The 56,086-nt window shown below is 72.3% G+C and carries 48 protein-coding genes (2 of these 48 running past the window's edge); 26 read left to right on the top strand and 22 right to left on the bottom strand.

Annotation, left to right across the window (positions count from 1 at the left end; all coding sequences use genetic code 11):
• The 3 genes in view from ACZ4M5_RS22435 to ACZ4M5_RS22425 are tightly spaced (each overlapping or abutting the next) and all read left to right on the top strand, a layout consistent with a single transcriptional unit that may run on beyond the window.
• A protein-coding gene (locus tag ACZ4M5_RS22435) for a DUF5819 family protein (RefSeq protein WP_467739409.1) crosses the window boundary here: on the top strand, positions 1–33 show its end. 813 nt of this gene lie to the left of the window's left edge; 33 of the gene's 846 nt are visible here — the last part of the coding sequence; the start codon falls outside the window, past its left edge; its stop codon occupies positions 31–33.
• Positions 30–1,241 (top strand): HTTM domain-containing protein, encoded by a 1,212-nt coding sequence (locus tag ACZ4M5_RS22430; protein WP_467739407.1) that lies wholly within the window; start codon positions 30–32, stop codon positions 1,239–1,241. Before ACZ4M5_RS22435 ends, ACZ4M5_RS22430 begins: the two co-directional genes overlap by 4 nt.
• Positions 1,238–1,987: a TrmH family RNA methyltransferase gene (locus ACZ4M5_RS22425; RefSeq protein ID WP_467739405.1), complete on the top strand. Its 750-nt coding sequence runs from the start codon at positions 1,238–1,240 to the stop codon at positions 1,985–1,987. Before ACZ4M5_RS22430 ends, ACZ4M5_RS22425 begins: the two co-directional genes overlap by 4 nt.
• 69 nt (positions 1,988–2,056) lie before the next feature.
• On the opposite strand, the gene paaN is transcribed toward ACZ4M5_RS22425, so the two are convergent.
• Positions 2,057–3,748: a phenylacetic acid degradation protein PaaN gene (paaN, locus tag ACZ4M5_RS22420; RefSeq protein ID WP_467739403.1), complete on the bottom strand. Its 1,692-nt coding sequence runs from the start codon at positions 3,746–3,748 to the stop codon at positions 2,057–2,059.
• A 160-nt stretch (positions 3,749–3,908) separates the two neighbouring features.
• On the opposite strand from paaN, the gene ACZ4M5_RS22415 reads away from it, so the two are divergent.
• Entirely contained in the window at positions 3,909–5,426 is a 1,518-nt protein-coding gene (locus ACZ4M5_RS22415) for a 3-hydroxyacyl-CoA dehydrogenase (RefSeq protein ID WP_467739401.1), read from the top strand.
• Positions 5,423–6,013: a TetR/AcrR family transcriptional regulator gene (locus ACZ4M5_RS22410; RefSeq protein WP_467739399.1), complete on the top strand. Its 591-nt coding sequence runs from the start codon at positions 5,423–5,425 to the stop codon at positions 6,011–6,013. Before ACZ4M5_RS22415 ends, ACZ4M5_RS22410 begins: the two co-directional genes overlap by 4 nt.
• 21 nt (positions 6,014–6,034) lie before the next feature.
• Here the strand turns inward: ACZ4M5_RS22410 and ACZ4M5_RS22405 are convergent, their stop codons facing one another.
• On the bottom strand, positions 6,035–6,517 hold the full coding sequence (locus ACZ4M5_RS22405) for an Lrp/AsnC family transcriptional regulator (RefSeq protein WP_467739478.1): 483 nt from the start codon (positions 6,515–6,517) through the stop codon (positions 6,035–6,037).
• A 188-nt stretch (positions 6,518–6,705) separates the two neighbouring features.
• Here ACZ4M5_RS22405 and pdhA (ACZ4M5_RS22400) point away from each other — a divergent pair, with 188 nt between their 5' ends.
• The 6 genes from pdhA (ACZ4M5_RS22400) (at position 6,706) to ACZ4M5_RS22375 (ending at position 13,962) form a co-directional block, all read left to right on the top strand.
• On the top strand, positions 6,706–7,851 hold the full coding sequence (gene pdhA, locus ACZ4M5_RS22400) for a pyruvate dehydrogenase (acetyl-transferring) E1 component subunit alpha (RefSeq protein ID WP_467739397.1): 1,146 nt from the start codon (positions 6,706–6,708) through the stop codon (positions 7,849–7,851).
• On the top strand, positions 7,848–8,852 hold the full coding sequence (locus tag ACZ4M5_RS22395) for an alpha-ketoacid dehydrogenase subunit beta (RefSeq protein ID WP_467739395.1): 1,005 nt from the start codon (positions 7,848–7,850) through the stop codon (positions 8,850–8,852). The genes pdhA (ACZ4M5_RS22400) and ACZ4M5_RS22395 overlap by 4 nt, the downstream gene beginning before the upstream one ends.
• Positions 8,852–10,309: a dihydrolipoamide acetyltransferase family protein gene (locus ACZ4M5_RS22390; protein WP_467739393.1), complete on the top strand. Its 1,458-nt coding sequence runs from the start codon at positions 8,852–8,854 to the stop codon at positions 10,307–10,309. The genes ACZ4M5_RS22395 and ACZ4M5_RS22390 overlap by 1 nt, the downstream gene beginning before the upstream one ends.
• An 85-nt stretch (positions 10,310–10,394) precedes the next feature.
• Positions 10,395–11,429: an NTP transferase domain-containing protein gene (locus ACZ4M5_RS22385; RefSeq protein ID WP_467739391.1), complete on the top strand. Its 1,035-nt coding sequence runs from the start codon at positions 10,395–10,397 to the stop codon at positions 11,427–11,429.
• The gene (locus ACZ4M5_RS22380; protein WP_467739389.1) at positions 11,426–12,847 is read left to right on the top strand and encodes a molybdopterin molybdotransferase MoeA; all 1,422 of its coding nucleotides are present in this window, start codon (positions 11,426–11,428) and stop codon (positions 12,845–12,847) included. Before ACZ4M5_RS22385 ends, ACZ4M5_RS22380 begins: the two co-directional genes overlap by 4 nt.
• Positions 12,844–13,962, top strand: a complete 1,119-nt coding sequence (locus ACZ4M5_RS22375) for a potassium channel family protein (protein ID WP_467739387.1) — start codon at positions 12,844–12,846, stop codon at positions 13,960–13,962. Before ACZ4M5_RS22380 ends, ACZ4M5_RS22375 begins: the two co-directional genes overlap by 4 nt.
• A gap of 82 nt (positions 13,963–14,044) precedes the next feature.
• Here the strand turns inward: ACZ4M5_RS22375 and ACZ4M5_RS22370 are convergent, their stop codons facing one another.
• Together ACZ4M5_RS22370 and ACZ4M5_RS22365 are read right to left on the bottom strand one after the other, a co-directional pair.
• Positions 14,045–14,893, bottom strand: coding sequence for an ABC transporter permease (locus ACZ4M5_RS22370; RefSeq protein WP_467739385.1), 849 nt, complete (start codon positions 14,891–14,893; stop codon positions 14,045–14,047).
• Positions 14,890–15,906 (bottom strand): ATP-binding cassette domain-containing protein, encoded by a 1,017-nt coding sequence (locus ACZ4M5_RS22365; protein WP_467739383.1) that lies wholly within the window; start codon positions 15,904–15,906, stop codon positions 14,890–14,892. Before ACZ4M5_RS22365 ends, ACZ4M5_RS22370 begins: the two co-directional genes overlap by 4 nt.
• 211 nt (positions 15,907–16,117) lie before the next feature.
• Between ACZ4M5_RS22365 and ACZ4M5_RS22360 the strand changes: the two genes are divergently transcribed.
• Entirely contained in the window at positions 16,118–17,098 is a 981-nt protein-coding gene (locus ACZ4M5_RS22360) for an NAD(P)H-quinone oxidoreductase (protein WP_467739381.1), read from the top strand.
• A gap of 49 nt (positions 17,099–17,147) precedes the next feature.
• On the opposite strand, the gene ACZ4M5_RS22355 is transcribed toward ACZ4M5_RS22360, so the two are convergent.
• On the bottom strand, positions 17,148–17,609 hold the full coding sequence (locus tag ACZ4M5_RS22355) for a hypothetical protein (protein ID WP_467739379.1): 462 nt from the start codon (positions 17,607–17,609) through the stop codon (positions 17,148–17,150).
• Positions 17,610–18,157: 548 nt separating this feature from the next.
• On the opposite strand from ACZ4M5_RS22355, the gene ACZ4M5_RS22350 reads away from it, so the two are divergent.
• The gene (locus ACZ4M5_RS22350; protein WP_467739377.1) at positions 18,158–18,697 is read left to right on the top strand and encodes a bacterial proteasome activator family protein; all 540 of its coding nucleotides are present in this window, start codon (positions 18,158–18,160) and stop codon (positions 18,695–18,697) included.
• A 72-nt stretch (positions 18,698–18,769) separates the two neighbouring features.
• Here the strand turns inward: ACZ4M5_RS22350 and ACZ4M5_RS22345 are convergent, their stop codons facing one another.
• Positions 18,770–20,398 (bottom strand): protein kinase domain-containing protein, encoded by a 1,629-nt coding sequence (locus ACZ4M5_RS22345; RefSeq protein WP_467739375.1) that lies wholly within the window; start codon positions 20,396–20,398, stop codon positions 18,770–18,772.
• Between the two features lie 347 nt (positions 20,399–20,745).
• On the opposite strand from ACZ4M5_RS22345, the gene ACZ4M5_RS22340 reads away from it, so the two are divergent.
• From ACZ4M5_RS22340 to ACZ4M5_RS22325, 4 genes are all read left to right on the top strand, one after another.
• The gene (locus tag ACZ4M5_RS22340; protein ID WP_467739373.1) at positions 20,746–22,344 is read left to right on the top strand and encodes a protein kinase domain-containing protein; all 1,599 of its coding nucleotides are present in this window, start codon (positions 20,746–20,748) and stop codon (positions 22,342–22,344) included.
• Positions 22,345–22,790: 446 nt separating this feature from the next.
• A complete protein-coding gene (gene pdhA, locus ACZ4M5_RS22335; protein WP_467739371.1) occupies positions 22,791–23,993 on the top strand; it encodes a pyruvate dehydrogenase (acetyl-transferring) E1 component subunit alpha in 1,203 nt (400 codons plus the stop codon).
• A gap of 1 nt (position 23,994) precedes the next feature.
• Positions 23,995–24,972: an alpha-ketoacid dehydrogenase subunit beta gene (locus ACZ4M5_RS22330; RefSeq protein ID WP_398109116.1), complete on the top strand. Its 978-nt coding sequence runs from the start codon at positions 23,995–23,997 to the stop codon at positions 24,970–24,972.
• Between the two features lie 10 nt (positions 24,973–24,982).
• On the top strand, positions 24,983–26,437 hold the full coding sequence (locus tag ACZ4M5_RS22325) for a dihydrolipoamide acetyltransferase family protein (protein ID WP_467739369.1): 1,455 nt from the start codon (positions 24,983–24,985) through the stop codon (positions 26,435–26,437).
• 67 nt (positions 26,438–26,504) lie between these two features.
• Here the strand turns inward: ACZ4M5_RS22325 and ACZ4M5_RS22320 are convergent, their stop codons facing one another.
• Positions 26,505–27,407 (bottom strand): D-alanyl-D-alanine carboxypeptidase family protein, encoded by a 903-nt coding sequence (locus ACZ4M5_RS22320; RefSeq protein ID WP_467739367.1) that lies wholly within the window; start codon positions 27,405–27,407, stop codon positions 26,505–26,507.
• A gap of 208 nt (positions 27,408–27,615) precedes the next feature.
• Between ACZ4M5_RS22320 and ACZ4M5_RS22315 the strand changes: the two genes are divergently transcribed.
• Together ACZ4M5_RS22315 and ACZ4M5_RS22310 are read left to right on the top strand one after the other, a co-directional pair.
• Complete coding sequence (locus ACZ4M5_RS22315) at positions 27,616–28,266, top strand: GntR family transcriptional regulator (RefSeq protein ID WP_467739365.1); 651 nt, start codon at positions 27,616–27,618, stop codon at positions 28,264–28,266.
• Positions 28,263–29,558, top strand: coding sequence for an MFS transporter (locus ACZ4M5_RS22310; RefSeq protein WP_467739363.1), 1,296 nt, complete (start codon positions 28,263–28,265; stop codon positions 29,556–29,558). Before ACZ4M5_RS22315 ends, ACZ4M5_RS22310 begins: the two co-directional genes overlap by 4 nt.
• 93 nt (positions 29,559–29,651) lie before the next feature.
• Here ACZ4M5_RS22310 and ACZ4M5_RS22305 read toward each other — a convergent pair whose 3' ends face one another.
• A complete protein-coding gene (locus tag ACZ4M5_RS22305) occupies positions 29,652–30,395 on the bottom strand; it encodes an SAM-dependent methyltransferase (protein WP_467739361.1) in 744 nt (247 codons plus the stop codon).
• Positions 30,396–30,464: 69 nt separating this feature from the next.
• The gene (locus ACZ4M5_RS22300; RefSeq protein WP_467739359.1) at positions 30,465–31,289 is read right to left on the bottom strand and encodes a maleylpyruvate isomerase family mycothiol-dependent enzyme; all 825 of its coding nucleotides are present in this window, start codon (positions 31,287–31,289) and stop codon (positions 30,465–30,467) included.
• A 181-nt stretch (positions 31,290–31,470) separates the two neighbouring features.
• Between ACZ4M5_RS22300 and ACZ4M5_RS22295 the strand changes: the two genes are divergently transcribed.
• Positions 31,471–32,271 (top strand): carbon-nitrogen family hydrolase, encoded by an 801-nt coding sequence (locus tag ACZ4M5_RS22295; protein ID WP_467739357.1) that lies wholly within the window; start codon positions 31,471–31,473, stop codon positions 32,269–32,271.
• A gap of 21 nt (positions 32,272–32,292) precedes the next feature.
• Here ACZ4M5_RS22295 and ACZ4M5_RS22290 read toward each other — a convergent pair whose 3' ends face one another.
• The gene (locus ACZ4M5_RS22290; protein ID WP_467739355.1) at positions 32,293–32,784 is read right to left on the bottom strand and encodes an LURP-one-related/scramblase family protein; all 492 of its coding nucleotides are present in this window, start codon (positions 32,782–32,784) and stop codon (positions 32,293–32,295) included.
• 86 nt (positions 32,785–32,870) lie between these two features.
• On the opposite strand from ACZ4M5_RS22290, the gene ACZ4M5_RS22285 reads away from it, so the two are divergent.
• A complete protein-coding gene (locus tag ACZ4M5_RS22285; RefSeq protein WP_467739353.1) occupies positions 32,871–34,694 on the top strand; it encodes an NHL domain-containing thioredoxin family protein in 1,824 nt (607 codons plus the stop codon).
• Between the two features lie 10 nt (positions 34,695–34,704).
• Here ACZ4M5_RS22285 and ACZ4M5_RS22280 read toward each other — a convergent pair whose 3' ends face one another.
• The 3 genes from ACZ4M5_RS22280 to ACZ4M5_RS22270 form a co-directional block, all read right to left on the bottom strand.
• Positions 34,705–34,950, bottom strand: coding sequence for a DUF6458 family protein (locus ACZ4M5_RS22280; RefSeq protein ID WP_383505627.1), 246 nt, complete (start codon positions 34,948–34,950; stop codon positions 34,705–34,707).
• Between the two features lie 88 nt (positions 34,951–35,038).
• On the bottom strand, positions 35,039–36,376 hold the full coding sequence (locus ACZ4M5_RS22275; RefSeq protein WP_467739351.1) for a M18 family aminopeptidase: 1,338 nt from the start codon (positions 36,374–36,376) through the stop codon (positions 35,039–35,041).
• A 78-nt stretch (positions 36,377–36,454) separates the two neighbouring features.
• Positions 36,455–38,281: an acyl-CoA dehydrogenase gene (locus ACZ4M5_RS22270; protein ID WP_467739349.1), complete on the bottom strand. Its 1,827-nt coding sequence runs from the start codon at positions 38,279–38,281 to the stop codon at positions 36,455–36,457.
• A gap of 204 nt (positions 38,282–38,485) precedes the next feature.
• Between ACZ4M5_RS22270 and ACZ4M5_RS22265 the strand changes: the two genes are divergently transcribed.
• Positions 38,486–38,950, top strand: coding sequence for an SseB family protein (locus tag ACZ4M5_RS22265; RefSeq protein WP_030245078.1), 465 nt, complete (start codon positions 38,486–38,488; stop codon positions 38,948–38,950).
• A gap of 217 nt (positions 38,951–39,167) precedes the next feature.
• Complete coding sequence (locus ACZ4M5_RS22260; RefSeq protein WP_467739347.1) at positions 39,168–40,145, top strand: pirin family protein; 978 nt, start codon at positions 39,168–39,170, stop codon at positions 40,143–40,145.
• 6 nt (positions 40,146–40,151) lie between these two features.
• Here ACZ4M5_RS22260 and ACZ4M5_RS22255 read toward each other — a convergent pair whose 3' ends face one another.
• Positions 40,152–40,925 (bottom strand): hypothetical protein, encoded by a 774-nt coding sequence (locus tag ACZ4M5_RS22255; protein WP_467739345.1) that lies wholly within the window; start codon positions 40,923–40,925, stop codon positions 40,152–40,154.
• 134 nt (positions 40,926–41,059) lie between these two features.
• A complete protein-coding gene (locus ACZ4M5_RS22250; RefSeq protein ID WP_467739343.1) occupies positions 41,060–43,198 on the bottom strand; it encodes a SpoIIE family protein phosphatase in 2,139 nt (712 codons plus the stop codon).
• A 157-nt stretch (positions 43,199–43,355) separates the two neighbouring features.
• Between ACZ4M5_RS22250 and aspS the strand changes: the two genes are divergently transcribed.
• A complete protein-coding gene (aspS, locus tag ACZ4M5_RS22245) occupies positions 43,356–45,119 on the top strand; it encodes an aspartate--tRNA ligase (RefSeq protein WP_467739341.1) in 1,764 nt (587 codons plus the stop codon).
• 85 nt (positions 45,120–45,204) lie between these two features.
• On the opposite strand, the gene ACZ4M5_RS22240 is transcribed toward aspS, so the two are convergent.
• The 4 genes from ACZ4M5_RS22240 to ACZ4M5_RS22225 all read right to left on the bottom strand — a co-directional run bounded on the left by ACZ4M5_RS22240 (position 45,205) and on the right by ACZ4M5_RS22225 (position 50,054).
• The gene (locus ACZ4M5_RS22240) at positions 45,205–45,585 is read right to left on the bottom strand and encodes a hypothetical protein (RefSeq protein WP_467739339.1); all 381 of its coding nucleotides are present in this window, start codon (positions 45,583–45,585) and stop codon (positions 45,205–45,207) included.
• Between the two features lie 96 nt (positions 45,586–45,681).
• Complete coding sequence (locus ACZ4M5_RS22235) at positions 45,682–46,047, bottom strand: PH domain-containing protein (protein ID WP_467739337.1); 366 nt, start codon at positions 46,045–46,047, stop codon at positions 45,682–45,684.
• Positions 46,048–46,161: 114 nt separating this feature from the next.
• Complete coding sequence (metG, locus tag ACZ4M5_RS22230) at positions 46,162–47,877, bottom strand: methionine--tRNA ligase (RefSeq protein ID WP_467739335.1); 1,716 nt, start codon at positions 47,875–47,877, stop codon at positions 46,162–46,164.
• A 158-nt stretch (positions 47,878–48,035) separates the two neighbouring features.
• Entirely contained in the window at positions 48,036–50,054 is a 2,019-nt protein-coding gene (locus ACZ4M5_RS22225; protein ID WP_467739333.1) for a VWA domain-containing protein, read from the bottom strand.
• Positions 50,055–50,331: 277 nt separating this feature from the next.
• On the opposite strand from ACZ4M5_RS22225, the gene ACZ4M5_RS22220 reads away from it, so the two are divergent.
• Positions 50,332–52,419: a PhoX family protein gene (locus ACZ4M5_RS22220; RefSeq protein WP_467739331.1), complete on the top strand. Its 2,088-nt coding sequence runs from the start codon at positions 50,332–50,334 to the stop codon at positions 52,417–52,419.
• Positions 52,420–52,450: 31 nt separating this feature from the next.
• On the opposite strand, the gene ACZ4M5_RS22215 is transcribed toward ACZ4M5_RS22220, so the two are convergent.
• Entirely contained in the window at positions 52,451–53,410 is a 960-nt protein-coding gene (locus tag ACZ4M5_RS22215) for a LysR family transcriptional regulator (RefSeq protein ID WP_467739329.1), read from the bottom strand.
• A gap of 173 nt (positions 53,411–53,583) precedes the next feature.
• Here ACZ4M5_RS22215 and snpA point away from each other — a divergent pair, with 173 nt between their 5' ends.
• Entirely contained in the window at positions 53,584–54,255 is a 672-nt protein-coding gene (gene snpA, locus ACZ4M5_RS22210) for a snapalysin (RefSeq protein ID WP_467739327.1), read from the top strand.
• A gap of 62 nt (positions 54,256–54,317) precedes the next feature.
• Here snpA and ACZ4M5_RS22205 read toward each other — a convergent pair whose 3' ends face one another.
• Both ACZ4M5_RS22205 and ACZ4M5_RS22200 read right to left on the bottom strand, forming a co-directional pair.
• Entirely contained in the window at positions 54,318–55,319 is a 1,002-nt protein-coding gene (locus ACZ4M5_RS22205) for an endonuclease/exonuclease/phosphatase family protein (protein ID WP_467739325.1), read from the bottom strand.
• A gap of 45 nt (positions 55,320–55,364) precedes the next feature.
• Positions 55,365–56,086 carry the 3' portion of an alpha/beta fold hydrolase gene (locus ACZ4M5_RS22200; protein WP_467739323.1) on the bottom strand. Its footprint extends 121 nt past the window's final position, so the window shows 722 of its 843 coding nt (coding positions 122–843); its start codon lies beyond the right edge, outside the window; the stop codon is at positions 55,365–55,367.

The raw sequence follows: 56,086 nt of genomic DNA, 5'->3' as shown, positions 1-56,086 counted from the left end.
CCGCGGGACGAGGCCGTGGGAGGCGTGGGATGAACCGCTGGTCCCTGGCCGCCTCGCGCGCCGTCGCCCGGGTCACGGAGACCGCCCTCGGCCCGTACCAGACCGCGATCGTGCGCATCGGCACCGGCCTCACCTGGCTGCTGTTCCTGCTGCGCGAGATCCCCCACCGCGGGGAGCTGTACGGCCCCGACGGCCCCTGGAGCCGGGACCTCGCCGAGCAGCTGATCGGCTCCAACGGGTCCTTCACCGCCCTCATGTGGTTCGACGGCCGCGCCTGGTTCGAGGCCGTCTACGCGCTGGCGCTCCTGGCCGCGGCCCTGCTGGTGCTGGGCTGGCGCACGCGCACCATGTCGGTGCTGTTCATGGTGGGTGTGCTGTCGCTGCAGAACCGCAGCGTCTTCATGGGCGACGGCGGCGACAACGTGCTGCACCTGATGTCGATCTACCTGGTGTTCACACGCTGCGGCCGGGTGTGGTCGCTGGACGCCCGGCGCGCCGCACGGGACGCCGCGGCCCGTGCCCGGGGCGAGCGGGTCACCGACCGGACCGGCCCGGTCCTGTGGGCGGTGCTCGGGGCCGTGCTGGCCGCGGTGACCCTGTCCGGGCGGATGGAGGGCGACTGGCTGGTCCCGGCGCTGCTGTGGACGGTGTGGCTGGGGCAGGCCCTGTGGTGGCTGGTGGGACGGTCCGCCCGGACCGCTGAGCCGCGGATGCTGCTGGACGTCGTGGCCCACATCGTGCACAACGGCGCGCTGCTCGTGATCATGGCGGAGACGTGCCTCATCTACGCGACGGCCGGCTGGTACAAGATCCAGGGCTCGCGCTGGCAGGACGGCACCGCCGTCTACTACCCGCTCCACCTGGAGTACTTCTCGCCCTGGCCCGCGCTCGCGGACGTGCTGTCGGCCAGCGGCACGATGGTCCTGCTGGTGACGTACGGGACGGTCCTGGTGCAGGTCGCCTTCCCGTTCACGCTGCTCAACCGGCGGGTGAAGAACGTCCTGCTCGCCGTCATGATCACCGAGCACGCGGCGATCGCCGTCGTCCTGGGGCTGCCGTTTTTCTCGCTGGCGATGATCGCGGCGGACGCGGTGTTCCTGCCGACGGGTTTCCTGCGCCGCCTGGGCGGAGCGACGGCCCGGGCCCGCGACCGGCTGCTGCGGCGCGGCGGGCGGGCGCCGGTGCCCGGGCAGCGCGCCCCGGAGGGCACCGATGCCGCGCACGTAGGCTTCCGGACATGACCGACCCCGTCACCCTCTGGCACCGGATCGCCGGCGAGACCGTCCTGCTCGACGGCTTCCACGCCCTCAAGCACGCGCTGCGGTTCGGCGCCGAGGTGCCGGTGGCGGTCGCCGCCGACCGGGCGGCCGCGCTCGCCCTGGCCGCCGAGCTGGCGCCGGACGTGCGGCAGACGCTGGACGGCCTGCTGACCCAGGTGCCGCAGCAGACGTACGCCTCGCTCGTGCCGCGTCCCCACCCGACGGGGGTGGCCGCCCTGGCCGTCCGCCCGTCGCGTGCCTCGCACCTGGAGAAGCTGGCGCACCGGCCGCGCACGGCCCCGGTGGTGGTCCTGGACAACCCGCGCAACCTCGGCAACGCGGGGGCGGTGATCCGCCTGGCGGCGGGTTTCGGGGCGACCGGTGTGGTGACGACCGGGACCGTCGACCCCTGGCACCCGACCGTCGTGCGCGGCGGCGCGGGCCTGCACTTCGCGACCGCGGTGGAACGCCTGACCGTCGGCGAACTGCCGCACGGGCCGCTCTTCGCCCTTGACCCGGAGGGCGACGACCTCCGGGGCGTGAACCTCCCGGACGACGCCGTCCTCGCGTTCGGTTCGGAACGCACGGGCCTGTCACCCGAACTGCGCGCCCGGGCCGACCACTTGCTGTCCCTGCCCATGCGCCCCCAGGTCAGCAGCTACAACCTGGCGACGAGCGTGGCGATGACTCTGTACCACTGGAGCGCGGATTGCGGAGCGGCCCCGTAGGGGCGCGGGGCACTGCGCGAGCCACCACGAACAACCGGCACTCGCGCACTCACCGCACCCCCGGGGTTCCTAGGCCTCCCGCCGCACCTCGACCACCCGGAACCGGTTGGCCACGAACGCGCCGTCGCACAGGGCCGCGCTGGCCGCCGGGTTGCCGCCCGAGCCGTGGAAGTCGGAGAAGGCGGCCGTCTGGTTCACGTACACCCCGCCCGTCAGGTTGAGCGACAGCTGGGCCGCCTCCTCCAGGCACACCTCCTGCACGGCCTGCTCCACCTCGGGGTCGGAGGTGTACGCGCCGACCGTCATCGCGCCCTTCTCGCGGATGGTCCGGGCCAGCAGCTCCACCGCATCCGTGACCGAGTCGACCGCGACGGCGAAGGACACCGGCCCGAAGCACTCGTTCATGTACGCGGCCTCCGCGTCCGGCTTGGCCCCGTCCAGCTTCACGATCACGGGCGAGCGCACGACCGCCCCCGGGAAGTCCGGGTTGGTGATCTCACGGGACGCCAGGGCGACCTCGCCCAGGCCGGCGGCGGCCTCCAGCCGGGCCTTCACGTCCGGGTTGACGATGGCGCCGAGCAGGGCGTTCGCCCGGGCGTCGTCGCCGAGCAGTCCGTCCACCGCCCGGGCCAGGTCCGCGACGACCTCGTCGTAGGACTTGGGGCCCTGGTCGGTGGAGATGCCCTCGCGCGGGATCAGCAGGTTCTGCGGGGTCGTGCACATCTGGCCGCTGTACAGGGACAGCGAGAAGGCCAGGTTGGAGAGCATGCCCTTGTAGTCGGACGTGGAGTGGACGACGACCGTGTTGACGCCGGCCTTCTCCGTGTAGACCTGCGCCTGGCGGGCGTTGGACTCCAGCCAGTCGCCGAACTCCGTCGAGCCCGTGTAGTCGATGATCCGGATCTCGGGGCGCAGGGCGAGGGTCTTGGCGATGCCCTCGCCGGGCCGCTCGGCGGCCAGCGCGACCAGGTTCGCGTCGAAGCCGGCCTCGGTGAGCACCTCGCGCGCGACCTGGACGGTGAGCGCGAGCGGCAGCACCGCGCGCGGGTGCGGCTTGACCAGGACCGCGTTGCCGGTGGCGAGGGAGGCGAACAGGCCCGGGTAGCCGTTCCACGTCGGGAACGTGTTGCAGCCGATCATCAGGGCGATACCGCGCGGGACCGGCGTGAACTGCTTGGTGAGGGCCAGCGGGTCGCGCTTGCCCTGCGGCTTGGTCCACTCGGCGTTGTCGGGCGTGCGGACCTGCTCCACGTACGCGTAGGCCACCGCCTCCAGGCCGCGGTCCTGGGCGTGGGGGCCACCCGCCTGGAACGCCATCATGAACGCCTGGCCGGAGGTGTGCATGACGGCGTGCGCGAACTCGTGCGTGCGGTCGCTGATGCGCTTGAGGATCTCCAGGCAGACCACCGCGCGCTGCTCCGCGCCCGCGTCCCGCCAGGCCCGCTGCCCGGCCTTCATGGCGGGCAGCAGCACGTCGAGGTCGGCGTGCGGGTAGGTGACGCCCAGGTCGACGCCGTACGGGGACGTCTCGCCGCCCACCCAGTCGTCCGTCCCGGGCTGGCCGAGGTCGAGGCGGGAGCCGAGCAGGGCGTCGAAGGCGGCCTTGCCCGCCGCCGCGTCCAGGCTGCCGTTCTCCCCGTAGGCCTTGGGGTGCTCGGGGTGGGGGGACCAGTAGGCGCGCGTGCGGATCGCTTCCAGCGCCTGGTCGAGGGTGGACCGGTGCCGGGCGATCAGCTCGTGCGCCGAGAGTGCGGCGGTCATGGGTGACCAACTCCTCGTCTCAAGAACTCCTCGTCGAGTTCATGACCTGGGCAGAAACCTGGGCAGGAACACTCGGACAGAGCTAGAGTAACCGAACGATCGGTCGGTTCAAGGGGGTCCGCCGCATCTGTGGAAAACCCCGTGCGGGAGGATCGCGCACATGACAGCACTCGACCTCAGCAGCCCCGTGGCGGTCGTCGGCACCGGCACCATGGGCCAGGGGATCGCCCAGGTCGCGCTGATGGCGGGCCATCCGGTGCGGCTGTACGACGCCCTGCCGGGGCGGGCGCGGCAGGCGGCCGACGCCATCGGCGCGCGGCTGGACCGCCTCGTCGAGAAGGAACGCCTGTCGGCCGGCGACCGGGACGCCGCCCGGGCCCGGCTCCGGCCCGCCGAGACCCTCGCCGAGCTGGCCGGCTGCGCCCTGGTCGTCGAGGCGGTCGTGGAGCGGCTGGACGTCAAGCAGACGCTGTTCCGCGAGCTGGAGGACGTCGTCGGCGACGACTGCCTGCTCGCCACCAACACCTCGTCCCTGTCCGTCACCGCCATCGGCGGCGCCCTGCGCGTCCCGGGCCGGTTCGTGGGACTGCACTTCTTCAACCCCGCGCCGCTGCTGCCGCTGGTCGAGGTCGTCTCCGGCTTCGCCACCGACGTCACCTCGGCCACGCGCGCGTACGAGACCGCCCGGGCCTGGGGCAAGACGCCGGTCGCCTGCGCGGACACCCCGGGCTTCATCGTCAACCGCATCGCCCGGCCCTTCTACGCCGAGGCCTTCGCGGTGTACGAGGCACAGGGCGCCGACCCGGCCACCATCGACGCGGTGCTGCGCGAGTCCGGCGGTTTCCGCATGGGCGCCTTCGAGCTGACGGACCTGATCGGCCAGGACGTCAACGAGTCGGTGACGCGCTCGGTGTGGGAGTCCTTCTTCCAGGACGTGCGCTTCACGCCGTCACTCGCCCAGCGGCGGCTGGTCGAGTCCGGCCGGCTGGGACGCAAGAGCGGTCACGGCTGGTACGACCACCGGGACGGCGCCGAGCGTCCCGAGCCGGACACGGCGGACCAGCGGCAGCCGCCGGCGTACGTCGTCGCCGAGGGTGACCTGGGGCCGGCCGGCGAGCTGCTCGCGATGATCCGCGAAGCGGGCGTCGAGGTGCGCGAGGAGGACGAGGACAACGGCTCGCGGCTGGTGCTGCCGAGCGGCGGCCAGCTGGTCCTCGCCGACGGGCAGACCTCGGTGGAGTTCCGCGACGTCGTCTACTTCGACCTGGCCCTGGACTACCGCAAGGCGACCCGGATCGCCCTGTCCGCCTCCCAGGACACCGCGCCGCGCACCCTCGCGGAGGCCATCGGGCTGTTCCAGGCGCTCGGCAAGAAGGTCAGCGTCATCGGGGACGTGCCCGGCATGATCGTCGCCCGCACGGTGGCGCGGATCATCGACCTCGCCCACGACGCCGTCGCCAAGGGCGTCGCCACCGAGGAGGACGTCGACACCGCGATGCGTCTCGGTGTGAACTACCCCCTGGGCCCCTTCGAGTGGAGCCGCCGGCTCGGCCGCTTCTGGGCCTACGCACTCCTGGACGACCTGCACCTGCGCGACCCCTCGGGGCGTTACGCGCCGTCCCTCGCGCTGTACCGCCACGCCCACGCCTCCGACCAGCGGGAGGGCCCTGCCTCATGACCACGGCCAGGCGCGACACGTACACGCCGGACACCCTGCTGTCCGTCGCCGTCCAGGTGTTCAACGAGCGCGGCTACGACGGCACCTCCATGGAGCACCTGTCCAAGGCGGCCGGCATCTCCAAGTCGTCGATCTACCACCACGTCACCGGCAAGGAGGAACTGCTGCGCCGGGCCGTCAGCCGCGCCCTCGACGGCCTGTTCGGCATCCTCGACGAGGAGCACGCGCGCGTGGGCAGCGCCGTCGAGCGGCTGGAGCACGTCGTGCGGCGTATGGTCGAGGTGCTCATGGCCGAACTGCCCTACGTGACGCTGCTGCTGCGGGTGCGCGGCAACACCGACACCGAGCGGTGGGCCCTGGAGCGGCGCCGCGACTTCGACCACCGGGTCGCCGACCTGCTCAAGGCCGCCGCGGCGGACGGGGACGTGCGCGAGGACGTAGAGGTCCGGCTGGTGACCCGGCTGGTCTTCGGGATGATCAACTCCATAGTGGAGTGGTACCGGCCGGACGGCCGCGGCATGGGCGAGCGCGAGGTGGCCGACGCGGTGGTGCAGCTGGCGTTCGGCGGGCTGCGCAGGAGCGGCTGAACCGCGCGGGAGCGGCCAGGATCAGCCCTGCGGCTCCAGGTCCTCCTCCTCGAAGACCAGCAGCGTGCGCGAGCTCAGCACCTCCGGGATCGCCTGGAGCCGGGTCAGCACCAGCTCGCGCAGCGCGCGGTTGTCCGACACGTGCACCAGCAGCAGCACGTCGAAGTCGCCGCCCACCAGGGCGATGTGCGAGGCGCCGGGCAGTTGGCGGAGCTGCTCGCGGACCGTGCGCCAGGAGTTCTGCACGATCTTCAGGGTGACGTACGCGGAGGTCCCCTGACCCGCCCGCTCGTGGTGGACGCGGGCGCCGAAACCCCGGATCACGCCGTCCTCGACGAGCCGGTTGATCCGGGCGTAGGCGTTGGCCCGCGAGACGTGGACGCGCTCGGCGACCGACCGTATCGAGGCGCGGCCGTCCGCCTGGAGCATGCGCAGGATGTCCTGGTCTATGGCGTCCAGCGGCCGGGGCGGAGGGGTCTGGCCGTCGTCCCGGCCGTCGGCCATTTGTTCAGATGCCACCTGCGCCCGCCTCCCGGTGATGGACGTACTGCGTCCATCTCAGGTTGTGGAGAACCGTTTGTCCACAGCCTGAGGCCACCCGTAGCCAAAATGTGCCGACGACCGAACAATCGGTAGGTGAGGCGCGTCACAGGCGACGTGCCTCCTAGCCGCTCCCACGAGGAGGTGCCGTCATGACGGTCATGGAGCAGCGGGGCGCGTACCGGCCGACCCCGCCGCCCGCCTGGCAGCCCCGCACGGATCCCGCGCCGCTGCTGCCGGATGCGGAGCCCTACCGCGTCCTCGGCACCGAGGCGGCCGCGAAGGCCGACCCGGAGCTGCTGCGCAGGCTCTACGCGGAGCTGGTGAAGGGCCGCCGCTACAACGCGCAGGCCACCGCCCTCACCAAGCAGGGCCGTCTCGCGGTCTACCCCTCCACCACCGGCCAGGAGGCGTGTGAGATCGCCGCCGCGCTGGTCCTTCAGGAGCAGGACTGGCTCTTCCCGAGCTACCGCGACACGCTCGCCGTGGTCGCCCGGGGCGTGGCACCGGCCGAGGCGCTCACGCTGCTGCGTGGCGACTGGCACACCGGCTACGACCCCTACGAGCACCGGGTCGCACCCCTGTCCACCCCGCTGGCCACCCAGCTGCCGCACGCCGTGGGCCTTGCGCACGCCGCCCGCCTCAAGGGCGACGACGTGGTCGCGCTGGCCATGGTCGGCGACGGCGGCACCAGCGAGGGCGACTTCCACGAGGCGCTGAACTTTGCCGCCGTCTGGCAGGCCCCGGTGGTCTTCCTCGTGCAGAACAACGGCTTCGCGATCTCCGTCCCGCTCGCCAAGCAGACCGCGGCCCCGTCTCTGGCCCACAAGGCCGTGGGCTACGGCATGCCCGGCCGCCTGGTCGACGGCAACGACGCCGCCGCCGTGCACGAGGTCCTCTCCGACGCGGTGCGCCACGCCCGCGCGGGCGGCGGCCCCGTCCTGGTGGAGGCGATCACCTACCGCATGGACGCGCACACCAACGCCGACGACGCGACCCGCTACCGGGGCGACGCCGAGGTCGAGGCCTGGCGCGAGCACGACCCGATCCGGCTGCTGGAGCGTGAGCTGACCGGGCGCGGCCTGCTCGACGAGGCCGGCATCGAGGCCGCCCGCCAGGACGCCGAGACCATGGCCGCCGCCCTGCGCGAGCAGATGAACCAGGACCCGGTCCTCGACCCGATGGACCTGTTCGGCCACGTCTACGCCGAGCCCACGCCGCAGCTGCTGGAGCAGCGCGAGCAGCTGCGGGCCGAGCTGGAGGCCGAAGGCGAGCCGGAGGAGGGCACGCACCGATGACCACCGTCGCCGTCAAGCCGGCCACCATGGCGCAGGCCCTCACCCGCGCGCTGCGCGACGCCATGGCCGCCGACCCCGCCGTGCACGTCATGGGTGAGGACGTCGGCACCCTCGGCGGTGTCTTCCGGGTCACCGACGGACTCGCCAAGGAGTTCGGCGAGGACCGCTGCACCGACACCCCGCTCGCCGAGGCGGGCATCCTCGGCACGGCCGTCGGCATGGCCATGTACGGCCTCCGGCCGGTCGTGGAGATGCAGTTCGACGCGTTCGCCTACCCGGCGTTCGAGCAGCTCGTCTCGCACGTGGCGAAGATGCGCAACCGCACCCGCGGCAAGATGCCCCTGCCGATCACCATCCGCGTCCCCTACGGCGGCGGCATCGGCGGCGTCGAGCACCACAGCGACTCCTCCGAGGCCTACTACATGGCGACCCCGGGGCTGCACGTCGTCACGCCCGCGACCGTCGCCGACGCCTACGGGCTGCTGCGCGCGTCCATCGCCTCCGACGACCCGGTCGTCTTCATGGAGCCCAAGCGGCTCTACTGGTCCAAGGACTCCTGGAACCCGGAGGAGCCCGCCCCGGTCGAGCCCATCGGCCGTGCGGTGGTCCGGTGCCCCGGCCGCAGCGCCACGCTCGTCACCTACGGGCCGTCCGTGCCCGTGTGCCTGGAGGCCGCCGAGGCGGCCCGCGCCGAGGGATGGGACCTGGAGGTCGTCGACCTGCGCTCCCTGGTGCCCTTCGACGACGAGACGGTGTGCGCCTCGGTGCGGCGCACGGGCCGCGCGGTCGTCGTCCACGAGTCGGGTTCCTACGGCGGCCCGGGCGGCGAGATCGCGTCCCGGATCGCTGAGCGCTGCTTCCACCACCTGGAGGCGCCGGTGCTGCGCGTGGCCGGGTTCGACCTGCCGTACCCGCCGCCCATGCTGGAGCGTCACCATCTGCCCGGCGTGGACCGGATCCTGGACGCCGTGGCGCGTCTGCAGTGGGAGGCCGAGAGCTGATGGCACAGGTGCTGGAGTTCAAGCTGCCCGACCTCGGTGAGGGACTGACCGAGGCGGAGATCGTGCGCTGGCTGGTCGAGGTCGGCGACGTGGTCGCGATCGACCAGCCCGTCGTGGAGGTCGAGACGGCCAAGGCGATGGTCGAGGTCCCGTGCCCCTACGGCGGTGTGGTCACGGCCCGCTTCGGCGAGGAGGGCACGGAACTGCCCGTCGGGGCGCCACTGATCACGGTGGCAGTGGGGGAGCGCCCGGCCTCCGGCGGCGGCGGGGCCCCGGCCCGGACCACCGAGACTCCCGCGGCCGCCGGTGCCGAGGGCTCCGGGAACGTCCTGGTCGGGTACGGCACCTCCGAGGCACCGGCGCGGCGGCGCAGGGTGCGCCAGACCCGCCCGGTGCACGGCACGCCGTCCGCACCCACCGGTGCCGCCGTGGACGGCGCAAGCGCCGCGCCCGCCGTGTCCGACCAGGGCACCGTCCCCGCGGTGAACGGCCACGGTGCCGCCCCCGTGGCCGCCCGGGCCGAGGACGGCCCCGTCCCGGTGATCTCGCCCCTGGTGCGCCGCCTGGCCCGGCAGAACGGCCTGGACCTGCGGGAGCTGACCGGTTCCGGGCCCGACGGGCTGATCCTGCGGGCGGACGTCGAGTACGCCCTGCGCGCGGCCGGGCAGGCCACGGCGCAGGCGCAGCCGGCCCCGGCCGTCACCGCCGCACCGCGTGGCACGGCAGCGGACGTCTCCGCGCCCCGGTCCTCCGCGACCGCGGCACCCGGCGAGATCCGCACGCCCCTCAAGGGCGTCCGCGGCGCCGTCGCGGACAAGCTCGCCCGCAGCCGCCGCGAGATCCCGGACGCGACCTGCTGGGTGGACGCCGACGCCACGGAGCTGATGCGGGCCCGGGCGGCGATGAACGCGGCCGGCGGGCCGAAGGTCTCCCTCCTGGCCCTGCTGGCCCGGATCTGCACGGCGGCGCTCGCGCGCTTCCCCGAGCTGAACTCCACGGTCGACACGGAGGCCAGGGAGATCGTCCGGTTCGACCACGTGCACCTGGGCTTCGCGGCCCAGACCGACCGGGGGCTCGTCGTCCCGGTCGTCCGCGACGCGCACGCGCGGGACGCCGAGTCGCTGACGGCGGAGTTCGCCCGGCTGACCGAGGCAGGCCGGGCGGGGACACTGACGCCCGCCGACCTGACGGGCGGCACCTTCACGCTGAACAACTACGGCGTCTTCGGCGTCGACGGCTCCACCCCGATCATCAATCACCCCGAGGCCGCCATGCTCGGCGTCGGCCGCATCGTCCCCAAGCCGTGGGTGCACGAGGGCGAGCTGGCGGTGCGTCAGGTCGTCCAGCTCTCCCTCACCTTCGACCACCGGGTGTGCGACGGCGGCGTGGCGGGCGGCTTCCTGAGGTACGTGGCGGACTGCGTGGAACAGCCGGCGGTGCTGCTGCGGACGCTCTGATTCCGTCCACCCCGTGAGCCGGGGGCCGGGATCGTGTCGCTTCCCCCGCGTTCCGTGTGATCGCGGGGGCACGCATACTCGGTGCGTGACCGCCAACGAGCCCACCGGCACACCCCCCGCCGGCACCGGTCCGGCAGCCGGCGCCGGCACGGGTCCGGTGCCCCGCGCCGGCAACGGCCCCGAGCAGGGGCCGCACCCCGCCGCGCACGACGCCGTCGTGCTCGCGGGCGGTGGCGCCCGGCGCCTGGGCGGAGCGGACAAGCCCGGGGTGCGGGTGGGTGGCCGGGCGCTGCTCGACCGCGTCCTCGCCGCGTGCCGGGACGCCCGCACGACCGTCGTCGTCGCCCCGCCGAGACCCACCGAACGGCCCGTCACCTGGGCTCTGGAGGACCCGCCCGGCGGCGGCCCGGTCGCCGCCCTCGACGCCGGGCTGCGCCACACCGCCGCCGGGGACGTCGTGGTGCTCTCGGCCGATCTGCCGTTCCTCAGCGCGCAGACCGTCGCCGGGCTGCTGGACACGCTGCACACGAGCGGCGCCGACGGCGTGCTGCTCACCGACCCGGACGGCCGTGACCAGCCGCTCGTGGCCGCCTACCGCGCGTCGCGCCTGCGCGAGACCCTCGCACTGCTGCGGGAACGGCACGGCACGCTCGCCGGTCTCCCCCTGCGGCGCCTCGTCGCCGAGCTGAACCTCACCCGGGTCCCGGACCCCGTCGCGTCCTTCGACTGCGACACCTGGGACGACATCGCCACCGCCAGGGCACGTATCAGGGAGCATGGGCACGTGTTGGATGACTGGATTTCCGCCGTGAAGGACGAACTGGGACTCGACCTCGACGTCGACACCCGCGGACTGCTCGACCTCGCCCGCGACGCCGCCCACGGGGTGGCGAGGCCGGCGGCGCCGCTGACCACGTTCCTGGTCGGCTACGCCGCCGCACAGGCCGGGGGCGGCCCCGAGGCGGTCGCCGAGGCCTCCCGCAAGGCCGCCGCCCTGGCCGAGCGCTGGGCGCGGGAGAGCACCGCCGCTCCCGCGCACCCCCAGGACGGCGCCCCCGGGCAGCCCAGCGGCGACGTCGCCCCGGACGCCACCCCGGACACCCGCCCGGACGCCGGATGACCCCGCCGGGCACCCGCGCCGGCGAGGACGCCGAGGATCTCGACGTCGAGGAGGTGCTCGCGCTCGTGCGCAACAGCAACGACAGCACCCTCGGCGGCCGGGGCCACGGCTCGGGCGCGCACCACCCCGCACCCGGGGACCACGGCCCCGGCGACCCCGCCGCAGAGGGCGACGCCCGTACCCCCGCGACCGGATCCGGGCGCGGTCACCGCGCCACGCCCTGGTCCGAGGCCCGTTCCCTCGCCGAACGCACCGCACGGGCCACCGTCCGGGCCGCCCGGCGCGAGCCCGTCTCCGTGCCCCTGGACGGCGCCCTGGGCCTCACCCTGGCCGTCCCGCTCGACGCCCTCACCGACCTCCCCTCCTTCGACACCTCGGCGATGGACGGCTGGGCGGTCGCCGGGCCCGCCCCGTGGGCCGTCCGGGACGAGGGCGTCCTCGCCGGGCACGCCGCGCCCGCCCGGCTCACCGACGGCGAGGCCGTCCGGATCGCCACCGGTGCCCGCATCCCCGCGGACACCACAGCCGTCCTGCGCAGCGAGCACGGCCGCACCGACGACAAGGGCCGGCTGCACGCCACGCGTGAGGTCGTCACCGGCCAGGACATCCGCCCGCGCGGCCAGGAGTGCCGCGCCGGCGATCAGTTGCTCCCCGTCGGCACCCTCGTCACCCCGGCGGTCCTCGGACTGGCCGCGGCGGCCGGGTACGACACCGTCACCGCCGTTCCCCGCCCCCGGGTGGACGTCCTCGTCCTCGGCGACGAGCTGCTCACCGCAGGGCGGCCCCGCGACGGCCTGATCCGGGACGCCCTCGGCCCCATGCTGCCGCCGTGGCTGCGGGCGCTCGGCGCCGAGGTCACCGCGGTCCGGCGCGTCCGCGACGACATCGACGCGCTGCACGAGGCGATCACCACCTCGGGCGCCGACGTCGTCGTGACCACCGGCGGCACGGCCGCCGGCCCGGTCGACCACGTCCACCCGGTCCTGGAGCGCATCGGTGCCGACCTCCTGGTGGACGGTGTCCAGGTCCGGCCCGGGCACCCCATGCTCCTGGCCCGCATCAGCGAGGCCCGGCATCTGGTCGGCCTGCCGGGCAACCCGCTCGCCGCCGTCTCCGGACTGCTGACGCTCGCCGAGCCGCTGCTGCGGATCCTCTCCGCCCGCCCCGCCCCCGAGCCGTACACGATGCCGCTGGGGGACGCCGTGCACGGGCACCCCCATGACACCCGGCTGGTGCCCGTGGTCCTGCGCGGCGACCGGGCGATGCCGCTGCACTACAACGGGCCCGCGATGCTGCGCGGCATCGCGGCGGCCGACGCGCTGGCCGTCGTCCCGCCGGGTGGCGCCGGCACGGGACAGGAGGCGGAACTGCTCGACATGCCCTGGGCGTCCGCAGGAATCGGGGTGTGTTTCACGTGAAACTTCCGGGCCAGGACGCCATCGCCCGCCAAGCCGACGAGCACCTGGTGACCCACCGGGTGAAACTCCCGCGGCAGGTCGTCGAGCACCCGATCCGCCAGGTCGCCAAGCGGCTCTCGATGGCCCTGGCGGTCCTCGTCCTCACCGCGTTGATCGTCTACGCCGACCGGGCCGGCTACAACGACAACGCGGGCGGCGGTCTCACCCTCCTCGACGCCTTCTACTACGCGACCGTCACCCTCTCCACCACCGGGTACGGTGACATCACCCCGGCCAGCGAGAGCGCCCGGCTGACGAACATCCTGGTCATCACGCCGCTGCGCGTGCTGTTCCTGATCATCCTGGTCGGTACGACCCTGGAAGCCCTCACCGAACGCACCCGGGAGGAGTGGCGACTGACCCGCTGGAGGTCCACCTTGCGCGATCACACCGTCGTCATCGGCTTCGGCACCAAGGGCCGCTCGGCGATCCGGACCGTCTGTGCGACGGGCCTGAGGAAGGAACAGGTGGTCGTCGTCGACCCCAGCTCCAAGGTGATCGACGCCGCGACCGCCGAGGGATACGCCGGCATCGTCGGTGACGCCACCCGCAGCGAGGTCCTCAAGCGGGCCGAGGTCCACAAGGCACGCCAGATCATCATCGCCACCCAGCGCGACGACACGGCGGTCCTGGTGACCCTCACCGCCCGGCAGCTCAACCGCGGGGCGAACATCGTCGCCGCGGTCCGCGAGGAGGAGAACGCCCCACTGCTCAAGCAGTCCGGCGCCGACGCCGTCATCACCAGTGCCAGCGCCGCCGGCCGGCTGCTCGGCCTGTCCGTGCTCAGCCCGTCGGCCGGCATGGTGATGGAGGACCTCATCCAGCAGGGCAGCGGCCTGGACATCGTGGAGCGGCCGGTCGTGAAGGCCGAGGTGGGCAGGACCCCCCGGGAGATCGACGACCTGGTGGTCAGCGTCATACGCGGTCACCGGGTGCTCGGCTACGACGACCCGGCCGTCGGCCGGCTGGAGCTGACCGACCGGCTCATCACCATCGTGCGCAAGACTCCGGGCACGCAGGTCGCGCCGGACGCCCGCCCGATGCCTCCCCTGCCCCCGATGCCCCGCAACAAGTAGCCGCGCGCGGCACGGGGCCGGGACACAGCAGGGCCGGCCGTCCCGCACCGGGTGTGCGCGACGGCCGGCCGATGTCCGCGGGCTACTTGCGGTTGTACAGGCGCATCGTGACCGGCCCGAAGACCAGGACGAACAGCCCCGCCCAGCCCAGCGACCAGGCCACCTCGTCGGCCGGCCAGTCGCCGCCCATCAGGCCGCGCACCGCCGAGGCCAGATGCGTGATGGGGCTGTTGTTCACGAAGGCCTGCAACCAGCCCGGCATGGTCCGGGGGTCGACGAACACGTTGGACAGGAACGTCAGCGGGAAGATCACCATCATGCTGACGCCCATCACCGACTTCTCGGTGCGCAGCATCAGCCCGAACATCGTCCAGATCCACGAGAACGCGAACGAGAACAGCACCAGCAGGGCGATCCCCGCGAGCACGCCCGCCGGCCCGCCCTCCGCCCGGTAGCCGAGGATCATGCCGACGGTGAGCATCACGACCGAGGCGATCGTGTACCGCAGGGCGTCACCGAGCAGGTAGCCGACCATGGTCGAGGGCCGCCAGATCGGCAGGCTGCGGAACCGGTCGAAGACGCCCTTCTCGATGTCGGTGTTGACCGAGACGCCCGTGTACATCGTGATCATCACGACGGACATCACGAGGATGCCCGGCAGCAGGAACTGGATGTACTCCTTCGGCGAGCCGGCCAGCGCCCCGCCGAACAGGTACGTGTACATCAGCACCATCATGATCGGGAACGCCGTGACGTCGAAGAGCTGCTCCGGCACGTGCTTGATCTTGAGGATGGCCCGCCAGCCGAAGGTCATCGAGGCCGACCACGCGCTGGGGCGCGGCGGCCGCTCCTTGGAGACGAGCAGCGCGGCGAGGGACTCGGCGCTGACCGGGGCGAGTTCCTTGCTGTCGGTGGTCGTTGCGGTGCTCATGCCGCCACCTCGTCCTTCGGGTCGTCGGAGCGGTCGGCGGAGTCGTGCGTGTCGTGCCCGGTCAGAGCGAGGAACACCTCGTCCAGGCTGGGCTGGCCCAGCGAGAAGTTGTCGACGGTGACCCCGGCGCGGGCCAGTTCGCCCAGGGCGCGCGAGGCGTGCTCGGCCGCCGAGTCGTCGCTCGCCGCGGCGAGCCGGGCGGTCAGGGCCACCGGGTCGGGCTCCGGCTGGACCTGCGCGCCGAGGGTGCGGCGCAGCAGCTCGGCCGCGAGGTCCCGTTGGTCGGGATCCCGTAGCCGCAGATGGACCGACCCGGCGCCCACGGACGACTTCAGCTCGCCCTTGGTGCCCTCGGCGATCACCCGCCCGCGGTCGATGACGGCGATCCGGGACGCCAGCTGGTCGGCCTCGTCCAGGTACTGCGTGGTCAGCAGCACGGTGGTGCCCTGGGCGACCACCGCCCGCACGATGTCCCACACCTGGTTGCGGCTGCGCGGGTCCAGACCGGTCGTGGGCTCGTCCAGGAAGAGCAGGTCGGGGGTGTTGAGGATGGACGCGGCGATGTCGATGCGCCGCCGCATGCCGCCCGAGTAGTGCTTGACCTGCTTGGCGGCGGCGTCCGTCAGCCCGAAGGCCTCCAGGAGCTGCGCCGCGCGGTCCCGGGCGGCCCGCTTGTGGTGACCGAGGAGCCGGCCCAGCAGGACCAGGTTCTCCGTGCCGGTGAGGTCCTCGTCGACGGAGGCGTACTGGCCGGTGAGACTGACCCGGCCGCGCACCTCGTCCGCCTCGCGGACGACGTCGTGACCGAAGACATGGGCCTGACCGCCGTCCGGACGCAGCAGGGTGGCGAGCATCTTCACGGTGGTGGTCTTGCCGGCGCCGTTCGGGCCGAGGACGCCGTAGACCGTGCCCGCGGGCACGGACAGGTCCACCCCGTCGACGGCCCGGGTCTCGCCGAACGTCTTCACCAGGCCGGCGGTCTCGATCGCCAGGCCGGACGTCTGCGTGCTCATGCTTCGGGTCCTTCCGAGTACGTGGGCTACGCATGGGGAGACCTTTACCGTCGCCCAAACTCATCGGTGGCGCACGTGGATTTCCGCCGTGGCCCGCCCGGGGAGCCAAACCGGCCCCCAGGAGAGCGAGTCGGGCCCCCAGGAGATCGAGCCGGGCCCCTCCGCGAGCGGATCGGACTCGGCCCGGGGGCCGGCGGGTACGGTCCCCTTCATGCATGCGATCACGATTCCCGAACCTGGTGGGCCCGAGGCGCTGGTCTGGGACGAGGTCCCCGACCCCGTGCCCGGCGAGGGCGAAGTCCTGGTCGAGGTGGCGGCCGGCGCCGTCAACCGGGCCGACATCCTGCAACGGCAGGGCTTCTACGACCCGCCGCCCGGCGCGGTCCCCTACCCGGGCCTGGAGTGCTCCGGCCGGATCGCCGCGATCGGCCCGGGCGTCTCGGGCTGGAACGTCGGTGACGAGGTGTGCGCGCTGCTCTCCGGCGGTGGTTACGCCGAGAAGGTGGCCGTCCCGGCCGGGCAGCTGCTGCCGGTGCCCGAGTCGGTGGACCTGAAGCAGGCCGCGGCGCTGCCCGAGGTCGTCTGCACCGTCTGGTCGAACGTCTTCATGGTCGCCCACCTGCGCCCTGGCGAGACGCTGCTCGTCCACGGCGGCTCCAGCGGCATCGGCACCATGGCGATCCAGCTGGGCAAGGCCGTCGGCGCGCGCGTGGCGGTCACGGCCGGGACGAAGGAGAAGCTGGAGCGGTGCGCCGAGCTGGGCGCCGACGTCCTGGTCAACTACCGCGAGCAGGACTTCGTCGAGGAGGTCAGGAAGGCCACCGACGGGGCCGGGGCCGACGTCATCCTGGACAACATGGGCGCGAAGTACCTGGACCGCAACGTCCGGGCCCTCGCGGTCAACGGCCGGCTCGCGATCATCGGCATGCAGGGCGGGGCGAAGGGCGAGCTGAACATCGGCGCGCTGCTCGCCAAGCGCGCCGCCGTCAGCGCGACGTCCCTGCGCGCCCGGCCGCGGGAGGAGAAGGCGGCCATCGTCGCGGCCGTGCGCGAACACGTCTGGCCCCTGTTCGCGGGCGGCCGGGTACGCCCGGTCGTCGACCGTGAGATCCCGATGCAGGACGCGGGGACGGCCCACCGGGTGGTGGAGGAGAGCGGCCACATCGGCAAGGTGCTGCTGATCGCGCCGTAAAGGCGGACCGCCGGGCCGGTGGGGGGCGCCCCGGACCGGGCGGGCGCCGCTACCCCCGTCGCAGTCTCAGTCCGAGGAACGCCAGGCCCAGGCCCAGCCCGATCAGCACCAGGCCGCTGCCCAGCGGGAGGATGCGCAGGACCGGGGTGGTGGGGCTCTCGGCGGTGGCGGCCCGGCGCACGGGCTCGTCCTCGACCGTCGGTTCGGGCGGCTCGGGGACGGGCTCCGGGGGCGTGGGCAGGGCGGAGGCGTCGGTGACGCCCGGCTCCTCCGAGGCGGCCGCGGGGCGCCCCGGGCGCTCGCGGCCCTGCCCGGCCCGGCTACCCGCCCGCGAGGGCTCGCCCGGGCCGGACGGGACCGGCGAGAGACTGGGGGCGGCCGCCACGGCGTCCTCGTCGTGGGCGAGGACGGCGGCGTGGGACGGGGCGGCTCCGTACGGTGCGACGGCCGCGCCCGTTCCCAGGGCCAGTGCCAGTGCCGCCGCCCGCAGGGCGCGTTGCCATGGAGTCACGGGGGTGACTCCCTCCCGCCGTGCCCCAGGTGGGGCAGAACGGCATGTCGGGTCATGTCCAGGCCATCAGCCTCACACCGCCCCCGGCGACGGGCACTCCGGGTTCGGCCGACGGGCGGAACCGGCGCACCATCCGGGTGTCCCGACACGTCACGGGGGGCCGGTGCTTCTGATGGCCGGCCCCGCCACGGCTGCCGCCCGCGGGCCGGTTTCGAGACGCGCACCGGCGGCATTCGGCCGATGCACCGGCTCACCGAGGCGGGCCGCACCGAGCCGCGGGGCCGGTACGCGCGCCCGGCCGCACCGAGCCGCGGGGCCGGTACGGGCGCCCGGCCGTCCGGGCCGAGCCCCCGCGCGACGAGCCGGCGAGCGAACCGGTGCCCTCCACGACCACGTGCGGCGCGGCTGCCGCGGCCCACACGGGAGGAGAGGCCGCCCGCGGCGGAGCGACCCCGGCCGTGAGCCGTTCGTCCTCCCGCCGGACGGTGGACGGAAGGCCCGCGGGGGCACCCCGAAGGTGAGGCGCAGGCGTGCGAGACAATGGCGGCATGGAGATGCCGAGGAACGAACGGTCGCCGGAGAACCCGCAGATCCTGGTCGTGGGCCAGGACGGCATGGCGCTCAGCGGCGGCGGAGACGAGGACTCCCGCGAGACCCCGGTCACGGAGCAGGTCGCGCAGCCGGCGAAGGTCATGCGCATCGGCAGCATGATCAAGCAGCTGCTCGAGGAAGTGCGCGTGGCTCCCCTGGACGAGGCCAGCCGGGTCCGGCTCAAGGAGATCCACGCCAGCTCGGTCAAGGAGCTGGAGGACGGCCTGGCGCCCGAACTGGTGGAGGAGCTCGAGCGGCTCTCGCTGCCGTTCACGGACGAGGCCACGCCCAGCGACGCGGAACTGCGCATCGCGCAGGCGCAGCTGGTGGGCTGGCTGGAGGGGCTGTTCCACGGGATCCAGACGACGCTGTTCGCCCAGCAGATGGCGGCCCGCGCCCAGCTGGAGCAGATGCGCCGCGCCCTCCCGCCGGGCGTCGGTCACGAAGGGCTCGACGAGCAGCACCCGGGTGGCCGGACCGGCGGCCCGTACCTGTAGACGGCGGCACACCCCGTACCCGACACGGGCCCGGCGGCAGCGGCCGCCGGGCCCTTCCTCATGTCCGGGCCGTCAGGACGGGGGGTTGCCCGTCGAGACGTTGAGCACGATCGTCGGCATGTCCTTGGGGTCGACGTCGGTGCCCTTGGACGGGAACTGGTTCATGACCGTCCCCTCGCCGTAGGTGTTCTCGTCGACCTTCTCCGTCTTGACCTGCCAGCCGGCGGCCTGGGCGCATGCCTTGACGGACTGGATGTCCTTGAACTTGAAGCTCGGGATCTCGATCTTCTCGGGGTCGTTGTACGACTCCTGCGGCTCCGTGCACTCCTCGGTCTCGACCGTCCTCGACCGGTCCGGGCCGCGGTAGCCGGGCTTCTTCTCCGCGGAGGCCGACGTGCTCGGGTCGCTGCCGCCGCCCTGGTCGTCCTCGCCGCCGCCCATCATCAGCAGCGCCGTGACGAGTCCGCCGACGGCGAGCAGGGCCACGACGACCGAGCCGACGATCACCGGCTTGTTGCTCTTGCCGCCGCCCTGCCCGACGGACGTCGTCTGCGGGGTGAGGTGGTAGGGCGGCGGGGTCGACGGGCCGTGCTGCGGGGAGTAGCCGGCCGGGGTGGGCGCCTGGTAGCCGCCCTGCTGCGGGTAGCCGTACGACGGGGCCGGGGTGCCGTACGGGTGGGGCTGCGGGGTCGGCTGGTACGGCGTCTGCACCTGGCCGGAGGGTGCCGGGTTCGCCTGGTCGACCGGCGGGAACACCGCCGAGCCGACGCCCGAGCCGCTCGGCGCCTGGGTGCCCGGCACGATGCTCGGCGGCGCCGCCTGGAAGGAGGCCGCCACGCGCAGGCACTCGTCGCGCATGGCCTCGGCGCTGGGGAAGCGCTCGTTCGGGTTCTTCTTCAGCGCCCGGGCGATCAGCGCGTCCACCGCCGGGGGCAGCGAGCGGTTGATCGAGGACGCGACCGGCGGCTCCTCCTGCACGTGCGCGTAGGCGATGGCCAGCGGCGAGTCCGCCTCGAACGGCAGCCGCCCGGTGACGAGCTGGAACAGCATGATGCCGACCGAGTACAGGTCGGAGCGGGCGTCCACGCCGCGGCCCAGGGCCTGCTCGGGCGAGAGGTACTGCGGGGTGCCGACGACCATGCCGGTCTGCGTCATCGACGTCACGCCGGACTGCATGGCGCGGGCGATGCCGAAGTCCATGACCTTGACCACGCCGCGCTTGGTCATCATCACGTTGCCCGGCTTGATGTCCCGGTGGACCAGGCCCATCTCGTGGCTGATCTCCAGCGCGGCCAGCACGTCCCCGGTGATCCTCAGCGCCTTGTCGGCGGGCATCGCGCCCTGCTGCCGGACGTCCTCGTCGAGCACGGAGCCGAGCGGGCGGCCCTCGACGTACTCCATGACGATGTACGGCGTCGTCATGCCGTCGACGGTGTCCTCGCCGGTGTCGAAGACCGAGACGATGTTGGTGTGCGTGAGCTTGGCCACGGACTGCGCCTCGCGGCGGAACCGCTCGCGGAACGCCTGCTCCCGGCCGAGGTCGGTGTGCAGCGTCTTGATCGCGACCTGCCGGTCGAGCACGCTGTCGTACGCGAGGTGCACCGAGGCCATGCCGCCCTGGCCGAGCAGGTCGCGCAGCTGATAGCGGCCACCGGCGAGCGCCCGCCCCGTGTAGTGGCCCTGTGCGCCGTCCTGGCTCATGTTCCCTGTCCCCCGTAGCCCCCGCGGGCGCCGCCGACCTGTCGATCGTCCGTCGTGATCCACACCGTCATTCCCGGCCAAGTCTGCCCCAGGGCAGTGACACGTCAAGCTCGGTGCCCGTTCCGTGACCGTACGCGAAAGAAGCGTCGCGGAAGCGTTACAGGGGGCGTACGGCCGGTCCACGGAATTTGCACGACAGTACGGAGTGACGGTTTCATGGCCGGTCCGTCTCGTGCCGGTCCCAGGCACCCGTCCCGCACCTCGGGCTTGCGCGGAGGCTGTAGCGTGGCCGACGGAGACCGTAACAACACCGCGCGCACCGCGGGCAGAAACGACGGCGAGGACTGATGGCACAGCAGCAGCGCGCTCAGGGCCCGTCCGACCCCGAGGCGACTGGCGGCGGCATGTCGGACGCGCCGGACAACTGGGGCAACGGCGGGCTCGTCGGGGACGGCCGGTACCGGCTGACCCACAGGCTCGGCCGGGGCGGCATGGCCGAGGTGTTCGCTGCCGAGGACGTCCGGCTCGGACGCACGGTCGCCGTGAAGCTGCTCCGCGCGGACCTCGCCGAGGACCCGGTGTCCAAGGCCCGCTTCACGCGCGAGGCGCAGTCGGTCGCCGGCCTCAACCACCACGCGATCGTCGCCGTGTACGACTCCGGCGAGGACGTCGTCGGCGGCCAGTCCGTGCCGTACATCGTGATGGAGCTGGTCGAGGGCCGCACCATCCGCGACCTGCTGCTCAACGCCGAGGCGCCCGGGCCCGAGCAGGCGCTGATCATCGTCTCCGGGGTCCTGGAGGCGCTCGCCTACTCGCACCAGCACGGCATCGTGCACCGCGACATCAAGCCCGCCAACGTCATCATCACGCACAACGGCGCGGTGAAGGTGATGGACTTCGGCATCGCCCGCGCCCTGCACGGCGCGTCGACGACGATGACGCAGACCGGCATGGTCATGGGCACCCCGCAGTACCTCTCCCCCGAGCAGGCGCTCGGCAAGGCCGTCGATCACCGCTCCGACCTGTACGCGACCGGCTGCCTGCTGTACGAACTCCTCTCGCTGCGCCCGCCGTTCACCGGCGAGACCCCGCTGTCGGTGGTCTACCAGCACGTCCAGGACATCCCGACCCCGCCCTCCGAGGCCTCCGACGCCTGCCCGCCGGAACTGGACGGCCTGGTCATGCGCTCCCTGGCGAAGGAGCCCGACGACCGCTTCCAGACGGCCGAGGAGATGCGCGGCCTCGTCCAGTACGCGCTGCAGATGCTGTACGACCAGGGCGGCCACACCGGCACCTGGAACACCGGCCCCGTCGTGTCGCACGAGGGCCGCAACACCCCCTCGGGCGGCTTCGCGCAGACGGCCGTGATGGGCCACCCGGGGGACGCCTCCGGCACCACCCAGATCCCCTCGCCGATCCTGCCGTCCGGCTACGGCGGCGGGGACGACGGCGGTTTCGAGGGCCACGGCAACAAGGGCAGCGGCCGGGGCAAGCTGTGGATCCTCGCCGTGCTCGCGGTCATCGCCGTGGTCGCGGGCGTCGCCCTGGCGCTGCAGAACACCGGCGGCGGCAAGGAAGAGCCGGGCAAGAAGCAGTCGCCGAGCTCCTCGCGCAGCAGCGAGGACAAGGAGCCCAGCAAGAAGCCCAGCGACGAGCCGACGGACGAGCCGACCGACAGCACCACGGACGGCGGTACCGGCACGGGCAACGGCAACGGCGACTGGACGCCGTCGTACACGCCCTCCTACACGCCGTCCCAGAGCGCGCCGCAGTCGCCCACGGGCCGGCCGTCGAACCCGCCGACCACCGCGGAGCCCACCGATGAGCCCACGGGCGGCGGCGAGCCGAGCGACCCGGAGACTCCGCCGGACGACACGGGCGGCACCGACGCGGGCGGCACCACCGCCGGTGAGGCGGGCGGCCCCGGCGGCGGGGGCGACGGCTGATCCGTCCGGCGGACGGCGGCCGGCGGCCCCCGAGAAGACACGATCCACGCGCGCGTGGGACCCGGGAACGGGCCCCACGCGCGCGTGCCGTTTCACCGCGCCCGGAAGTTGGCTCTTCCCGTGACCTGGGTCACCGGGTTAACGTGCGGTAGCTCCGGCCTCCTGCAAGGCTGTGACCAGGGCCCCTTCGCAGCCTTCCCGATTTACTTGGATATCCAAGCAAAATCGCAGGTCAGATGGGGTTTCACAGAAATGTGGCGCACTGGGTAACGTGCTTTCTGCAGGGCGCTCGCCGGGGCACCTGTCACGCCTGTCTCCCGGCTGAGCGGCACCCACCCCGTGCCCGTGGTCGAGAACAGGTGAGCCGCTCCCCCAGGCTCTGAACGAGCAGGGGGAACCCCAGGCCCACCGGCAACCCCGGGAGCCGGACCGACGGAGGAGCACACGTGACCGTGGAGAGCACTGCCGCGCGCACACCGCGACGCAGCGCCGGAAGCAAGGCCGGCACCACCGGCACCAAGCGCACCACCCGCACCACCGCCAAGAAGGACGCGGGCGCCACGGGCGGCGAGCCGCAGCTCGTGCAGCTGCTGACGCCCGAGGGCAAGCGGGTCAAGAACGCGGAGTTCGACAAGTACGTCGCCGGGGTCACCGCCGAGGAGCTGCGCGGTCTGTACCGCGACATGGTGCTCACCCGCCGCTTCGACGCCGAGGCCACCGCCCTGCAGCGCCAGGGCGAGCTGGGCCTGTGGGCGTCGCTGCTCGGCCAGGAGGCCGCCCAGATCGGCTCCGGCCGGGCCCTGCGTGACGACGACTACGTCTTCCCGACCTACCGCGAGCACGGCGTCGCCTGGTGCCGCGGGGTGGACCCGACCAACCTGCTCGGCATGTTCCGCGGGGTGAACAACGGCGGCTGGGACCCCAACGGCAACAACTTCCACCTCTACACGATCGTCATCGGCTCCCAGACGCTGCACGCCACCGGCTACGCGATGGGCGTCGCCAAGGACGGCACGGACAGCGCGGTGATCGCCTACTTCGGCGACGGCGCCTCCAGCCAGGGCGACGTGGCCGAGTCGTTCACCTTCTCCGCGGTCTACAACGCCCCGGTCGTGTTCTTCTGCCAGAACAACCAGTGGGCCATCTCCGAGCCGACCGAGAAGCAGTCCCGTGTGCCGATCTACCAGCGCGCCCAGGGCTTCGGCTTCCCCGGCGTCCGGGTCGACGGCAACGACGTGCTCGGCTGCCTCGCGGTCACCCGCTGGGCGCTGGAGCGGGCCCGCAACGGCGAGGGACCGACCCTCGTGGAGGCGTTCACCTACCGCATGGGCGCCCACACCACCTCCGACGACCCGACCCGCTACCGGGGGGACGAGGAGCGCCAGGCCTGGGAGGCGAAGGACCCGATCCTGCGCCTGCGCAGCTACCTGGAGGCCTCGAACCACGCGGACGAGTCGTTCTTCGCGGAACTGGAGACCGAGTCCGAGGCGTTGGGCAGGCGAGTGCGCGAGGCGGTCCGTGCCATGCCGGACCCGGACCACTTCGCGATCTTCGAGAACGTCTACGCGGACGGACACGCGCTGGTCGACGAGGAGCGCGCCCAGTTCGCCGCATACCAGGCGTCCTTCGCCGACGAGGGGGGTAACTGAGATGGCCGAGAAGATGGCACTGGCCAAGGCGATCAACGAGTCGCTGCGCCGCGCCCTGGATTCCGACCCCAAGGTCCTGATCATGGGTGAGGACGTCGGCAAGCTCGGCGGCGTGTTCCGGGTGACGGACGGCCTGCAGAAGGACTTCGGCGAGAGCCGCGTCATCGACACCCCGCTCGCCGAGTCGGGCATCGTCGGCACCGCGGTCGGCCTGGCCCTGCGCGGCTACCGCCCGGTGGTAGAGATCCAGTTCGACGGCTTCGTCTTCCCGGCGTACGACCAGATCGTCACGCAGCTCGCGAAGATGCACGCCCGCTCGCTGGGCAAGGTCAAGATGCCCGTCGTGGTGCGCATCCCCTACGGCGGCGGCATCGGCGCGGTCGAGCACCACTCGGAGTCCCCCGAGTCGCTGTTCGCGCACGTGGCGGGCCTGAAGGTGGTCAGCCCGTCGAACGCCTCGGACGCGTACTGGATGATGCAGCAGGCCATCCAGAGCGACGACCCGGTGATCTTCTTCGAGCCCAAGCGCCGCTACTGGGACAAGGGCGAGGTCAACACGGAGGCCATCCCGGGCCCGCTGCACAAGGCCCAGGTGGTCCGCGAGGGCACCGACCTGACCCTGGCGGCCTACGGCCCGATGGTGAAGCTCTGCCAGGAGGCCGCCGACGCGGCCGCCGAGGAGGGCCGGAACCTGGAGGTCCTCGACCTGCGCTCGATCTCCCCGGTCGACTTCGACTCGATCCAGGCGTCGGTGGAGAAGACCCGCCGCCTGGTCGTGGTCCACGAGGCACCGGTGTTCTTCGGCTCGGGCGCGGAGATCGCCGCCCGGATCACGGAGCGCTGCTTCTACCACCTGGAGGCCCCGGTGCTCCGGGTCGGCGGCTACCACGCCCCGTACCCGCCGGCCCGCCTGGAGGAGGAGTACCTGCCGAACCTGGACCGGGTGCTGGACGCCGTCGACCGCGCCCTGGCGTACTGAGGAGAGGGTCGTGACGACGATGACGGAAGCGTCCGTGCGCGAGTTCAAGATGCCCGACGTGGGCGAGGGACTCACGGAGGCGGAGATCCTCAAGTGGTACGTCCAGCCCGGTGACACGGTCACCGACGGGCAGGTCGTGTGCGAGGTCGAGACGGCGAAGGCGGCCGTGGAGCTGCCCATCCCCTATGACGGAGTGGTCCGGGAGCTGCACTTCCCGGAGGGCACCACGGTCGACGTGGGCACGTCGATCATCGCCGTGGACGTGAGCGGCGGTGCCGCGTCCGCGCCCGCCGCCGAGCAGCCCGCCGCCCAGGAGCCCGTCGCACCGGCCCCGGCCGCCGCGCAGGCCGAGGAGCCGAAGGCCGAGGGCTCGGGCCGCCAGCCGGTCCTGGTCGGTTACGGGGTGGCGACCTCCTCCACCCGCCGCCGCCCCCGCAAGGCCCAGGAGGCCCCGGCCCGGCCGGCCTCCACGGCGATCCAGTCCGAGCTGAACGGCCACGCTCCGGCGCCCGTCCCGGCTCCGGCCCCGGCGGCCCCCGCGGCGGGCGGGGACCGGCCGCTGGCCAAGCCCCCGGTGCGCAAGCTCGCCAAGGACCTGGGCATCGACCTGACGACGGTCACGCCGACGGGCCCGGACGGCATCATCACGCGTGAGGACGTGCACGCGGCGGTCGCCACCGCCGCCCCGGCTGCGGCCCCCGCGCCGGCCGCCCCGGCGCCCGCGCCGGCCGCGACCGCGACGGCCCCGGCCTCGTACGACACCGCGCGCGAGACCCGCGTGCCGGTCAAGGGCGTGCGCAAGGCCACGGCGGCGGCGATGGTCGGCTCGGCGTTCACCGCGCCGCATGTCACGGAGTTCGTCACGGTCGACGTGACGCGCACGATGAAGCTGGTCGAGGAGCTGAAGCAGGACAAGGAGTTCGCGGGCCTGCGCGTGAACCCGCTCCTGCTGATCGCCAAGGCCCTGCTGGTGGCGATCAAGCGCAACCCGGAGATCAACGCGTCCTGGGACGAGGCCGCTCAGGAGATCGTGGTCAAGCACTATGTGAACCTGGGCATCGCGGCCGCGACCCCGCGCGGCCTGATCGTGCCGAACATCAAGGACGCGCACGCCCAGACGCTGCCGCAGCTGGCCGGCTCGCTGGGCGAGCTGGTCGCGACGGCGCGGGAGGGCAAGACGTCCCCGTCGGCCATGCAGGGCGGCACGGTGACGATCACCAACGTCGGCGTCTTCGGCGTCGACACGGGCACGCCGATCCTGAACCCGGGCGAGTCCGCGATCCTCGCGGTCGGTGCGATCAAGCCGCAGCCCTGGGTGCACAAGGGCAAGGTGAAGCCCCGTCAGGTGACCACCCTGGCGCTGTCGTTCGACCACCGCCTGGTCGACGGCGAGCTGGGCTCGAAGGTCCTGGCCGACGTGGCCGCGGTCCTGGAGCAGCCCAAGCGCCTGATCACCTGGGCCTGACACACGGGAAGGGGGCTCGCCACTGGCTGTGGCGAGCCCCCTTCGCGTTGCCTGTCCGCGGGCGCGGCTACTTGGTGAAGCCGTAGTTCAGCAGCTTCGTCGCGTCCGACTGGCGCGCGGTCGCGCTGGTCGAGGCGAGGACCGTGCCGATGACCGTCTTGCCGCTGCGCGTCGCCGCGAAGACCAGGCAGTACTTGGCCTCCGGACCCGAGCCCGTCTTCACACCGATCGCGCCGCTGTAGCTGCCGAGCAGCGGGTTGGTGTTCGTCCACGGCGCCATCGTCCGCGTGCCGCCGGACTTGGTGGTCGTCTTCGCCGTGTACTTCTTCGTCTTGACGACCGTGCGGAACGTGGAGTTCTTCATCGCGGCGCTGGCGAGCTTCGTCAGGTCGCGCGGCGTGGAGTAGTTGCTGCCCTTGCCGATGCCGTCGAACGAGTCGAAGTGGGTGTTCTGCAGACCCAGGCTCTTGGCGGTGGTGTTCATCTTGCCGATGAAGGACTTCACCCGCGCCGACCGCGTCGAGCCGGAGCCGTACTTGTCGGCCAGCGCGTACGCGGCGTCGCAGCCGGACGGCAGCATCAGCCCGTACAGCAGCTGGCGGACGGTGACCTTGTCGCCGACGATCAGCTTGGCGTTGGACGCCCAGTTGTTCGCCACGATGTAGTCGCTGTACGCCTTCTGGACGGTGACCTTGCTGTCCAGGTTGAGGTTCGACTGCTTCAGCACCACCAGGGCCGTCATGATCTTGGTGGTCGAGCCGGTCGAGCGGCGGGTGTCGGCCGCCTTGGTGTAGAGCGACTTGCCGGTCGCGTTGTTCATCACGTAGCCGCCCTTGGCGGCGATGGAGGGCGCCGAGCCCGCGGCCTGCGCCGGCGCGACGGTGAGGGCACCGGTCGCGAGCATGGCGCCGGTGGTCACGGTGACGGCTGCGGCTCTGCGCAGACGAGTGCCCTTAATGCCGGTTATCAAGTCAAGTACCCCGATTACGTCGAATGCCCCATCGGTGCGGCCGAGTTGAGGACGAGGGGAAAGGGGCCGCACGTGTCTGACTCGTAACTAGCACAGGAGGTTGTGCTGTTGCCGGGAGGGGCCCCTGCTTTGCCACGGATGTGTGACATCCGGGTCCGCATACTGGACGGATGCATCCATGCACACCTGATGTATCTATTCTGTTCGTATGACTGTGGCCGTGAAGCAACCTCCCGCCGCCGACCGTGTCTACACCCACGTCAAACAGGGCGTCCTCGAGCGCCGCTACGAAGGCGGGACCCTGCTCACGGAGGGCGAGCTCGCCGAGGCCGTCGGGGTCTCGCGCACGCCGGTGCGCGAGGCGCTGCTCCGGCTGGAGGCCGAGGGGCTGATCAGGCTCTACCCCAAGAAGGGCGCTCTCGTCCTGCCCGTGTCCGCGCAGGAGATCGCCGACGTCGTGGAGACCCGCCTGCTCGTCGAGGAACACGCGGCGCGCAAGGCAGTCCCCGCGCCCCACGGCCTCATCGAGCGCCTGGAGGAGCTGCTGGCCCGGCAGAAGAGGCAGGCCGCCGCCGGCGACCTCGCGGGCGCCGCCGTCACCGACCGCTGCTTCCACGCCGAGATCGTCCGCAGCGGCGGCAACGAGATCCTCTCCCGCCTGTACGACCAGCTGCGCGACCGCCAGCTGCGCATGGGCGTCGCCGTCATGCACTCCCACCCCGACCGCATCGCCAAGACCCTCGCCGAGCACGAGGAGATCCTGGACGCGCTGCGCGCCGGGGACGCCGAGCGGGCCGTCGGCATCGTCCACCGGCACGTCGGCTGGTTCTCCCACCTGGCCCGCGGGGAGGTCCGATGAGCTCGGCCGCGCTGCCGGAGGGCCCCCCGGGCGGCCGCCGGGCCCTGGGCGTCTGGGGCATCGGTGTCTCGGTCTACTTCGTCGCGGTCATCTTCCGCACGTCCCTGGGCGTCGCCGGCCTCGACGCCGCCGACCGCTTCCACGTCAACGCCTCCGCGCTGTCCACCTTCTCCATCCTGCAGCTGCTGGTCTACGCGGGCATGCAGATACCCGTCGGCCTGCTCGTCGACCGGCTCGGCACCAAGAAGGTGCTGACGCTGGGCGCGGTGCTGTTCACGGCCGGACAGCTCGGCTTCGCGTTCTCCCCCTCCTACGGCATGGCGCTGGCCTCCCGGGCGCTGCTCGGCTGCGGTGACGCGCTGACGTTCATCAGCGTGCTGCGGCTGGGCAGCCGCTGGTTCCCCGCCCGGCGCGGGCCCCTCGTCGCCCAGTTCGCGGGGCTGATCGGCATGGCCGGCAACCTCGTCTCGACGCTCGTGCTGGCCCGGCTGCTGCACGGCGTCGGCTGGACGGCCGCCTTCGCGGGCAGCGCCGCGGCCGGGGCCGTGGTGTTCGTCCTGGTGGTGCTGTTCCTCAAGGACCACCCCGAGGGCCACGCGACCGAACCCGTCCCGCACCGGGGGGCGGCCTATGTGCGGCGGCAGATCGCCGCGGCCTGGCGGGAGCCGGGGACCCGGCTGGGCCTGTGGGTGCACTTCACCACCCAGTTCCCCGCGATGGTGTTCCTGCTGCTGTGGGGCCTGCCGTTCCTGGTCGAGGCGCAGGGCCTCACCCGGGCCACCGCCGGCGAGCTGCTGACCCTGGTCGTGCTGTCCAACATGGTCGTCGGCCTGGTCTACGGCCAGATCGTCGCCCGGCACCACGAGGCGCGGCTGCCCCTCGCGCTCGGCACGGTCGCGGCCACGGCCCTGGTGTGGGCGGCGACCCTCGCCCACCCGGGCGCGCACGCCCCGATGTGGCTGCTGATCGTGCTGTGCACGGTCCTCGGCGCCTGCGGCCCCGCCTCCATGATCGGCTTCGACTTCGCCCGCCCGGCCAATCCGCCCGAGCGGCAGGGCACCGCCTCCGGCATCACCAACATGGGCGGCTTCGTGGCCTCGATGACCACGCTGTTCGCGATCGGTGTCCTGCTGGACGCCACCGGTGACGACTACCGCGTCGCCTTCTCCGTGGTCTTCGTGCTCCAGGCGGCCGGCGTCACGCAGATCCTGCGGCTGCGCAGGCAGGCGGCCCGCCGGGAGCGGGAGCGGCTGGTGGCCAGCCGGGTGGAGACCGTGCACGTACCGGCGTAGGCCGCACCGGCGGGCACCGGGCCCGTACCCGCCCCCGCGTCAGGCCCCGTGCACAGCCAGGCCGCCGGGTGCCGGCCCCGCCCCGCCCCCGCGTCAGGCCGCGGCCCGCACCGGCACGAGCGTGAGGTAGGCCAGGCCCAGGACGCCGCGGTAGGCCAGCCAGGCCGCCCGGTGCCGGTCGGCCCGCTGCCGGACCGCCCCCGCCTCGGGGTGACCGGGGTTCCCGGCGAGCCACACCTCGGTGTCCGCCAGGTACGCCGCCTCGAACTGCTCCCACTCGTCCGGGCTCGCCGTCTCGGTCCACTCGGGCCGGAAACCCGCGCCGACCGCCGCGTCGACCAGACCCGCCAGATCGGGATGGTCGCCGGCGGTGGCACCCGGCCACATGCGCGCCAACTCGCCCGGCGCCGGGGGGCGCTGCCAGAACCCCTCGCCGAGCAGCACCCGGCCGCCGTCGGTGACGAGGCGGCGCAGCTCGGCCAGGGCCTTGGGCAGACGGCTGCCGAGCGCCTGGCTCGCGCCGACGCACAGCACGAGGTCGGCGGGGCCGCGGGCGGTGCCGGTGGCGGACTCCTGGAGGAAGCGGACCCGGGACGCCAGGCCGCGCTCCTCGGCGGCCCCCCGGCCCCGCGCCAGGTCGCCGCCGTCCAGGTCGATCCCGGTACCGGTCGCCTCCGGCGCGGCGGCCAGCACGCGCAGCATCAACTCGCCCCAGCCGCAGCCGATGTCCAGGACCGTCGCGGGGCCGTGGCGGGTGAGGCGCCGCACGAGGGCGTCGGCCCGCTGCTCGGACAGCGGGCCGTGGAAGGTCAGGCGGGAGTGGTCGGAGGGCGTCATGCCCGCGACGCTACGGCGGGAGGCGGGGGAGCGGCACGCGGATTTCCGCCCGCGGCGTCCGCCCGGGGGTTACTGCGTCACCGTGAAGTGCCGCAGGATCGCCGCCGTCAGGTCCGGGTCGCCCTCCGTCTTGACCCGGTCGGTCACCGCCTCCGGCGACACCCGGCCGCAGGCCAGGCGGACGTAGGTCTCCCAGTCGAGGGTGAGGGTCGCCGCGGGGCCGAGCGCCGGGGCCGTCTCCAGGGTGCCGCGGCCCTGGATGTCGACCCGGATCGTGCGCAGGAACTCCACGGGCCCGTGGACGTCGATGACGACCGCCGAGCTGCGCGGTGCTTGCGCGTCCTCGGCGACGACACGCGGGAGTTCCCCGAGCAGCACGTCGCGGGTGACGTGCGCGCCGGGGGAGTCCAGGTTGCCCGGGCGGCCCAGGGCCGTGCGCAGGTCCTGCTCGTGCACCCACACGGCGAACGCGTGCCGCCGCATCGACTCCTCCAGCGTCAGCTCGCTGCCCAGCGGACCCCGCACCTTGGTGCCCGGGTCGCGCGACTCGTTGCGCAGCTGCCGGTTGCGGCGGATGATCACGTACTCCAGCTCGGAGGTCATCTCCGGCGCCGTGTGGTGACGGCGGACGTCGACCTGCATCTCCATGTAGCGCTGGTGGTCGTTGGTGACGTGGAAGAGGTCGCGCGGCAGCGTGTGGATGGGGCGCGGGTCACCGAGCATCTCGCAGTCCAGGCCGATGACATGGGAGACCACGTCCCGCACCGACCATCCCGGGCACGGCGTCCGCCGGTTCCATTCGGCCTCCGCGAGCGGCTGGACCAGCTCGGATATCGCTTCGACGGAGTGGGTCCAGGCGTCGGCGTAGGGCTGGAGGGTGGGATGCAGACTCACGGAACGGGACCCCTCGGCGGTCGGTGCACGGGCAGGTGGTGGCGGCGTTGCCAGTGGGAGGTTGCGGCTGTCGGCGGGTGTCTTGCGAGCTAAGTTACGCTGCTGTGGGGCACCCCGGCAGTGCTTTGGTGTGACGATCGTAGGCCCGTGTGGACGGCTCGAATGCCAGGACGGTGGTAGTGTGCGCGCCTCTGTGATCCAGATCGCCGTGGATGAGGGCGAATCGGTCGAATCGCGCCGCCGGCGGGCCGCCGCGATGGTGCGGGAGCAGGCCGGGAGCGACCTCGTCGTCCTCCCCGAGCTGTGGACCACCGGCGCCTTCGCCTACGACGCGTTCGCGACCGAGGCCGAGCCGCTCGAAGGTCCCACTTACGAGGCCATGGCCAAGGCGGCGAGCGACGCGGGCGTCTGGCTGCACGCCGGGTCCATCCCCGAGCGGGACCCCGAGGGCCCCCTCTACAACACCTCCCTCGTCTTCTCGCCCTCCGGCGAGCTGGCCGCCGCCTACCGCAAGATCCACCGCTTCGGCTTCGACCAGGGCGAGGCCGTCCTGATGGGCGCCGGGTCGGATCTGGTGACGGTCCGTCTGCCGGCCACCACCCTGGGCCTGTCGACCTGTTACGACCTGCGCTTCCCCGAACTCTTCCGCGGTCTCGTCGACGCCGGCGCCGAGACGCTCGTGGTGGCGGCGGGCTGGCCGGAGCGCCGCCGGTCCCACTGGACGCTGCTCGCGCAGGCACGGGCGGTGGAGAACCAGGCGTTCGTCGTCGCGTGCGCAACGGGGGGGACCCACGCCGGAGTTCCCCAGGCCGGTCACTCGATCGTGGTGGACCCGTGGGGCGAGGTGCTGGGCGAGGCCGGGGCCGGCGAGGAGGTCCTGACGGTGGAGTTCGACCCGGGGAAGGTCGCCGCCACCCGGGAGCAGTTCCCCGCGCTGAAGGACCGCCTGCTCGGCCTGGAGCCCCCGCGCCGGCGGCCGTGACGGCTCCGGCCGGCAGCGGGCTCAGTCCTCGCGCTCCTTCTCCGCCAGGTGGATCACGCACACCGCCACGGCGATGAGCAGGGCCGGATCAGCGTCCTCCCTGATGACGTCCACCCCGTAGGTGTCCCGCAGGGTCAGCAGCCGGCGGGAGACCACCGCCAGCAGCTCCCCGTCGTACTCGACGGCGAACTCCCGGTCGAGGATCTTGCCGCTGACGTCCAGCTCGTTGCCGTCGGCCAGGGACACGCGGTAGTGGTTGCGCAGCAGGGACAGCCGCTTGCGGCGGATCGTCGCCAGCGGCTCCCCGGCCCGCTGGAGCACCATCGTGTCGCGCAGGGCGAGCATCTTCTGGTGGATGTCGACCAGGACGGTGCCCTGGAGGTCCTTCAGCTCCCAGGTGTCCCGCAGCCGCAGGGCCTTGCCGTCGACGAGGAACACCTTGGCGCCGTGCTCGTCCTCGATCCAGTAGTCGTCACCGAAGCCGAGGAGCCGGTCGTACACGAGGAATCTCATGACACGAGGGCTTCCCCGTCGCCGGCCGCGCGACGCGGCCGCTAGGCCGACGGGCTGAGCCGGTACCGGGATGGCAGGCTGGGCACATGGCCGATCCCGCACCCGGGCGCCGCCGGGCCCGTGTCCGTGCCCCCGAGCTCACCGGCCGGGGCGGCTGGATCAACACGGGCGGACGCCGGTACCGCCTGGCCGACCTGCGAGGACGCGTCGTCGTGCTCGACTTCTGGACCTCCTGCTGCATCAACTGCCTGCACGTCATCGACGAGCTGCGGGACCTGGAGCGCAGGCACCGGGACACCGTCGTCGTGATCGGGGTCCACTCGCCGAAGTTCGCGCACGAGAGCGAGCACCGGGCGGTCGTGGACGCCGTGGAGCGGTACGGGGTGGAGCACCCGGTCCTCGACGACCCGGAGCTGGCGACCTGGAAGCAGTACGCCGTGCGGGCCTGGCCGACGCTCGTCGTGATCGACCCCGAGGGCTACGTGGTCGCCCGGCACGCCGGTGAGGGCCATGTGCACACCATCGAGCGGCTGGTCCGGGAGCTGGAGGCCGAGCACGCCGCCAAGGGCACGCTCCGGCGCGGCGACGGGCCGTACGTGGCGCCGGAGCCGGAGCCGACGGTGCTGCGCTTCCCCGGCAAGGTGCTGCTGCTGCCGGGCGGGAACCTCCTGGTGAGCGACACGAGCCGGCACCGGCTGGTGGAACTGGCCGGGGACGGCGAGACGGTGGTGCGCCGGATCGGGTCGGGGCGGCGGGGGTTCGCCGACGGCGGTCCCGACGCCGCCGCCTTCGACGAGCCGCAGGGGCTCGCCCTGCTCGGCGACGGCTCCGTCGTCGTCGCCGACACCGTCAACCACGCCCTGCGGCGGGTGGATCCGGTGAGCGGTGAGGTCACCACCCTCGCGGGCACCGGCCGGCAGTGGTGGCCGGGATCACCGGCCGCGGGCCCGGCCCGGGAGGTGGACCTGTCCTCGCCCTGGGACGTCGCCGTGTGGCAGGGCAGGGTGTGGATCGCCATGGCCGGGGTGCACCAGTTGTGGGTGTACGACCCGGAGGGCGGCACGGCTGCGGTCGCGGCCGGCACGAGGAACGAGGGGCTGGTCGACGGGCCCGGGGACGAGGCCTGGTTCGCGCAGCCGTCCGGCCTGGCCGCCACGCCCGGGCGGCTGTGGGTCGCGGACTCCGAGACGTCGGCCCTGCGCTGGGTGGACTGGGACGGCACCGTCCGCACGGCCGTCGGCACCGGCCTGTTCGACTTCGGGCACCGGGACGGCGCCGCCGGACAGGCCCTGCTCCAGCACCCGTTGGGCGTCACCGCCCTGCCGGACGGTTCGGTGGCCGTCGCCGACACCTACAACCACGCCCTGCGGCGCTACGACCCCGCTACGGGCGAGGTGACCACCCTGGCCACGGACCTGCGTGAGCCCGGCGGCGCGGTGGTCGTGGGCGAGGACGTGGTGGTCGTCGAGTCGGCCCGGCACCGGCTGACCCGGCTGCGACTGCCTCCCGAGGTGCTCGACGTGCCCGGGTCGGCCGGCCGTGCACGGCGGGAGACGGCGCACGTGGCCGCCGGGGCGCTCCGGCTGGACGTCGTGTTCGAGGCGCCGCCCGGGCAGGTGCCGGACGCCCGGTACGGCCCGGCGACCCGGCTGGTCGTCTCGGCGACCCCGCCGGAACTGCTGCGCGCGGGCGAGGGCGCGGGGACGGGGCTGTCCCGTACCCTCGCGCTCGACCCCTCCGTGACGGAGGGCGTGCTGCACGTCCGGGCCATGGCCGCCTCCTGTGACGACGACCCGGACATCCCGTATCCCGCCTGCCGTGTGCATCAGCGGGACTGGGATGTGCCCGTCCGTCTCGACGGTGCGGGGGTGGACCGGTTGTCCCTGGTGCTGACCGGGACGGACGCCTGAGCGGCAGGCGTCACACCCCGTATCCGCCGTGGTAGCCGTCGCGGCGGGCCGCCGGGTCGTCCACGACCGGCGTCGTGGGGGGCACGACCACGCGCCTGCGCCGGTAAATGCTGCTGAACACCGTGACGCCAATCAGTCCGACGATCATGAAGATGATGCCGACCAGGTCGAGGTTGACCCCCTGCATGTCCCAGTCGGTCGCGAACGTGAGGATGGCTCCCACGGCGATGAGGATGATGCATCCGCCGAGGCCCATGAGTGTCGCCTCCCTGTACGGTCCGGACGTTCCGGTCCCGGAACACCGGGTACCCCGGGGGCGAACACCCATGCGGTGAGGGGCCGTTCTACCTCTCCAGAAACGCCGTCAGGGCGTTGGCCAGCAGGAACGGGTCGTCGGCGCCGCAGAGTTCGCGGGCGCTGTGCATCGACAGGATGGCCACGCCGATGTCGACGGTGCGGATGCCGTGCCGGGCGGCCGTGATCGGGCCGATCGTGGTGCCGCAGGGCATGGAGTTGTTGGAGACGAACGACTGGAACGGCACGTCGGCCGCCTCGCAGGCCGCTGCGAACTCGGCGCGTCCCGAACCGTCGGTGGCGTAGCGGTTGTTGACGTTGACCTTGAGGATGGGCCCGCCGTTGACGCGCGGGTGGTGCGTCGGGTCGTGCCGCTCGGCGTAGTTGGGGTGGACGGCGTGGCCGGTGTCGGAGGACAGGCAGACGGTGCCGGCGAAGGCGCGGGCCCGGTCCTCGTAGGTGCCGCCGCGGGCGAAGACCGAGCGCTCCAGCACGTTGCCGAGGAGGGGTCCGTCGGCGCCGGTGTCGGACTGGGAGCCGTTCTCCTCGTGGTCGAAGGCGGCGAGGACGGGGATGGAGGCGGGCGCGGTCGCGGACGCGGCCACGGCGGCGAGGGCGGCGGTGCCGGCGTGCACGGACAGCAGGTTGTCCATGCGGGGCCCGGCGACGAGTTCGCGGTCGCGGCCGAGGTAGGCGGGCGGTTCGACGGAATGGGTCATGAGGTCCCAGCCGGTGACCTCGCCCGCCGGGATGCCGGCGCTCTCCTCCAGGAAGGCGATGAGGTCGCCGTCGCGCACCTCGCGGCCGAGGCCCCAGACGGGCTGCAGGTGCCGCTGCTTGTCGAGCTTGAGGCCGTCGGCGGTGACCGAGCGGTCCAGGTGGATGGCGAGCTGCGGGACGCGCAGCAGCGGCCGGTCCACGTTGACCAGACGGGTGGAGCCGTCGCGCAGGGTCAGCCGGCCGGCGAGGCCGAGGTCGCGGTCCAGCCAGGAGTTGAGCAGCGGTCCGCCGTAGATCTCCACGGCCACCTGGCGCCAGCCGTGCGCCCCGCTGTCGGGCCGGGGCTTGACGCGCAGGTTGGGGGAGTCGGTGTGGGCGCCGACGATCCGGAACGGCGTGTGCGGTGCGGCGCCCTCCGGCACGAACCAGGCGACGATGGCGCCGCCGCGCAGCACGTACTTGCCGCCGCTCGTCCCGTCCCAGGCGTCCGTCTCGGCGACCTGCCGGAACCCGGCCTTCTCCAGCCGCTCGGCGGCGTTGGCCACGGCGTGGTACGGCGAGGGGCTCGCCGCGAGGAAGGCCATGAGGTCGTCGGTGTGGCCGCGGTCGAACGTGCGGGTCGCGCGCGTGGCGCTCGGGGAGGAGGACGGGCGGGCAGGTTGGGTCATGGCTTCACCTTAACGACGGACGAGGGCCTGTTCCCCACGGTGGGGAACAGGCCCTCGTACAAGGGGCGGGAGCGCGGTCTAGAACGCGGCCTCGTCCAGCTCCATCAGGTCCAGCTCGACGCCCTCGGCGACCTTGCGGGCCAGGGTGACGCCCGGCAGGACGTTGGCGGCGAAGAACTTCGCGGCGGCGATCTTGCCGGTGTAGAAGGCCTTGTCCTTGGCGGTGGCGGTCTCCAGCTTCTCGGCGGCGATCGCGGCGCCCTTGAGCAGCAGGTACCCGACGACGACGTCACCGGAGGCCATCAGCAGGCGGGTGGTGTTCAGACCCACCTTGTAGATGTTCTTGACGTCCTGCTCGGTGGCCGCGAGGTCGGTGAGCATCAGGCCGACGATGGCCTCCAGCTCGACGGCGGCCTTGGCGAGGTGCTCGCGGGCGCCGGCCAGCTCCTCGCCGCCCGTGCCGAGGGCGAGGAACTTCTTGATGTCCTCGGCCAGGCCGTTCAGCGCTGCGCCCTGGTTGCGGACGATCTTCCGGAAGAAGAAGTCCTGGCCCTGGATCGCCGTGGTGCCCTCGTAGAGGGTGTCGATCTTGGAGTCCCGGATGTACTGCTCGATCGGGTACTCCTGCAGGAAGCCGGAGCCGCCGAAGGTCTGCAGCGACTGGGCGAGCTGCTCGTAGCCCTTCTCGGAGCCGTAGCCCTTGACGATGGGCAGGAGCAGGTCGTTCAGCGCGTGCTCGGCGGTGGCGTCCTCGCCGGTGGCCTCCTTGATCTGGATGGCGTCCTGGATCGAGGCGGTGTACATCACCAGCGCGCGCATGCCCTCGGCGTACGCCTTCTGCGTCATGAGCGAGCGGCGGACGTCCGGGTGGTGGGTGACGGTGACCTTGGGCGCGGTCTTGTCCATGAAGTTCGCGAGGTCGGGGCCCTGGACGCGCTCCTTGGCGTACTCCAGCGCGTTCAGGTAGCCGGTCGACAGCGTGGAGATCGCCTTCGTGCCGACCATCATGCGGGCGAACTCGATGATGCGGAACATCTGGCGGATGCCGTCGTGCTTGTCGCCGATCAGCCAGCCCTTGGCGGGGTGCTTGTCGCCGAAGGTCATCTCGCAGGTGTTGGAGGCCTTCAGGCCCATCTTGTGCTCGACGTTGGTGGCGTAGACGCCGTTGCGCTCGCCGAGCTCGCCGGTCTCGAAGTCGAAGAGGTACTTCGGGACGAGGAAGAGGGACAGGCCCTTGGTGCCGGGGCCGGCGCCCTCGGGGCGGGCCAGCACGTAGTGGAGGATGTTCTCCGACATGTCGTGCTCACCGGAGGTGATGAAGCGCTTCACGCCCTCGATGTGCCAGGAGCCGTCCTCCTGCTGCACGGCCTTGGTGCGGCCGGCGCCCACGTCGGAGCCCGCGTCGGGCTCGGTGAGCACCATCGTGGAGCCCCACTGCTTCTCGGTGGCGATCTTGGCTATGTGCTTCTGGACCTCGTTGCCCTCCTCGAAGAGGATGCCGGCGAAGGCGGGGCCCGAGGAGTACATCCACACGGCCGGGTTGGCGCCCAGGATCAGCTCGGCGTAGGCCCAGATGAGGGAGCGGGGCGCGGTGGTGCCGCCGATCTCCTCGGGCAGCCCGAGACGCCAGTACTCGGAGTCCATGAAGGCCTGGTAGCTCTTCTTGAAGGAGGCGGGGACCGGCGCGGTGTTGGTCTCCGGGTCGAAGACCGGCGGGTTGCGGTCGGCGTCGGCGAAGGACTCGGCCAGCTCGTTCTCGGAGAGGCGGGTCAGCTCCTCCAGGATGCTCTTGGCGGTCTCGACGTCCATCTCCTCGAACGGGCCGGTGCCGTACACCTTGTCGCGCCCGAGTACTTCGAAGAGGTTGAACTCGATGTCGCGGAGATTCGACTTGTAGTGCCCCATGGTGACGGCTCCCGGCTCCCTAGAGAGATCGGCGAGGCACTGGATCCTCGCGCTAGTTCACGTACCAACAAGTAGCTACGATGATGCTACCCGTCAGTAATAAGACGCAACCCCACCCGGTCATCTGTGACAGGTCCCACCGGGACGGTCAAGGGCCCGGCGTACCGGCACCCCCGCATCGCCGCGCTCGGTACGCTTGCGCTCATGTACGGCTACGACCAGACAGCGGGCCCGCAAGCGCAGTACGCCCCTCCGCAGCAGCCGATGTCCGGCGGGTACGGGCAGCAGCCGCCGTTGTACCCCGAGCCGTCCCCGCCCTCGCTCACGGACGCGGTGCGCGCCTTCACCACCGGGCAGATGGCCGCCGAGGACTTCCAGCAGGTCTTCGCCACCTCGAAGGTGTACTGCCCGCGCGGTGACAACCCCGGATTCCTCGCGCTGCACAACACCCAGCAGCCGGTGATCCCCATGTTCAGCACCCTCAAGGAGCTGCGCCGGTACGCGGGCAAGGAGTCCAAGTACTTCGTGATCACCGGCGCGGAGGTGCTGGACCTGCTGCCGACCGGCTACGGGTTCGTCCTCGACATGGAGGGCGAGCACCGCATGGTGTTCGACGCGAAGGCCGTGGAGCAGATGGTGGAGTTCGCGATGCGGCGGATGTACGGCTAGAGGCCGTCGCCGCGCAGCCGGCTGACCGCCGTTCCGCCGGCCGGTCGGGCACCCGGAGGCCGTCACCCCGTGGAGGGGTGGCGGCCTTTCGTCGTGCAGGTCCTCCGTGGTTCGCTGCGCCGTCCCCCGGCCGGGAATGCGGTCCCGGGTTCCGTGGTTGGGGGTGGCAGAAAGTTCAACGCTCAACTAAACTGGGCGTACCCGAGGAGGAACCGACATGCCTGCTGTGACCGTCGAGAACCCGCTGACCCTGCCCCGCGTGACCGCGCCCGCCGACGCCGTGGCACGTCCCGTGCTCGCCGTCACGACCGCTCCGAGCGGTTTCGAGGGCGAGGGGTTCCCGGTGCGCCGGGCGTTCGCGGGGATCAACTACCGCTACCTGGACCCGTTCATCATGATGGACCAGATGGGCGAGGTGGAGTACGCGCCGGGCGAGCCCAAGGGCACCCCCTGGCACCCGCACCGCGGCTTCGAGACCGTCACGTACATCATCGACGGGATCTTCGACCACCAGGACTCCAACGGAGGCGGCGGCACGATCACCAACGGCGACACCCAGTGGATGACGGCCGGCTCGGGCCTGCTGCACATCGAGGCTCCTCCGGAGCACCTGGTGACGTCCGGCGGGCTCTTCCACGGCCTGCAGCTGTGGGTGAACCTCCCGGCCAAGGACAAGATGATGGCCCCGCGCTACCAGGACATCCGCGGCGGCTCGGTCCAGCTGCTCACCACCCCCGACGGCGGTGCGCTGCTGCGGGTCATCGCCGGTGAGCTGGACGGCCACCAGGGCCCCGGCATCACCCACACGCCGATCACGATGATCCACGCGACGGTGGCGGCGGGCGCGGAGCTGACCCTGCCGTGGCGCGAGGACTTCAACGGCCTGGCGTACGTCCTGGCCGGGCGCGGCAGCGTCGGCACGGACCGCCGTCCGGTCCACACCGGGCAGACCGCGGTCTTCGGCGCGGGCTCCTCGCTGACCGTCCGCGCGGACGACCGGCAGGACTCCCACACCCCGGACCTCGAGGTCGTCCTGCTCGGCGGGCAGCCCATCCGGGAGCCGATGGCCCACTACGGCCCGTTCGTGATGAACACCAAGGACGAGCTCATGCAGGCCTTCGAGGACTTCCAGAAGGGCCGGCTGGGCACGGTCCCGGCGGTGCACGGGATGACCGAGAGCGGCCCGCAGGACTGACGGGCGTCACCGCTCCTCGGACTTCTCCCACAGGGTGACGTCCATGGTGACGGACGACAGGCCGTTGCTGTCCTTCTGCCAGCCCAGGACGGTGAGGGCCGCCACCCGGTTCTCGTCGGTGAGCACGCAGGCGGTCAGGCCCTGGGCGATGTTCTTCCGGTCGATGGTGAAGCCGAAGTCGGTGGCCGCCGCGCAGCTCTCGGCGGTCGCCGGGCCCTCGACGGTGGCGAGGTCGCCGCTCGCTCCGGCGAGGGTCCAGCCGTTGCCGCCGGACGGCATGGTGAAGGTGATGTCGGAGACCGCGTTGGTGAAGTCCAGGTCCAGGTTCGACGAGGACCGCAGCACCACTTTGCGGTGCTCACGAACGGCCCCCGCCGCCGGCCCGCCGTCGGCCGCCGGGGTGGCGTGGCCGGGCCCGCCGGTGGCGGGCGAGCCGGACGTGGGCGGTGCCGAGGTGGCGCCCGCGTCCGCGGCCTGCGGGCCCGGGCCCGCTCCGCTCGCGTCCGGCCCGCCGGTGTTCCTCGCCGCCTCGGGACCCGAGGAGACGCTCGTCCCGGGCCCGGTCCCCGTGCCGCCGGAGCCGCCCTGACCGGCGAGCAGCTGGTACCCGACCACGCCACCGGCCGCCACCACGGCCAGGGCCACCACGGCGGTGGCGGGGCCCTTGTAGGAGAGACGTCCGAGCTTGACGTGCGTGGAGGGGTCGCGCCGCCCGCCCTCGTACGACATCGAGAAGGAGGAACTCCTGCCCCGTTCCTCACGGGATGCGGACTTGCCCATGCGACTTCCTTGCCTGCGGTCGGAATCGGCCAGGGCACACATCGTGCAGGTGGTGTGAAGGGCGTCGTCGTCACTCACCCGGTGGTCACACGAAAGGGTGTATCGATGTCATCGGGTTGACGCCGGCGGGTTCGTCACGGCGTCCACGCGCCGTCGCCCGAGCCGTTCACCGACTCGTAGAGCTCGTACCAGATGCTCTTGCCCTCGCCGCGCGGCTCGACCCCCCAGGCGTGCGCGAGCAGTTCGATCAGCACCAGGCCGCGGCCGGAGGACGCCAGCTCGCCCGGCCTGCGCTTGTGCGGCAGATCGTCACCGGCGTCCGTCACCTCGACGCGCAGCCGCCGCTCCCCCGCGGCACCGGTCAGCTCCACGACCAGCAGCGCGTCGGAGTCGGTGTGCACCAGGACGTTCGTCAGCAGTTCCGACAGCAGCAGCACCGCCGAGTCCACCTGGTCCGGCGAGGACCAGTCGTGCAGCAGCTCCCGCAGCTGCTGCCGGGCGACCGCGACCCGCTCCGGCTCCGCCTGCGCCACCGTCAGCACCGACCGCCGCACCGGTGGCGTCGCCGCCCGGGTGTCCCCGCAGCCGCAGCCCCCGCCCTCCCGGCTCAGCAGCAGCATGGCGATGTCGTCCTCGCGGCGGTCGGCCAGCGGGCCGGTGGTGTGGTGCGACGACGGACCGTGCACGGCCTGCACCAGGGTGTCGGCCAGCTCCTCCAGGTCCCCCGTGTGCTCCTCCAGGATCGCCCGCAGCCGCCGCCAGCCGGTCTCCAGGTCGTGACCGCCGGTCTCGATCAGGCCGTCCGTGCAGATCAGCATGGTCTCGCCGGGCTCCAGCACCAGCCGGGTCGTCGGGTAGTCGGCGTCCGGGTCGATGCCCAGCGGCAGCCCGCCCGAGGTCGGCCGGGTCAGCACCGTGCCGTCGGCCATCCGGATCGCCGGGTCCGGATGGCCCGCCCGGGCGATGTCCAGCACCCCCGACGACGGGTCGACCTCGACGTAGACACAGGTCGCGAAGCGCGGGTCGTACGGGTCCTCGTCGCTGATGCCGTGCAGGAAGCGCGAGGCCCGGGACAGCACGGCGTCGGGGCGGTGCCCTTCGGAGGCGTAGGCGCGCAGGGCGATGCGCAGCTGCCCCATCAGGCCCGCCGCCCGGACGTCATGGCCCTGGACGTCCCCGATGACCAGCGCGAAGCGTCCGCTGGGCAGCGGGATCACGTCGTACCAGTCACCGCCGACCTGGAGGCCGCCGCCGGTGGGCACGTAACGGGCGGCCACACTCATACCCGGGATGCGCTGGGGCCCCAGCCTCGGCAGCATCGTGCGCTGGAGCCCGTCGGTCAGGGCCCGCTCGCTCTCCGCCAGCCCCGCCCGGGTCAGCGCCTGCGCCAGCATCCGCGCCACGGTCGCCAGCACGGACCGCTCGTCCGGGGTGAAGGCGACCGGGTAGGCGAAGGCCGCCATCCACGCGCCCATCGTGCGGCCGGCCACGGTCAGCGGCAGGAACGCCCAGGAGCGGCGCCCGAACCGCTCGGCGAGCGGCCACGTCAGGGGGTAGCGCGCCTTGTACTCCTGCGCCGACGACAGGTACACCGCCCGGCCCGTGCGCACCACCTCCGCGGCCGGGTAGTCCGTGTCCAGCGGCATGTCCGAGAAGGGGTTCTCGGTGCCCCGTTGCTGGCCGTGGTGGCCGATGACCGTCAGCCGGTCGCCCTCCACCCCGAACACGGCCAGCCCGTCCGGTGAGAAGCCCGGCATCGAGAGATTGGCCGTGACCCGCAGGACCTCCTGGGTGGAGCGCGCCTCCGCCAGCGCCCGGCCCGCGTCCAGCAGGAACGCCTCCCGCGAGCGCCGCCAGTCGCCGGTGACCGCACTGCGCCCCGCCGGCGTGCCCGGTGTCGGCTCGGTGACCTCCTGGAGGGTGCCGATCAGCAGATACGCCTTGCGGGCGCGGTCGAAGGTCGGCTTGGAGCGGCTGCGCACGACCCGGATCACGCGCCCCTGCTCGTCCATGATCCGGATGCGGACCTCGGCGAGGGTGGCCTCGGCGACGGCCAGCTGGACCACGCCGGTGATCTCGTTCCAGTCCACCGGGTGCAGCCGGGCCCGGGCCTGCGCCTCGGTGAGCGTGACCTGCGCGGCGGGCAGCCCGAGCAGCCGTGCCGCCTCGGCGTCGACCGTGACCAGCCCGGTGGCGGTGTCCCATTGCCACAGGCCGGTCGCGAGGGCGGCCAGTGCCTCCCCCACGGCGGGCAGGGGCTCGCCAGTGCGCATTGCCCCACTTTAGGAAGAGACGCTCGAAGACTGCCACCGAAGGCGGACCCGTGCGCGATGCACAACTGGGGAGAGCCGATCTTCACCTGCCCGGTACGCTGGGGAGGCGTTTCACGTGAAACACAGACCCCGATCAGCGAAGACTGGATGAACGACGATGCATCGGTACAGGTCCCACACCTGCGGCGAGCTCCGCGCCTCTGACGTCGGCACCGACGTCCGGCTGAGTGGCTGGCTGCACAATCGGCGCGACCTGGGCGGCATCCTCTTCATCGATCTGCGCGATCACTACGGCATCACGCAGCTCGTGGCCCGTCCCGGCACTCCCGCGTACGAGGCCCTCGACAAGCTCTCCAAGGAGTCGACCGTCCGTGTGGACGGCAAGGTCGTCTCCCGCGGTGCCGAGAACGTCAACCCCGAGCTGCCGACCGGTGAGGTCGAGGTCGAGGTCGGCGAGGTCGAGCTGCTCGGTGCGGCGGCCCCGCTGCCGTTCACGATCAACGCCGAGGACGGCGTCAACGAGGAGCGGCGTCTGGAGTACCGCTTCCTCGACCTGCGCCGCGAGCGCATGCACAAGAACATCATGCTGCGGTCGTCGGTGATCGCCTCGATCCGCTCGAAGATGGTCGCCCTCGGATTCAACGAGATGGCGACGCCGATCCTGTCGGCGACCTCCCCCGAGGGCGCCCGCGACTTCGTCGTCCCCTCCCGGCTGAACCCGGGCAAGTTCTACGCCCTGCCCCAGGCCCCGCAGCAGTTCAAGCAGCTGCTGATGATCTCGGGCTTCGACCGGTACTTCCAGATCGCGCCCTGCTTCCGTGACGAGGACGCCCGCGCCGACCGTTCGCCGGGCGAGTTCTACCAGCTCGACGTCGAGATGAGCTTCGTCGAGCAGGAGGACGTCTTCCAGCCGATCGAGCAGCTGATGACGGAGCTGTTCGAGGAGTTCGGCGGCGGCCGTCACGTCACCTCGCCGTTCCTGCGGATCCCGTTCCGCGAGGCGATGCTGAAGTACGGCTCCGACAAGCCCGACCTGCGCGCCCAGCTCGAACTCGTCGACATCACCGACATCTTCGAGGGCTCGGAGTTCAAGGCCTTCGCCGGCAAGCACGTGCGGGCCCTGCCGGTGCCGGACGTGTCCTCGCAGCCGCGCAAGTTCTTCGACCAGCTCGGCGACTTCGCCGTCTCGCAGGGTGCCAAGGGCCTGGCGTGGGTCCGTGTCGCCGAGGACGGCTCGCTGTCCGGCCCGATCGCGAAGTTCCTGACCGAGGACAACGTCGCGGAGCTCACCAAGCGGCTTTCGCTGGCCGCCGGTCATGCGGTGTTCTTCGGCGCGGGTGAGTTCGACGAGGTCTCCAAGATCATGGGCGCGGTCCGGGTCGAGGCCGCCAAGCGTGCCGGGCATTTCGAGGAGAACGTCTTCCGGTTCTGCTGGATCGTCGACTTCCCGATGTACGAGAAGGACGAGGAGACCGGCGCGATCGACTTCTCGCACAACCCCTTCTCGATGCCGCAGGGCGGTCTGGAGGCCCTGGAGACCCAGGACCCGCTGGACATCCTGGGCTGGCAGTACGACATCGTCTGCAACGGCGTGGAGCTGTCCTCCGGCGCGATCCGGAACCACGAGCCGGAGATCATGCTGAAGGCGTTCGAGATCGCCGGCTACGACCGGGAGACCGTCGAGGAGAAGTTCGCCGGTATGCTGCGCGCCTTCCGCTTCGGCGCCCCGCCGCACGGCGGCATCGCGCCGGGCGTCGACCGCATCGTCATGCTCCTCGCGGACGAGCCCAACATCCGCGAGACGATCGCCTTCCCGCTCAACGGCAACGCCCAGGACCTGATGATGGGCGCGCCGACGGAGCTGGAGGAGGCCCGGCTGAAGGAACTGCACCTGACGGTGCGGAAGCCGCAGCCGAAGTAACCCGCGGAGCACCTGTACGCCGAGCAGCACAGCGGCCCGGAACCGGAAACGGTCCCGGGCCGCTGCGGTGCCCGGGGCCCCACGCTCACTCCGCGGAGAAGACCTCATCCGCGCCGGCGGCGGTCAGCGACCGGTCGAACCACCGGGTGAGGGTGTCGAGGTCGGTGCAGGAGGTGATGCGTTCGTGGTCGTCGGGGGTGAGGGGGACTCCGCGCTTCTGGAGCACGCGGAGGATCGACTGAGCGGTTCCCTCGGCTTTGCCTTCGAGGTAGGTCTGCTCGAAAAGGGTTCCCCTGTCCGGGAAGTAAGTGGCGACCATTTTCTCCAGCTCTCTCCAGGTCTCCTGGACCGGAGTGTTCTCCAGTCCTACTTCAAGCCATTCGCACCAGTACTTCGCGGTGGCCTTGTCGAACGACCGCATTCCGCGGGCCAGCATGTGCGAGGTCTCATGGGTTGAGGTGACCATGGGGGCAAGGTTGGTCCGCTGATTGCCGTGTCGCGGGCCGTCCAGGGTGCGTTCACCCTTTCGGGAACAGCAAAGACGTTCCCGTCGTGCGAAGGGCTACCGCGCGACGAACTGGGTCAGGATCGCCTGGACTTCGTAGATGTCGACGCCCTTGGTGAAGGTCTTCTCGATCGGGGTGGGGGTGCCGGAGATCCAGATCTTCAGTTCGGCGTCGAGGTCGAAAGTGCCTGCCGTTTCCACCGAGAAGTGGGTGATGCTGCGGTACGGGACCGAGTGGTACTCGACCTTCTTGCCGGTGATGCCCTGCTTGTCGATGAGGATCAGGCGGCGGTCGGTGAAGAGGATGGTGTCGCGGATCAGCAGGAACGCCGCGTGCACCTGCTCGCCGTGTCCGAGGAGACGGGCGTAGTCCTGCTGGGCCGAGGCCGGATTCACGGTGTGCGCGTTGCCGAACAGTGCCATCGGTGGTTCCCCCCACTGAGTTGACCGGTTTCTCCCGATCATCTCAGTGCCGGAGGAAAAACGGCACCGCCCCCGGAGGGGGGATTCCCTCCGGGGGCGGTGGCGGGGCGCCGGTCAGGCCGGCTCGCCGCCGAAGCGCTCCTTGTAGGACTCCAGGTCGTCATCCGTGAGCTTGGCGAACAGGACCGGCGGAATGGTGAACGGCGTGCCCGCCGGGACGGAGTCCAGCGACCTCGCCTCGTCGGCCGTGACCCAGCGCGCCGTGTCGTTCTCCAGGGAGAACGCCTCACGCATCCGCTTCGCCGACGTCGGGATGAACGGCTCGGAGACCACCGCGTAGAGGTGGATGAGGTTCATCGCCGTACGGAGGGTGAGCGCCGCGCCCTCCGGGTTGGTCTTGATCTCCAGCCAGGGGGCCTTCTCCTCCAGGTAGGAGTTGCCCGCGGACCACAGGGCGCGCAGCGCGGCCGCCGCCTTGCGGAACTGGATGGCCTCCATCTGGGACTCGTACTCCGCGAGCAGCCGCGCGATCTCCTCGCCCAGCTTCGCCTCCGCCTCGCCGGGCTCGGCACCCGCCGGGACCTCCTCGCCGAAGCGCTTCCTGGAGAAGGACAGGACGCGGTTGACGAAGTTGCCGAGGGTGTCGGCCAGGTCCTTGTTGACCGTGGCGGTGAAGTGCTCCCAGGTGAACGACGAGTCGTCCGACTCCGGGGCGTTCGCCATCATGAAGTAGCGCCAGTAGTCGGCCGGCAGGATGTCGAGGGCGTCGTGCGTGAACACGCCTCGGCGCTGGGACGTGGAGAACTTGCCGCCGTAGTAGTTCAGCCAGTTGAAGGCCTTGATGACGTCGACCTTCTTCCACGGGGCGCGGGTGCCCAGCAGGGTCGCCGGGAACATCACGCTGTGGAAGGGGACGTTGTCCTTGCCCATGAACTGCGTGTAGCGGACGTCCGCGTCGGACTCCCACCACCAGGAGCGCCAGTCGCGGTTCTCCGGGTCCTGGTCCGCCCACTCCTTCGTCGCGCCGATGTACTCGATCGGGGCGTCGAACCAGACGTAGAACACCTTGCCCTCGGCGGCGAGGTCCGGCCAGGTGTCGGCGGGGACGGGGACGCCCCAGTCCAGGTCACGGGTGATCGCCCGGTCGTGCAGGCCCTCGGTCAGCCACTTGCGGGCGATGGAGGAGGCCAGGACCGGCCACTCGTCGGCGCGCTCGTCGACCCACGCCTCGACCTCGCCGGCCAGCACCGACTGCAGCAGGAACAGGTGCTTGGTCTCGCGGACCTCCAGGTCGCTGCTGCCGCTGATCGCCGAGCGGGCGTCGATCAGGTCGGTCGGGTCCAGGACCCGGGTGCAGTTCTCGCACTGGTCGCCGCGCGCCTTGTCGTAGCCGCAGTGCGGGCACGTGCCGATGATGTACCGGTCGGGCAGGAAGCGGCTGTCGGCGTTCGAGTAGACCTGGCGGATCGAGCGCTCCTCGATGAAGCCGTTGGCCTTGAGCTCGCGCGCGATCTCCTGGGTGATCTCGTGGTTCTGCGGCGAGGAACTGCGGCCGAAGTAGTCGAAGGCCAGGCTGAAGCCGTCGTAGATTGCCTTCTGCTGGTCGTGGGCCTGGGCGCAGAACTCGTCCACCGGGACGCCCTGCTCCTTGGCGGCCAGCTCGGCCGGGGTGCCGTGCTCGTCGGTCGCGCAGATGTAGAGGACCTCGTGGCCCCGCTGGCGCAGATAGCGGGAGTACACGTCCGCCGGGAGCATGGACCCCACCATGTTGCCCAGGTGCTTGATCCCGTTGATGTACGGAAGGGCGCTGGTGATGAGGTGTCGAGCCATCGCGGGCTGCTCCCAAGTCGCTACGCGGGGTGACGATCTCGTGGTCTCGGTCGTCTACGGAACCTTGAAATCGTAGCCGACATGGGTACGCCGCCCGCCTCCCCTTTTGCGGGGTGGGAAGCGGGCGGCGTCGGCCGGTGCCGGGAGGGCCGGGAGGGTCAGGGGCGCCAGTTCGCCAGTACGCCCTCGTAGAGCTCCTTGTCCGTGAGCTCGCGGGGGGTCTCGCCGGCGAGGAAGTGGGACGTGTTGGGGGTCTTCAGCTTGCGGAGGTAGTCGAAGGCCTTGTTCTCCGGGTCGCCGAAGGCGACGAACGAGAAGTGGACGGCGGGGTGGGTCTTCGCGGCGTCCGTGAGGGCCTGGGTGGCCGGGGTCTTCGCGTCGGGGGCGCCGTCCGTCTGGAAGACCACCAGGGCGGGGGAGGCGGACCCGCTCTTGTCGTGGTGGGCCAGGACCGCCTCGACGGCGGCGTGGTAGCTGGTGCGGCCCATGCGGCCGAGGTCCGCGTGCAGGGTGTCGATCTTGTTCTCGTGGTCGCCGAGGGTGATCTCGCCGGTGCCGTCGAGTTCGGTGGAGAAGAAGACGACGGGGACGGTGGCCTCGGGGTCGAGGTGGGCCGCGAGGGCGAGGGTCTGCTCGGCGAGGGCCTGGGCGGAGCCGTCCTTGTAGTACGGGCGCATGGACGCGGAGCGGTCGAGGACGAGGTAGACCTTGGCGCGGGTGCCGGTGAGGTCGTTCTTGTCCAGGGCCGTCGCGGCGGCGTTGTACGCGGTGGCGAGGCCGGGGGCCTGGGACTTGACGCGGGTGAGGGGGAGGGCGGGGCCGGTGGTGGTCGCCTTGGCCTCGGCTTCGCCTTCGGCCTTGTCGTTCCCACCCGCACCACCCGTGCGGGTCTCGTCGGCGGGTGCGGGTCGCCCCTGTGGGGCCTTCTCGCCGTCGGCGGCCGCGGCCGCGGGCTCGGGTGTCGCGTCCGCCTTGGTCTTGGCCGCCGTCTTGGACGCAGTTTCGGTCGCCGTCTTCGAGGCCGACTTGGTCGCGGTCGTGGACTTGGCCGGCGCCTTGGCCTTGGTCTTGGCCTGGGTGGTCTTCTTCGCCGGCGTCGTCGCTGTGGCCGCGGGCTTCGCCTTCGCGGCAGGCTTCGGTTCGGCTTCCGCGGCGCCAGCCTCGGCCTCGGCCTTGGGCTCGGCCTTGGGCTCGGCCCCTGCCTTGGGCTCGGCCTCGGGGGCTGCGCCCGGCTTCGAGTCCAGTTTCGGCTTCGACTCCGGTTCCGGCTTCTCGGCCGGGGCGTCGGCCTTGCCTTCCGTCTTCGGCTCGGCTTTGTCCTCGGCCTTGCCTTCGGTCTTGGGCTCGGGCTCGGCCTCGGGGGCTGCGCCCGGCTTCGAGTCCAGTTTCGGCTTCGACTCCGGTTCCGGCTTCTCGGCCGGGGCGTCGGCCTTGCCTTCGGTCTTCGCCTCGGCCTTGTCCTCGGCCTTGCCGTCGGGCTTGTCGGTGGCCTTCGCTTCGCCCTTGCCCTCAGCCTTGACGTCGGCCTTGCCCTGAGCCTTGTCCTCGGCCTTGCCCTGAGCCTTGTCCTCGGCCTTGCCCTGAGCCTTGTCCTCGGCCTTCGCCTTGTCCTCGGCTGTCGCCTCGGCTGTCGCCTCGGCCGTCGCCTTCGGCTCCGCCTCCGGTGCTGCCTGGGGCTCCTGCGCCTCCGGCTCCTTCGCCTCCGGCTTCTCCGCCTCCGGCTTCTGCGCCTCCGGCTTCTGCGCCTCCTCCGACGGCGTCCCCGCCTCACTCGCGTCGGCCGGCTTCTCCGCAGCCGCCGGTTCGCGGGGCTCCGGCTTCTCCGTAGCCGCCGCCTCGCTGACCTCCCGCTGCTCCGCCTTCCGCTCGGACTCCGTCGAGCGCGTGGGGCGGGGGACCGTCACGTTGTCGAAGGCCGCGGACACGAGGTCGTGTTCGTCGTCGGTCGTGGGGGACGACGAGCCCGGGGAGACGCGGGGTTCCGGGACGCTCGCCGTCTGCTCGGGGGTCGGTTCGGGGGAAGGGGACGGGACTTTGGGGTCCGCCGCGGGGGACGGGGAGGCGCCGGTCGTGGCCTCCGGCTCGACCGTCGTGGTCCGCGCCGCACCCTCCGCCTCGGCGGTCCGTGACTTGCGGGACCGTCCGAACGCGTTCCGCAACCGAGTGAGAATGCCCATGTGCGCGCAACCCTTCGCGTGAGTTGAAGCCCGTCAATCCCTGGCCAGGACGGACACGTAAGGTTAGCGGCCCTCCTGGGTGATCTTGGGCAGGGTCGGGTGTGGGCGGTCAGGTCTGTCAAGGGCGCATTCGGTCCCGGTGGGTGTCGGCGGCTTGAACAGGTGCAACCCCCGTACAGCTGCCACGGGTTCACTCGTTGTTCATCAGGGCGCCCGGCTACCGCACATATGTGCTCCTACGGTCACGCTGACACCAAGGGCATCCAAGGAGAGCAAAGTGCGCAAGCTGCTGCCGTTGATCGGAACGCCGTCCGGTTCACACCCTGGTGGCCGGTCCGCCATGACCTGCCGATTCCGGTGTGGTGACGCCTGTTTCCACGAGGTGCCCAACACCAGTGCCAACGCCTACGTCGGTGACGTGATCGCCGGGGCGCTCAGCCGGCGTTCGATGATGCGGGCCGCGGCGGTCGTGACCGTGGCCGCCGCGGGCGCGGGCGCGGTGGGTGTCGCGCAGGCGCCCGGGGCGAACGCCGCACCGGCCGCCTCCGAGGGCGCCGCGGCCGGGGCCGCCCGGCACACGCACAAGGGCGCCCGCGGGCTGCGGTTCTCCCCCGTCGCGCCCAACACCGCCGACGCCGTGACCGTGCCGGAGGGGTACCGGCAGAACGTCGTCATCCGGTGGGGCGAGCCGATCCTGCGCGGGGCCCCGGCCTTCGACCCGGAGCGGCAGAGCGCCAGGGCCCAGGCCGGGCAGTTCGGCTACAACTGCGACTTTCTCGCCCTGCTCCCGCTGCCCGGGGAGCGCGGCCGGCAACTGCTCGTGGCCAACCACGAGTACACCGACGAGATCCTGATGTTCCGCGGCTACGACGCCGCGAACCCCACCCGTGAGCAGGCCGAGATCGCCTGGGCCGCGCACGGCCTGTCGGCCGTCGTGGTGGAGGAGGACCGCAGGAGCGGCCGGCTCACCGCCGTGTCCCGGCACCAGCTCAACCGCCGGGTCACCGCCACCACAGAGTTCCGGCTCACCGGCCCGGCCGCCGGATCCGAGCTGGTCAGGACCTCCGCCGACCCGACCGGCACCAAGGTGCTCGGCACCCTCAACAACTGCTCCGGCGGCGTCACCCCGTGGGGCACGACCCTGCACGGCGAGGAGAACTTCAACCAGTACTTCGCCAACGCCTCGCGCGCCACCGACAAGCGGTACGGGATCGGGTCCGGGGCGACCGAGCGCAAGTGGGAGCGGTTCGACCAGCGGTTCGACGTCGCCCGCGAGCCGAACGAGGTGCACCGGTTCGGCTACGTGGTGGAGTTCGACCCGTACGACCCCCACTCCACGCCCCGCAAGCACACCGCGCTCGGGCGCTTCAAGCACGAGGCGGCGACCGTGCGGCTGACGCACGACGGGCGGCCGGTCGTGTACTCCGGCGACGACGAGCGGTTCGACTACTTCTACAAGTTCGTCGGCAGCAAGCGGATGAAGCACGGCCACAGCCGTGCCGTGCGCGAGCACAACCTGTCCCTCCTCGACGAGGGGACGCTGTACGTCGCCCGGCTGACCGGCGACTCGCCGGCCATCGAGATCGACGGCACGGGCAAGCTGCCGAGCGACGGCGAGTTCGACGGCGGCGGCGAGTGGATCCCGCTGGCCACCGCCACCGCGAAGGGCGCCGTCTCGCACGTGGAGGGCATGAGCGCCGAGGAGGTGTTCGTCTTCACGCGGCTGGCCGGTGACAAGGTGGGCGCGACGAAGATGGACCGGCCCGAGGACATCGAGCCCAACCCGGTCACGGGCAAGGTGTACGTCGCCCTGACGAACAACTCCAACCGCGGCGTCGGCTCCAACCCCAAGGCGGACGAGGCCAATCCGCGGCACGCCAACAAGCACGGGCACGTGCTGGAGCTGACCGAGCGCTGGAACCGGCCCGAGAGCACGCGGTTCGCCTGGTCGCTGTTCCTCGTCGCCGGTGACCCGGAGGACCCGGCGACGTACTTCGCGGGCTTCCCGAAGGAGGGCGTGAGCCCGATCTCCTGCCCGGACAACGTGGCCTTCGACCCGCACGGCAACCTGTGGATCTCCACCGACGGCGCCCAGCTCGGCTCGCACGACGGCCTGTTCGGCGTGGCGACCCGGGGCGAGCGGCGCGGTGAGCTGAAGCAGTTCCTGACCGTGCCGAAGGGTGCGGAGACCTGCGGGCCGATCATCCAGGACCGGCGCGTGCTGGTGGCCGTGCAGCACCCGGGCGAGATCGACGGGGCGTCCGTGGAGAAGCCCGCCAGCAGCTGGCCCGACGGACCCGGCGGGTACGTCCGTCCGGCCGTCGTGGCCGTGTGGCGCGCGGACGGACGCGACATCGGCGTCTGACGGCTGCGCCGCGGGCGGTACGGGCGGTACGTCACGGGAGGGCCGGGCTCGGGGGTCTGCGGGGGCCGTCGGGCGCCGGCCGGTCCGGGCAGCGCCACTCCCGGTAGGCCGGGGCCTGCCGCGCCACCTCCCCGTACGCCTCCTCCAGCGCGGGGTAGACGCCGTCCAGGTCCGTCTCCGTACGGGCCGCGGCGATCAGCCGTACGCCGAGCGGGTCGCCCCTGAGCCGGCGGACCGCCATGTCGGGGCGGGGGGTGCGGGTCGGCTGGCAGACGGTGACGACCTCGCCGGTCGCGACCAGGACGTCGGCCGTGTGGTAGTCGCCGTGCAGGAGGTGGGGGCTGACACCGGCATCGCGGAACATCCGCAGGACGGCGTCCCATTCGCCGTCGACCGTGGGGTCGATCATCCAGCGGTCGCCGGCCAGGTCGGCCACGTCGACCTCCTGCTTGACGGCCGCCGGGTGGTCCGCGGGCAGTGAGACGCACTGCGGTTCGCGCTCGACCAGGACGCGCAGCCGCAGTTCCGCCGGGACACGCAGGGGACAGCCCTCCACCTCGTGCACGAAGGCCACGTCGAGCCGGCCCGCGGCGACCATGTGCAGCAGGGCGTTCGGGGAGACGTTCATGTGCAGAGTGGGGTTGTGGCCGCGGGCGCGCAGCCGGCGCAGCCAGCCCGCCAGGGCCTTGCTCGCGGTGGCGCCGATGCGCAGTTCGGTGCCGCCGGTGGCCGCGGCCCTCGCCTCGGTGACCAGCAGGTGCAGGTCGCTCATCAGCGGGCGGGCCCGGCTCAGGACCAGGCGCCCCAGCGGGGTGGGGCGGCAGCCGGTGTGGGAGCGCAGGAACAGCGGGCCGCCCAGCTCCTGTTCGATCCGGCGCAGTTGTGTGCTCAACGACGGCTGGGAAACGCCCAGCTGCCGGGCGGCGCGGTGCAGACTGCCGGTGTCGGCTATGGCGCACAGCGCGCGGAGGTGCCTCACCTCGAGCTCCATGCTCTGTGAGGCTAAAGCGGAATCGCAGCGTTAACCAGCCACATAATTCACCGCTAAATCAGGTGAACTGGGCAGCCGATAGCTCCGTCCTATCCCCGGTTGCCATCATCACAGGCGGCGCACAGCCATCGAGACTCACCGGTGAGACTCAGCCCCCACCCAAGGAGTCATCGATGCGCAAGTACACGTCCGCCCTGGCGGTCCTCGGTCTCGGCCTCGCCACGGCCGGTCTCGGCACGGCCCTTCCCGCCTCGGCTGCCCCGGTCGCGGAGCCGCACGCCGGCTTCGTCGCCAAGTCGTCCGCTCCGTCCGCCGGTTCGGACGCGAGCAGAGCGTTCTTCCAGGCGGTCCTGAAGTCCGTCGCGGAGAAGCGCGCCGCGAACCCGAGCGCCACCGCTGCCGTCACCGTCGTCTACGACGCCTCCCGGGCGCCGTCGTTCAGCACCCAGATAGCGCGCAGCACCCAGATCTGGAACAGCTCGGTGACGAACGTGCGCCTGCAGTCGGGCTCCGCGTCGACGGCCGACTTCAGCTACCGCGAGGGCAACGACTCCCGCGGCTCGTACGCCTCCACCGACGGCCACGGCCGGGGCTACATCTTCCTGGACTACCGGCAGAACCAGCAGTACAACTCCACCCGGGTCACCGCCCACGAGACCGGGCACGTCCTCGGTCTGCCCGACCACTACACCGGCCCGTGCAGTGAGCTGATGTCGGGCGGCGGTCCCGGCACGTCCTGCACCAACGCCTACCCGAACTCCACTGAGCGGTCGCGGGTGAACCAGCTGTGGGCCAACGGCCTGGCGGCGGCCATGGACAAGGCGCTGGAGAAGTCGGCGCGCTGATACCCCCACGCGGATACGGCCGCCCCACCGGTGTGGGGCGGCCGTATCCGTTTCCGCGTCCGTCAGGGCGCCTGGTGCAGGGTGAGGTCGGTGACCACGGCGCGGTGGTCGGTCCCGGACAGGCCCAGGATGCGGGTGCGGTCCGCGGCGAACTCCCCGGACACCAGGACGTGGTCGATCTGCGCGCCGAACGTCGGGGCGGTGCGGGCCGGCCAGGTGGCCGTGCGGTCGGCGCCGTCCAGGCGGGACGCGTCGCGCAGCCCGGTGTCGAGGATGCGGCGGAAGGCGGCGTGGTCCTGCGAGGCGTTGAAGTCCCCGGCCAGGACCAGGGGGGTGCCGAGGTCGGCGCGGGCCGCGTCGCGCAGGTCGCCCAGCTCCCTCTTCCACAGGTCCACCTGCCCGGGCAACGGAGGCATCGGATGGGCGAGCTGGAGCCGTACGGCGTGGCCGTCCACGTCGGCGACCGCCCCGGGCATGCCCATGGTGGCGCGCACGCCCGGGGCGGGCCGCAGCGGGAACCGGCTGAGGATCACGGAGCCCTCGGAGCCGCCGCCCTCGACGGCCCGGCGGTGCGGGTAGTCCCGGGCGAGGTCCTGCGTCAGCCGGGCGTCGCAGGCGTGGTCGCACTCCTCGACGAACACGATGTCCGGCTTCTCGCGGCGGACCGCGGCGACGAGGGAGGGCGTGCCCTGCCCGAACTCGACGTTGGAGGTGAGCACCCGGAACTCGGCGACCGGCCGGCCGGCGGGCTCGTCGGAGGTGCCGTACGGCTCGATGTACCAGGCCAGCACCCCGAGCAGGACGACGCCCCAGAGCGTGCCGGGCCACCAGCGGGCGAGCAGGGTGAGCAGCAGCGCGACGGCGGTGGGCGCCAGCAGCCAGGGCAGGAAGGCCAGGACCTGCGGGACGGGGGTGATGCCGTCGGCGTCGGCGGCCCGGCAACCGGCGACCACGCTCACCCCGGCGAGCAGCAGGGCGGCGCACCAGACGCCGAACCGCCGTCCGGCGGGGCGGTGCCCGGGTCCCTCGTCGGTGGCGGTCCACTCGGCAGCGGCGGTGTCCAAGGCCCGGCCCTTCCGTTCGTGCGGGTGGGATGCCCGAATCCTCCCTCAAGGACGAGGTGGGGCGGGAGAAGGTTGCTGCCGCGCATCGACCCGGGCGAGGAAGGCGGCCAGCGCGCGGTCGAACTCCTCGGGGCGTTCCAGGTTCGGCAGGTGGGCCGCGCCCTCGACGACGTGGAGCGCGGAGTCGGGCAGGGCCGCGTGCATCGCCCGGGCGTCGGAGACGGGCGTGTAGGTGTCGTCGGCACCCACCACGACCAGGGCGGGGACGCGCACGCGCGCCAGCAGGGCCGTGTAGTCGGGGCGCCGGGCGCGGGCGCGCAGAGCCGCCGCGGCGCCCTGGGGCGAGGTGGCCGTCATCATGGCGTGGACGTGCGCCTTCACCTCGGCGGACGCGTACGGCGCGACCATGCGCTCCAGGACCTCGTCGGCGTATCCGCCGAGGCCCTCGGCGAGGAGGCGGTCGGCCGCGGCGTCGCGGGTGCGCACGCCCTCCGGTGTCTCCGCGGCGGGGAAGGTGTCCGCGAGGACCAGGCCCCGCAGGCGCTCGGGGAACAGGCGGTAGCAGTCCATGACGATCTGGCCGCCCATCGACAGGCCCGCCAGGACGCAGGTCTCCACCTCCAGCTCGTCCAGCAGGGTCTCGACGTCCCGGGCGAACCCGGAGAAGTCCGTGAGGGCCGGAGTGACCGGGGAGGCGCCGTAGCCCCGCAGGTCGGGGGCGATGACCCGGCGGTCCCGGGAGAAGGTGCGGATCTGCGGCGACCACA

This window comes from Streptomyces sp. NPDC026246 (assembly GCF_055567995.1).
This window is presented reverse-complemented; position numbering and strand designations above follow the sequence as displayed.

Excerpts from the sequence above, each read along its gene's own strand:
- ACZ4M5_RS22430 (WP_467739407.1), top strand. The coding sequence starts at position 30 with ATGAACCGCTGGTCCCTGGCCGCCTCGCGCGCCGTCGCCCGGGTCACG.
- ACZ4M5_RS22425 (WP_467739405.1), top strand. The coding sequence starts at position 1,238 with ATGACCGACCCCGTCACCCTCTGGCACCGGATCGCCGGCGAGACCGTC.
- paaN (WP_467739403.1), bottom strand. The coding sequence starts at position 3,748 with ATGACCGCCGCACTCTCGGCGCACGAGCTGATCGCCCGGCACCGGTCC.
- ACZ4M5_RS22415 (WP_467739401.1), top strand. The coding sequence starts at position 3,909 with ATGACAGCACTCGACCTCAGCAGCCCCGTGGCGGTCGTCGGCACCGGC.
- ACZ4M5_RS22410 (WP_467739399.1), top strand. The coding sequence starts at position 5,423 with ATGACCACGGCCAGGCGCGACACGTACACGCCGGACACCCTGCTGTCC.
- ACZ4M5_RS22405 (WP_467739478.1), bottom strand. The coding sequence starts at position 6,517 with ATGGCCGACGGCCGGGACGACGGCCAGACCCCTCCGCCCCGGCCGCTG.
- pdhA (WP_467739397.1), top strand. The coding sequence starts at position 6,706 with ATGACGGTCATGGAGCAGCGGGGCGCGTACCGGCCGACCCCGCCGCCC.
- ACZ4M5_RS22395 (WP_467739395.1), top strand. The coding sequence starts at position 7,848 with ATGACCACCGTCGCCGTCAAGCCGGCCACCATGGCGCAGGCCCTCACC.
- ACZ4M5_RS22390 (WP_467739393.1), top strand. The coding sequence starts at position 8,852 with ATGGCACAGGTGCTGGAGTTCAAGCTGCCCGACCTCGGTGAGGGACTG.
- ACZ4M5_RS22380 (WP_467739389.1), top strand. The coding sequence starts at position 11,426 with ATGACCCCGCCGGGCACCCGCGCCGGCGAGGACGCCGAGGATCTCGAC.
- ACZ4M5_RS22370 (WP_467739385.1), bottom strand. The coding sequence starts at position 14,893 with ATGAGCACCGCAACGACCACCGACAGCAAGGAACTCGCCCCGGTCAGC.
- ACZ4M5_RS22365 (WP_467739383.1), bottom strand. The coding sequence starts at position 15,906 with ATGAGCACGCAGACGTCCGGCCTGGCGATCGAGACCGCCGGCCTGGTG.
- ACZ4M5_RS22360 (WP_467739381.1), top strand. The coding sequence starts at position 16,118 with ATGCATGCGATCACGATTCCCGAACCTGGTGGGCCCGAGGCGCTGGTC.
- ACZ4M5_RS22350 (WP_467739377.1), top strand. The coding sequence starts at position 18,158 with ATGGAGATGCCGAGGAACGAACGGTCGCCGGAGAACCCGCAGATCCTG.
- ACZ4M5_RS22345 (WP_467739375.1), bottom strand. The coding sequence starts at position 20,398 with ATGAGCCAGGACGGCGCACAGGGCCACTACACGGGGCGGGCGCTCGCC.
- ACZ4M5_RS22340 (WP_467739373.1), top strand. The coding sequence starts at position 20,746 with ATGGCACAGCAGCAGCGCGCTCAGGGCCCGTCCGACCCCGAGGCGACT.
- ACZ4M5_RS22330 (WP_398109116.1), top strand. The coding sequence starts at position 23,995 with ATGGCCGAGAAGATGGCACTGGCCAAGGCGATCAACGAGTCGCTGCGC.
- ACZ4M5_RS22315 (WP_467739365.1), top strand. The coding sequence starts at position 27,616 with ATGACTGTGGCCGTGAAGCAACCTCCCGCCGCCGACCGTGTCTACACC.
- ACZ4M5_RS22310 (WP_467739363.1), top strand. The coding sequence starts at position 28,263 with ATGAGCTCGGCCGCGCTGCCGGAGGGCCCCCCGGGCGGCCGCCGGGCC.
- ACZ4M5_RS22305 (WP_467739361.1), bottom strand. The coding sequence starts at position 30,395 with ATGACGCCCTCCGACCACTCCCGCCTGACCTTCCACGGCCCGCTGTCC.
- ACZ4M5_RS22290 (WP_467739355.1), bottom strand. The coding sequence starts at position 32,784 with ATGAGATTCCTCGTGTACGACCGGCTCCTCGGCTTCGGTGACGACTAC.
- ACZ4M5_RS22285 (WP_467739353.1), top strand. The coding sequence starts at position 32,871 with ATGGCCGATCCCGCACCCGGGCGCCGCCGGGCCCGTGTCCGTGCCCCC.
- ACZ4M5_RS22280 (WP_383505627.1), bottom strand. The coding sequence starts at position 34,950 with ATGGGCCTCGGCGGATGCATCATCCTCATCGCCGTGGGAGCCATCCTC.
- ACZ4M5_RS22275 (WP_467739351.1), bottom strand. The coding sequence starts at position 36,376 with ATGACCCAACCTGCCCGCCCGTCCTCCTCCCCGAGCGCCACGCGCGCG.
- ACZ4M5_RS22270 (WP_467739349.1), bottom strand. The coding sequence starts at position 38,281 with ATGGGGCACTACAAGTCGAATCTCCGCGACATCGAGTTCAACCTCTTC.
- ACZ4M5_RS22265 (WP_030245078.1), top strand. The coding sequence starts at position 38,486 with ATGTACGGCTACGACCAGACAGCGGGCCCGCAAGCGCAGTACGCCCCT.
- ACZ4M5_RS22260 (WP_467739347.1), top strand. The coding sequence starts at position 39,168 with ATGCCTGCTGTGACCGTCGAGAACCCGCTGACCCTGCCCCGCGTGACC.
- ACZ4M5_RS22255 (WP_467739345.1), bottom strand. The coding sequence starts at position 40,925 with ATGGGCAAGTCCGCATCCCGTGAGGAACGGGGCAGGAGTTCCTCCTTC.
- ACZ4M5_RS22250 (WP_467739343.1), bottom strand. The coding sequence starts at position 43,198 with ATGCGCACTGGCGAGCCCCTGCCCGCCGTGGGGGAGGCACTGGCCGCC.
- aspS (WP_467739341.1), top strand. The coding sequence starts at position 43,356 with ATGCATCGGTACAGGTCCCACACCTGCGGCGAGCTCCGCGCCTCTGAC.
- ACZ4M5_RS22240 (WP_467739339.1), bottom strand. The coding sequence starts at position 45,585 with ATGGTCACCTCAACCCATGAGACCTCGCACATGCTGGCCCGCGGAATG.
- ACZ4M5_RS22235 (WP_467739337.1), bottom strand. The coding sequence starts at position 46,047 with ATGGCACTGTTCGGCAACGCGCACACCGTGAATCCGGCCTCGGCCCAG.
- metG (WP_467739335.1), bottom strand. The coding sequence starts at position 47,877 with ATGGCTCGACACCTCATCACCAGCGCCCTTCCGTACATCAACGGGATC.
- ACZ4M5_RS22225 (WP_467739333.1), bottom strand. The coding sequence starts at position 50,054 with ATGGGCATTCTCACTCGGTTGCGGAACGCGTTCGGACGGTCCCGCAAG.
- ACZ4M5_RS22215 (WP_467739329.1), bottom strand. The coding sequence starts at position 53,410 with ATGGAGCTCGAGGTGAGGCACCTCCGCGCGCTGTGCGCCATAGCCGAC.
- snpA (WP_467739327.1), top strand. The coding sequence starts at position 53,584 with ATGCGCAAGTACACGTCCGCCCTGGCGGTCCTCGGTCTCGGCCTCGCC.